Source organism: Pseudomonas sp. F-14 TE3482 (assembly GCF_053629455.1).
The window spans coordinates 2,665,610-2,722,587 of sequence record NZ_JBRJII010000001.1; the positions used below are offsets into that span (position 1 = coordinate 2,665,610).

The window sequence follows — 56,978 nt, forward strand, 5'->3', positions numbered from 1 at the left end:
AAGGCCTGCCTGTTGCTGTAAAAACCTCATAAAACCGGGGGGTTCAAGCTCGTTTTACCTGAGCTTGACGCCATGCTTCGCATCGTGTTTACCACATCGATCCAGTGGGGGCGACAACCAAAAACGTTACCGGTTCACCCCGCCAGTGAGTAGTTAGCGGATGCTGACGCACTGAGCGTAGACGCGTTGTGCGGTTTTGGTGCAAAAAATTTCAATTGTTGTACCGAATTCACACAGTGTCGCTTTGTCGTGGATTCGAACGGCCCGTCGTTTATCGGTCATTCCGGCATTTTTTGTGCGGCGGCTGGTTCTGTCATGGTGCATACCGGATCAAAATGGTTCATGTCGGGGCGCCCGTAGGGCGCAGCCGGTGGCAGTTCGTTGTGAAGCGTGTGGCGTTCGCAGGTATGCTGCCGTCCTGTCGCTTGGTGCGCCGTCTTTCGCAATGGGGCGCTAAGCTGAAAAAAGATCACCAGAGGGGAGTGTGCGCTGTGTTCGCTTTAGATCCACGACTTCAACAAGACACGTTGCCTATCGGCGATTTCCCGCTCTGTCGGTTGCTGTTGTCCAATGATTCGAACTACCCGTGGTTCATCCTCGTGCCCCGCCGCGAGGATATCAGTGAGATATTTCAATTAGATGTCGCAGATCAACAGCAGCTGTGGCAGGAAACCACCGCACTGGCGGAAATGCTCAAGGACTCGTTCGACGCGGATAAATTGAACGTCGCGGCCCTGGGTAACGTCGTCAGCCAGTTGCACATGCATGTGATTGTGCGCAAGCGTGAGGACGCCGCCTGGCCAGCCCCGGTCTGGGGCAAGCAGCCGGCCAAACCCTACAGTCCAGAGCAGATCGCGGCGATTCGTGAGCGGCTGCGTCTGGTGTTGACCGATGACTTCACGTTTCTGGAGGGTTGAGTCATGAGCCTGGAAGAACGCGTTACCGATCTGGAAAGCCAGTTGGCGTTTCAGGATGACACCATCCAGGCATTGAGTGATGTGCTGGCGACGCAGCAACGCGCAGTGGAGCGTCTGCAACTGCAAATGGCCGCATTGCTCAAGCGGCAAGAGGAAATGGCCGGTCAGTTCGAGTCCTTCGAAGAAGAGGCGCCACCACCGCATTACTGAGCCACATTAGTGAGCTCATTAGTGAAGGGCAGGCCATAAAAAACCGCGAACAGCCAGGGCTGTTCGCGGTTTTTTTTAGCCTTGGAGTCAGCGACGCGGCAGGGCGGCGATCACATCTTCGGCTTGCAGGCCTTTGTCACGGTTCATCACAGAGAACTCCACGCGTTGGCCTTCGACCAGAACACGGTGGCCCTCGCCGCGAATTGCCCGGAAGTGCACGAAAATATCATCGCCGGAATCACGGGAAATAAAGCCGAAGCCTTTGGAGGTATTGAACCACTTGACGGTGCCAGTATCGCGGTTGCTCATGTCATAGCTTGGCGAGGCGGCGGCCGGTGAAGATTTATAGAAGCTGACAGCCAGGTGCAAAAGAATGGCGATCAGGGCAGCGACCAGACTGAACAGAACGGCAGGTTGACCAGCGATGACAGGCATCGGGGCGAACAATGTCAGTGTTTGCAATACCACAGCCAGAACCAGCAAGGCGCTGACCAGGTTTTGCAGTTGATGACGCGGGCCTTTGTTCCAGTAAGGGATAACAGGTGCAAGGGTGAGGTTGAGCAGGCCGAAAAAGGCCAGGTACAGCGCATCGGGTTGTTGCAGGTAAGGTAGCGCTTCGGATCGCAGGCTAGGGATGAAGGACAGCAGCAAGGCTGCTGCGCCCATTAGCAGGTGGACGATTTTCAACATTTTGATTAACTCACGTTAAGACGGATCACAAGGAAGAGCTGATGGAGCACGGTTCGCTTCGGAACAATAAGAGGCGTTGGACACGTTCCCGCTATCAGCCTATGCGCAGCCCCCGGAAAATAGGCGGTAGCGACACACTGCCTATTTAACAGCAAAGCCCGCAGCTACTCAAATCAGGCAGTCCAGCGGTACTCCCGCTGGCCGCTGTGTGCATGACGCTTGCTGAGTATTATTTGCCGGCTGTGTTTCGCGCGGCTTTTTGCCGTTTCGCTGAAAGACATTGCGTCAGTTTTCGTAGGAAATCGTCCGGCCTAGGACGAGCTCCATGATCTCCCCTCAGTTGTTGGCTTATCCTACGTCGATGGTCATAAAGTCATCTAGATATCCCTGTGCGCCTGCGCTTTTATAAGGAAACGGAATATGACTCTTATAAGCAGCAAGGATGGCAAAGGAGTGTCAACGCTATGGTTTATCAAGACAGGCGAAGCGAGGGGAGGGTCAGTCCACTCAAGGACGTGAGGATTGATTCATTTGTCAGCGAATTCGATATGGGCCTGGCCCAGCCATTATCCCGGTCGGTGCGTTTGAATGGCTTTGCGACCTGTTTGCGGCTTGAACAGGTCTATTGGGATATTTTGGGTGATATGGCCAAGGTCAATTGCTGCTCGGTCAGTGCGCTGTTGTCCCACGTGGATCGCGAAGTGCATCTGCGTCACGGCGGGGTGAAGAACTTCACCGGGCTGGTGCGGGTTGTCTGCGTCGTGCACAGCCTGAAGGAAGGAAGTTGCCCCATCATGGCTTGACGATGGCGGTTGATCGGGTCGAGTGTCGGTCTGTGCAGTCTTACGGCTGCACAGGCTGCATTTAATGGATATAATCCCGCCCTTTGCCGCAAAGCCCAGCATGCGCGGTAGCAATCTGATCGCCGAGACAACCCCCATGCCGATGTACGACTATCAATGTGCTTCCTGTGGTCATCAGTTGGAAGCCATTCAAAAGATCAGCGCAGCACCGCTGGTCGACTGCCCTGCCTGCCAGGCGCCAGAGCTTAAAAAGATGCTGTCCATGCCGGGCTTCCGCCTCAGCGGCACCGGCTGGTACGAAACCGACTTCAAGACCGGTTCCAAGAAGAATCTGGCCGGTGGCGACAAAGCTGACTAGGGTCTAGCGCCCGGGCTGAATGACACGCGCGAGCTCTTGCATCATCTGGCACCTTATTTAAGTGTGGGGGTGCGGCAAGACCTCCAACCGAATTTCGAATTACGAGAAGTGAAACCACTACCATGATGCGCAGCCATTATTGCGGCCAACTGAACGAAAGCCTGGAAGGCCAGGAAATTACCCTTTGCGGATGGGTTCACCGTCGCCGTGACCACGGTGGGGTGATTTTCCTCGATATCCGTGATCGTGACGGTCTGGCCCAGGTGGTGTTCGACCCGGACCGCGCTGAATCCTTCGCCGCCGCCGATCGCGTGCGCAGCGAATACGTGGTCAAGATCACCGGCAAGGTACGCCTGCGTCCGGCCGGTGCCACCAACGCCAACATGGCGTCGGGCATGATCGAAGTGCTGGGCTACGAGCTTGAAGTATTGAACGAAGCGGAAACCCCGCCGTTCCCGCTGAACGAGTTCTCCGACGTCGGCGAAGAAACCCGCCTGCGTTATCGCTTCCTCGACCTGCGTCGCCCGGAAATGCTCGAGAAGCTGCGTCTGCGTTCGCGCATGACCACCAGTATCCGTCGCTTCCTGGACGAGAACGGCTTCCTCGATGTCGAGACGCCGATTCTGACCCGCGCCACGCCAGAAGGCGCGCGCGACTATCTGGTGCCGAGCCGTACTCACGCCGGTAGCTTCTTCGCCCTGCCGCAATCGCCACAGCTGTTCAAGCAGCTGCTGATGGTCGCCGGCTTCGACCGTTACTACCAGATCGCCAAGTGCTTCCGCGACGAAGATCTGCGCGCCGACCGTCAGCCGGAATTCACCCAGATCGACATCGAGACCAGCTTCCTCGATGAAAAAGAGATCATGGGTATCACCGAACAAATGATCCGCAACCTGTTCAAGGAAGTGCTGGACCTGGAATTCGGCGACTTCCCGCACATGACCTTCGAAGAGGCCATGCGTCGTTACGGTTCCGACAAGCCGGACCTGCGTAACCCGCTGGAACTGGTTGACGTTGCCGATCAACTGAAAGAAGTCGACTTCAAGGTGTTCAGCGGCCCTGCCAACGACCCGAAATGCCGCGTTGCCGCTCTGCGCGTTCCAGGCGCGGCAAGCATGCCGCGCAGCAAGATCGACGACTACACCAAGTTCGTCGGCATCTACGGTGCCAAGGGCCTGGCGTACATCAAGGTCAACGAGCGCGCCAAAGGCGTTGAAGGTCTGCAATCGCCAATCGTCAAGAACATCCCTGAGGCTAACCTCAACGTGATCCTCGATCGCGTCGGTGCAGTTGATGGCGATATCGTGTTCTTCGGCGCTGATAAATCGAAGATCGTCAGCGAAGCCTTGGGCGCGCTGCGGATCAAGGTTGGTCACGATCTGAACCTGCTGACCTGCGAGTGGGCACCGATGTGGGTTGTCGACTTCCCGATGTTCGAAGAGAACGACGACGGCAGCTTCACCGCGTTGCACCACCCGTTCACCGCGCCGAAGTGCACACCGCAAGAACTGGAAGCCAACCCGGCAACCGCGCTGTCTCGTGCCTACGACATGGTCCTGAACGGCACCGAACTGGGTGGCGGTTCGATCCGTATCCACCGCAAGGAAATGCAACAGTCGGTGTTCCGTCTGCTGGGTATCAGCGAAGCGGAACAGGAAGAGAAGTTCGGCTTCCTGCTCGACGCCCTGAAATATGGCGCGCCGCCGCACGGTGGTCTGGCCTTCGGTCTGGACCGTCTGGTGATGCTGATGACCGGCGCCCAGTCGATCCGTGAAGTAATCGCCTTCCCGAAAACCCAGAGTGCTGCCTGCGTCATGACTCAGGCACCGGGGCTGGTGGATGCCAAGGCGTTGCGCGAACTGCACATTCGTCTGCGCGAAACGCCTAAAGCTGAGTAAGGCTGACCAGAAGGGCGCATCTTCGGATGCGCCCTTTCTTTATAGAATGGTCGAGATTTTTATTTGCTGGCCGGCGCATCATGGCGTGGCGGGCAATGTTTCAAAGATAATTCGGAGCGAGTTATGGCGGGTCATTCCAAGTGGGCGAACATCAAGCACCGCAAAGAACGTCAGGATGCCAAGAAGGGCAAGATTTTCACCAAGTGGATTCGTGAACTGACGGTTGCTGCTCGTCAGGGTGGCGGTGATCCAGGCTCCAACCCGCGCTTGCGTCTGGCGCTGGATAAAGCGCTGGGTGCGAACATGAGCCGCGACATCATCGACCGCGCAGTGGCCCGCGGCGCTGGCGCCGCCGATACCGACGACATGGTCGAGCTGACCTACGAAGGTTACGGTCCGGGCGGTGTGGCGGTGATGGTCGAATGCATGACCGACAACCGCAATCGTACTGCAGCGGCTGTTCGCCATGCGTTCAGCAAGTGTGGCGGCAACCTCGGCACCGATGGTTCGGTGGCCTACCTGTTCGAGCGCAAGGGGCAGATTTCCTTCGCGCCAGGCGTGGATGAGGATGCGCTGATGGAAGCGGCCATGGAGGCTGACGCCGATGATGTGGTCACCCACGAAGACGGTTCAATCGACGTGTTCACCTCGTTCGCCGGCTTCTATTCCGTGCGCAACGCTTTGGAGGCTGCAGGCTTCAAGGGCGATGACGCGGAAATCGTCATGCTGCCGACCACCAGTGCCGAACTGGACCTGGAAGGCGCCGAGAAGATTCTGAAGCTGATCGACATGCTCGAAGACCTGGATGACGTGCAAAACGTGTATTCCAACGCGGACATTCCAGAGTCGGTGGCCGCTCAGCTCGGATAAGGGCGACTAAGATTCAGTGTGGGAGCTGGCTTGCCTGCGATGGCGGCGTGTCAGGCTACATCATTGTTTGATGTGCCTACGCCATCGCAGGCAAGCCAGCTCCCACATTTGTTATTCGCTGTATTGAATATCGTGCTCTTACCTAACCCGCAGGCGTTATGACTTTAATTCTTGGTATCGACCCCGGTTCGCGTATCACCGGTTATGGCGTGGTACGTGATACCGGGCGTGGCTGCGTGTACGTGGCGTCGGGCTGCATTCGCACGGGCTCCGGCGAGCTGCACGAGCGCCTGCAAATCGTCTACCGGGGCGTGCGTGAAGTGATCCAGACCTACGGCCCGGTGACCATGGGCATCGAAAAAGTCTTCATGGCCCGCAATGCCGACTCCGCCCTCAAGCTCGGTCAGGCCCGTGGCGCTGCCATCGTGGCCGGCGCCGAGGAAAGCCTGGAAATCGCCGAATACACCGCGACCCAAGTCAAACAGGCGGTGACCGGCACCGGCGCGGCGAATAAAGAGCAGGTGCAGATGATGGTCATGCACATGCTGAAATTGACCAGCAAGCCGCAAATCGATGCCTCGGATGCCCTGGCCATCGCGATTTGCCACGCTCACACACGGTCCAGCCTGTTGCCGCATGGTCTGGGCACAGCACGCAGTCGTGGCGGGCGCCTGCGTCTCTGATAGCATCAGCAATCATTTTTTATGGAATGAGGGTTTTGCGCCTGTGCTGTCGGCGCAAAACCTTTGTTCTGTCAGTCGCCAGTACTGATCTGGCCAAGGCTCAAGGATCTGAAACGTGATTGGACGCTTGCGCGGCACTTTGGCTGAGAAACAGCCGCCGCACCTGATTCTGGATGTAAACGGTCTGGGGTATGAGCTGGAAGTGCCCATGACCACGCTTTATCGCTTGCCGTCGGTCGGTGAACCGCTGACCTTGCACACCCATTTGGTCGTACGCGAAGACGCGCAGTTACTCTATGGCTTCTTTGGCAAGCGCGAGCGAGACTTTTTTCGCGAGCTGATCCGTCTCAATGGTGTGGGGCCGAAACTGGCGCTGGCCTTGATGTCGAGCCTGGAGGTCGACGAGCTGGTTCGTTGCGTGCAATCCCAGGACACTTCGGCCCTGACCAAGGTGCCGGGCGTGGGCAAGAAAACGGCCGAGCGTTTGCTGGTGGAACTCAAGGATCGCTTCAAGGCGTGGGAAACCGTGCCGGCGATGTTCGCGTTGGTGCCAAACCAGCCGGGTGGGCCAGATGCGCCAGCTCCAGTCGCCACTGCCGAGAATGACGCGGTCAGCGCGCTGATTTCCCTGGGCTACAAGCCGCAGGAAGCCAGCAAGGCGATTTCTGCGATCAAGGAGAAGGGTTTGAGCAGTGAAGACATGATTCGTCGCGCCCTGAAGGGAATGATCTAAGTGATTGAAGCTGATCGTCTGATCGCCGCCACGGGTGGGCCCCGTGACCGCGAGGAAGTCCAGGACCGGGCAATTCGTCCCGTCAGCCTGGCCGAGTACATTGGCCAGCCGACCGTTCGCGAGCAAATGGAGTTGTTTATCCAGGCCGCGCGTGGGCGCAATGAATCCCTCGACCACACGCTGATTTTCGGTCCGCCGGGACTGGGTAAAACCACCCTGGCCAACATCATTGCCCAGGAAATGGGTGTGTCGATCAAAAGCACCTCGGGGCCGGTTCTTGAGCGTCCGGGTGATTTGGCTGCGTTGCTGACCAACCTTGAACCCCATGACGTGCTGTTCATCGACGAGATCCATCGGCTGTCGCCGATCGTCGAAGAAGTGCTGTACCCGGCGATGGAAGACTTCCAGCTCGACATCATGATCGGCGAAGGGCCGGCCGCGCGCTCGATCAAACTCGATCTGCCGCCGTTCACCCTGGTCGGCGCAACCACCCGGGCCGGCATGCTGACCAATCCGTTGCGCGACCGTTTCGGAATCGTTCAGCGTCTGGAGTTCTACAACACCGCCGACCTGGCAACGATTGTCAGCCGTTCGGCGAACATTCTCGGTTTGCCGCTGGACCCGGAAGGCGCCTTCGAAATCGCCCGCCGTGCCCGTGGCACGCCGCGGATCGCCAACCGCTTGCTGCGCCGAGTGAGGGATTTCGCCGAGGTTCGCGCCAAAGGCCACATCACCAAACCAATCGCCGACCTGGCGCTGAATCTGCTGGATGTCGACGAGCGTGGTTTCGACCATCAGGACCGACGCCTGCTGCTGACCATGATCGAGAAGTTCGACGGTGGGCCGGTGGGGGTGGACAGTCTGGCGGCGGCGATCAGCGAAGAGCGTCACACCATTGAAGACGTGCTGGAGCCATATTTGATCCAGCAGGGCTATATCATGCGCACTCCGCGGGGGCGGGTGGTCACTCGACATGCGTACCTGCACTTCGGTTTAAACATCCCGTCACGATTAGGCGAGATGCCCGTGGTAGACGAGTTCCTCGATGCCGTGGACGATTAGTAACCTTTGCGCGCTGATTTATTCGGGGTTTGTGCTGTCCCAGGACCGTACTTTCGCCGCAAAGCCGCGAATCAATGAAAAACAGTTGCCTGGCCGGATTGGCAACCTGAGGAGTAAGCACTAGAGTATGCGCGCGCAAAACGGGCTTGAGCCGTTCGCACATCGTTGTCGCGTTTATTACGAGGACACCGATGCGGGCGGCATCGTGTATTACGTCAATTACCTCAAGTTTATGGAACGGGCTCGAACCGAGCGGCTCCGGGAGCTGGGCTTTGCCCAGTCGGCGCTGGCAGGGGAGGACCTGTTGTTTGTCGTGCATTCCAGCGAAGCGCGTTACCACGCGCCGGCGCGACTGGACGACGAACTGCTGGTAAGCGCTGAAGTAATTGAATTGAACCGGGTCAGCCTGCGCTTCAAACAGCAGGTCAGGCGGGCTACGGATAATGTGCTGCTCTGCGAAGGGCAGTTTCTGGTGGCCTGTGTGCGCACCAACAGTTTGAAACCCCGGGCCATTCCCGAAGCTCTACGTGCGGCCTTTGCCGACGTGAGCGGCGCGGGTACACACTCAAAGCAGGAGATAAAGCGTGGAAGCTAACGTCGTCGACCATTCCTCCATGTGGAGCTTGGTCAGCAATGCCAGTATCGTGGTGCAACTGGTAATGCTGATCCTGGTAGCCGCATCGGTGACCTCATGGATCATGATCTTTCAGCGCAGCAACTTGCTGCGCGCCGGTCGACGTGCCCTGGAGAGCTTTGAAGAGCGCTTCTGGTCCGGTATCGACCTGTCCAAACTCTACCGTCAGGCCGGCAGCAACCCTGATCCGGATTCGGGTGTGGAGCAAATCTTCCGTGCCGGTTTCAAGGAATTCTCCCGTCTGCGTCAGCAGTCGGGCGTTGACCCGGAAGCAGTCATGGAAGGCGTGGCCCGTGCCATGCGCGTGGCCATCTCCCGCGAGGAAGAAAAACTCGAGCAGAGCCTGCCGTTTCTCGCCACCGTCGGTTCCGTCAGCCCGTACATCGGTCTGTTCGGTACGGTCTGGGGCATCATGAACTCCTTCCGTGGTCTGGCAACTGCCCAGCAAGCGACCCTGGCCACTGTGGCCCCAGGTATCGCCGAAGCACTGATCGCTACCGCGATCGGTCTGTTCGCCGCCATCCCGGCCGTTATCGCTTACAACCGTTTTGCTGCTCGCAGCGAAACCCTGCTGGGCCGTTACTACACCTTCGCCGATGAATTCCAGGCGATCCTGCACCGCAAAGTGCACACCAGCGAAGAATAAGCAGGTAATTTCCAATGGCTTTAATCGCTCGAGCTCGCAAAAAGCGCAAGCCGGTTGCCGAGATGAACGTGGTGCCTTACATCGACGTGATGCTGGTACTGCTGGTCATCTTCATGGTGACCGCGCCGATGCTCAATCAGGGCGTGAAAGTTGATCTGCCCAAGGTTTCCAGCGAAGCCTTGCCGCAGGACAACAACACTCAGGTCCTGACCATTTCGATCAAGTCTGACAAGACCTACTACTGGAACCTTGGCAGCGAAGTCGACACTGATAAGCAGCAGGACAAGGCCATGACCTTGCCGCAAATGACCGACGCGGTGACCAAGATCATTCGCGCCGGTACTGAAGGCGGCAAGCGTACCCAAGTATTCATTCGCGGCGACAAGACTGTCGATTACGGCTCCGTCATGGGCGCGATGGGCGGGTTGCAGAAAGCCGGGGTCGGTAATGTTGGCTTGATTACCGAGGCACCCTGATGCAGCAAATGCGAGAGCCGTCCGCCTCGGAAAGCTACTTCTGGCCTAGTGTCTGGGCGATTGTCTTGCACGTGCTGGTGTTCGGCATGCTGTTCGTCAGCTTTGCCTTCACACCGGAACTGCCGCCGGCCAAGCCGATTGTCCAGGCGACCTTGTACCAGCTGAAATCGAAAAGTCAGGCGACCACCCAGACCAATCAGAAGATTGCGGGTGAGGCGAAGAAATCCGCCGCGCGCCAGACTGAAGTCGAACAGATGGAACAGAAAAAGATCGAGCAGGAAGCGATCAAGGCCGCGGAACAAAAGAAGGAAGATGCGGCTCAAAAAGCCGAAGAATCCAAGAAGGCCGACGAGACGAAGAAAGCGGAAGAGGCAAAAAAGGCTGATGAAGCCAAGAAAGCCGATGAAGCCAAGAAGACCGCCGAAGCCAAAAAGGCCGAAGAGAAACAATTGGCTGATATAGCCAAGAAGAAATCTGAAGAAGAAGCCAAGAAAGCTGCTGAAGAAGAGGCCAAGAAAGCGGCCGCTGAAGAAGCGAAGAAAAAGATCGTCGAAGACGCGAAGAAGAAAGCCGCCGAAGACGCCAAGAAGAAATCTGAAGCTGAAGAGGCGAAGAAGAAAGTCGCCGAAGATGCGAAGAAGAAAGCTGCTGCCGATGCTGCGAAGAAAAAATCGCAGGAAGCGGCACGTAAATCCGCCGAAGACAAAAAGGCTCAGGCCTTGGCTGATTTGCTTTCCGACACGCCAGAGCGTCAGCAGGCCTTGGCCGATGAGCAGGGCGACGAAGTCGCCGGCAGTTTCGATGATCTGATTCGTGCTCGTGCAGCGGAAGGTTGGGCTCGTCCACCTTCGGCACGCAAAGGCATGACGGTCGTGTTGCAAATCGGCATGTTGCCCGATGGTACGGTGACTTCGGTCGGCGTGGCCAAGTCCAGCGGCGATGGTCCGTTCGACGCTTCCGCTGTAGCGGCGGTCAAGAACATTGGACGTTTGACAGAAATGCAGGGAATGAAGCCGAGCGATTTTGCTCCGTATCGTTCATTCAAGATGACATTCACACCTGAGGATCTAGCCTTGTGAGAAACCTTCTTCGAGGAATGCTTGTCGTTATCTGCTGCATGGCAGGGATAGCGGCAGCAGATGAAAAAAACATTCTGGTCACCAGCGGCAGTGATCGGGCCACCCCGATAGCAGTCGTTCCGTTTGGCAACCAGGGCGGCAGCGTGCTGCCGGACGACATGGCCGAAATCATCGGTAACGACCTGCGCAACTCGGGTTACTACTCGCCGATTCCAAAACAGAACATGATCAGCCAGCCAAGCCAGGCCAGCGAAATCATCTTCCGTGACTTCAAGGCGCTGGGTGCCCAGTACGTCATGGTCGGCAGTATCGTTCCAGCGGGCGGTCGCCTGCAGGTTCAATACGCACTGTTCAACGTCGCCACCGAGCAGCAAGTGCTGACTGGTAGCGTGTCGGGCAGCGTCGATCAACTGCGCGACATGGCGCATTACATCTCCGACCAGTCGTTCGAGAAACTCACCGGTATCAAAGGTGCGTTCTCGACTCGTCTGCTGTACGTGACGGCCGAGCGGTTCTCCGAGAAGAACACTCGCTACACGTTGCAACGTTCGGACTATGACGGTGCCCGTGCCGTGACACTGCTGCAATCGCGCGAGCCGATCCTGTCGCCGCGTTTTGCACCGGATGGCAAGCGCATTGCCTATGTCTCGTTCGAGCAGAAGCGTCCGCGCATTTTCATGCAGAACATCGACACCGGTCGCCGTGAGCAGATCACCAACTTCGAAGGCCTGAATGGTGCGCCAGCATGGTCGCCGGATGGTCAGCGTCTGGCATTCGTATTGTCGAAAGACGGTAACCCGGACATCTATGTGATGAACCTGGGTTCGCGTCAGATCAGTCGCGTCACCAACGGTCAGGGCATCAACACCGAACCGTTCTGGGGTAAAGATGGTTCGACCATCTACTTCACCTCCGACCGTGGCGGCAAGCCACAGATCTACAAAACCAGCGCAAGCGGTGGTGGTGCGGAGCGTGTGACCTTCATCGGTAACTACAACGCCAACCCTAAACTGTCGGCCGATGAAAAGACCCTGGTGATGATCCATCGTCAGGAAGGCTTCACCAATTTCAAGGTGGCGGCCCAGGATTTGCAGCGAGGTAGTGTAAAGATCCTCACTGATAGCACTCTGGACGAGTCGCCTACTGTTGCGCCCAACGGCACCATGGTAATCTACGCCACCCGCCAGCAGGGCCGGGGAGTCTTGATGCTCGTGTCCATTAATGGACGCGTGAGGCTCCCGCTTCCTACCGCACAAGGCGAAGTCAGAGAACCGTCCTGGTCCCCTTACCTGAACTGACGCGGCGCTACACGTTGTACTTAACACACTGGGGTTCATTAGGAGTTTCACGATGGAAATGCTGAAGTTTGGTAAATTTGCTGCGCTGGCTCTGGCCATGGCTGTAGCTGTAGGTTGCTCGTCCAAAGGCGGCGACAACGCCGGTGAAGGCGCTGTTGATCCAAACGCTGGTTACGGCGCTAACACTGGTGCTGTTGACGGCTCCCTGAGCGAAGAAGCTGCTCTGCGCGCAATCACCACCTTCTACTTCGAATACGACAGCTCGGACCTGAAGCCAGAAGCCATGCGCGCTCTGGACGTTCACGCCAAAGACCTGAAAGCAAACGGCGCTCGCGTTGTTCTGGAAGGCAACACCGACGAACGTGGTACTCGTGAGTACAACATGGCACTGGGCGAGCGTCGTGCGAAAGCCGTTCAGCGTTACCTGGTACTGCAAGGTGTTTCCCCAGCTCAGCTGGAACTGGTTTCCTACGGCGAAGAGCGTCCAGTTGCTACCGGCAACGACGAGCAGTCCTGGGCTCAAAACCGTCGCGTCGAACTGCGTAAGTAATTCGTCATGCGAACGTGCCGTCGTGCTGTAACTGTTTTGGCTCTCAGCCTCGCACCGCTTGCGGTGTGGGCTGCGGTTCCTGTGGTCGAGGACAACTCCGGCTATAACAATAGCGGGAGTAGTTATCCGCCTGCGGGTTACGGTACGAACGGCGCCTATGCCGGGGGAGGGGTTTCGGCCCCTGTCTCGGCACAGGGCGAGCTGTTCAACCAACTGCAATCGATGCAGGAGCAGATCTCACGCCAACAGGGTGTGATCGAAGTTCTGCAAAATGATGTAGCGCGCATGAAGCAAGAGAACCTGGAGCGATATCAGGATCTTGATCGGCGCATAGGAACCGGTGTTGCACCTGCCGCGACTCCTGATAATTCTTCCACCGGTGGCAATTTGAATGCCCCCGGTGCAGCAGCCGGCGCAGGTGCGGGAGCGGCAGCCGCAGCCGCTCAAGCCCCTGCCGCGGGTGGCGAACCGGCCGATCCGGCGAAGGAAAAACTGTATTACGATGCAGCCTTCGACCTGATCAAAGCCAAGGATTTCGACAAGGCCAGCCAGGCTTTCGCCGCATTCCTGCGCAAATACCCGAACAGCCAATACGCGGGCAACGCCCAGTACTGGTTGGGTGAAGTGAACCTGGCCAAAGGCGATCTGCAAGGCGCAGGTCAGGCATTTGCCAAGGTTTCGCAGCTGTACCCCAAGCACCCCAAAGTGCCTGATTCGCTGTACAAGCTCGCTGATGTAGAGCGCCGTCTCGGTCATACCGATCGGGTCAAAGGCATTCTGCAGCAGGTCGTGTCCCAATATCCGGGCACTTCCGCCGCTCAGTTGGCTCAACGCGATTTGCAGCGCATGTAAGCTTGCTTGATGCGTTTAGAAGAAACCCGCGCTTGTCGCGGGTTTTTTCGTTAGAATTCATGCCCTTTTTATGAAACACGCTTTTTGGGATCTGCGCGTTGGCGAGGTTCCTTGAAGTGCCTGACGGAGGCGGACAGCCTGTTTAGCTGTTACGCCCGTGGCGACTATGCAAGACACATTGAGAATCACCGAAGTTTTCTACTCGTTGCAGGGTGAAACGCGGACTGCCGGGCTGCCCACTGTTTTTGTGCGCCTGACCGGTTGCCCATTGCGTTGCCAATACTGCGACAGCGCCTACGCCTTCACGGGCGGCACCATCCGCACGCTCGACGACATCCTCGAGCAAGTGGCCGGTTTTCGCCCGCGTTATGTTTGTGTCACGGGCGGTGAACCCCTGGCGCAACCGAATGCCATTCCCTTACTCAAGCAGTTGTGTGACGCCGGCTACGAAGTGTCGCTGGAAACCAGTGGCGCGCTGGATATCTCGGCGGTCGATCCCCGGGTCAGTCGCGTCGTCGACCTGAAAACCCCGGGTTCGAAAGAAGCGCATCGCAACCGCTACGAGAACATTGAGCTGCTCACGCCTAACGATCAGGTAAAGTTTGTCATCTGCTCGCGGGAAGACTACGACTGGGCCGTGTCCAAGCTGATTCAGTACGGTCTTGACCAGCGTGCCGGCGAAGTCCTGTTCTCGCCGAGCCACCATGACCTGAACGCGCGTGATCTGGCGGACTGGGTGGTGGCGGATAATCTGCCTGTGCGCCTGCAATTGCAGCTGCATAAATATCTTTGGAATGACGAGCCGGGGCGCTGAAATGACTGAACAACTGAACACTGTCGAAAAACGTGCGGTCATCTTGCTGTCCGGTGGCCTCGACTCCGCGACTGTCGTGGCCATGGCTCGTGCTGAAGGCTATAGCTGCTACACCATGAGCTTCGATTACGGTCAGCGGTCTCACGCCGAATTGCACGCCGCCGCACGCGTCGCCCAAGACTTGGGTGTGGTCGAGCACAAGGTGATCGGCCTGAACCTGAATGGCATCGGCGGCTCGGCCCTGACCGACACTAGTATCGATGTGCCGGAAACGCCGGGTGAAGGTATCCCGGTGACTTACGTGCCGGCGCGCAATACCGTGTTTCTGTCCCTGGCGCTGGGCTGGGCCGAAGTGCTGGGCGCGCGTGACATCTTTATCGGCGTTAACGCGGTGGATTACTCCGGTTACCCGGATTGCCGTCCCGAGTTCATCGAAGCCTTCGAGCGCATGGCCAACCTGGCGACCAAGGCCGGGGTAGAAGGGCAGGGCTTCCGTATCCAGGCGCCACTGCAGAACCTGAGCAAGGCGCAGATCGTTCAGGCTGGCGTGAAGCTTGGCGTCGATTACGGGCTGACCGTTTCCTGCTATCAGGCAGACGATAATGGCCGCGCCTGCGGTAAATGTGACAGCTGCCGCCTGCGTGCAGAAGGCTTTGCGGCGGCCGGTGTGACTGACCCAACACCTTATTTTTGATTTATTTCAAATTAGGTGTTGAATAGTCCTTAAAAATCAGTATTATACGCGCCACCACACAGCGGGTCGTTAGCTCAGTTGGTAGAGCAGTTGGCTTTTAACCAATTGGTCGTAGGTTCGAATCCCACACGACCCACCATTTTAAAAAATCTGGAAGGGCCCACGTAAGTGAGGATTTCCGGGTTTTTTTTTGCCTGCGATTTGAGGTCCACTCAGTCCGGGTGACGCAGGTCAGAATCATCTTTTGCATCCACGGGATATTCTGTAGCCTTGCGCAGCTTCAACGCTATCCACGCCTGATGAATACTCACTCTCCCGGCGGTACCCTTAAGGGTCCGGAGCCGGGTGTATACTCGACTTTCGCGCGAAAGCGCCTGCAGGTCTTGCGAACATGACGCAGATTTCCGAACGCCTTCTGGTTCAAGCCCACCTCGACGCCAAGCAGCCCAAGCCGCTGACCGCCGAGGAAGAGGCTTATTACCGTACTGCCATCGCTGCCGAGCTCAAGGCTCAGGACGCAGTGCTGGTTGCCCACTTCTATTGCGATCCGGTCATTCAGGCCCTGGCCGAAGAAACCGGTGGTTGCGTCTCCGACTCTCTGGAGATGGCCCGCTTCGGCAATGCCCACCCGGCCAAGACTGTGGTGGTCGCCGGTGTGAAGTTCATGGGCGAAACCGCGAAAATCCTCAACCCTGAAAAACGTGTACTGATGCCGACCCTGGAAGCGACTTGCTCGCTGGACCTGGGTTGCCCGGTGGACGAGTTCTCGGCGTTCTGCGATCAGCATCCGGAACGTACGGTGGTGGTGTATGCCAACACCTCGGCGGCGGTCAAAGCCAGGGCGGATTGGGTGGTGACGTCCAGCTGCGCGCTGGAAATCGTCGAAAGCCTGATGGATAACGGCGAAACCATCATCTGGGCTCCGGACAAGCACCTGGGCACTTACATCCAGCGCAAGACCGGTGCCGACATGCTGCTGTGGGACGGTGCTTGCATCGTCCATGAAGAGTTCAAGGCCAAACAGCTCGAAGACATGAAAGCGCTGTACCCGGATGCGGCCATCCTGGTGCACCCGGAGTCGCCGACCGCCGTCATCGATTTGGCCGACGCGGTGGGTTCTACCAGTCAGCTGATCGCTGCGGCGCAAAGTCTGCCGAACAAGACCCTGATCGTCGCCACCGACCGTGGCATCTTCTACAAGATGCAGCAGCTGTGCCCGGACAAGGTCTTCATCGAAGCGCCAACGGCCGGTAACGGCGCAGCCTGCCGCAGTTGCGCACATTGCCCGTGGATGGCGATGAACACCCTTGAGCGCACGCTGAAGAGCTTGCGTGAGGGCACCAACGAGATCTTCGTTGATCCGGCGTTGATTCCGCAGGCGGTGCGGCCGTTGAAGCGGATGCTTGATTTCACGCAGGCGGCGCGGATGAAATTGGCCGGCAACGCCTAATACTTACTGTGGCGAGAGCTGTTGTGGCGAGGGAGCTTGCTCCCGTTCGGTTGCGCAGCAGCCGCATTTGGGGGCGCTTCGCACCCCAGCGGGAGCAAGCTCCCTCGCCACCGTGATTTGCATTGCCTGTGCTATTTGGTCTTCTTCGGAATCCGCACGAGCAGGGTATTGGAGTAGATGTCATGCCAGCTGCGCTTCTGCTTGTCGAACAGCGACCAGAAGAACCCCAGCCCGAGGCATAGCCAGGACGCGATCGACACCACAAAGCGCAACAGAGCCTGCCACAGACTGATGGATGAGCCGTCGGCGTTTTGCACGCGGATGCCCCACACCTGCATGCCCAGCGTCTGCCCCGACCAGGTCCAGAACTTGGCAAAGAAACCGAACAGCACGAACAACAGCACCGTCGATAGCAGTGGATCACCGTCCAGCGCACCGGCTTCGGTCAAGGCACGCATTTGGCCTTCGCCGATGATCGCCATCTGGATCATCTTGTAAACGCCGCTGGTGACGATCAGCAGGGCGGTGCATAACAGGAAGTCGTAGAACATCGCTGCCAGGCGACGACCCAGGCCGACGGCGGGGAAGTCGCCCTGTGGGTAGAGCAGGTGTTTCGACATGGCAGCCTCTGAACGAAAAAAGAAGCCATTTTACGGATTTACGCGCACAAAAAAGCCCCTGATATCAGTATCAGGGGCTTTTTCGTTACAGAAGATCAGGCTTCTGCTTGTACTTCGTCAGCCTGCATGCCTTTCTGGCCTTGCACAGCAACGAACGTCACTTTCTGGCCTTCTTTCAGGCTCTTGAAGCCGTTGCCCTGAATAGCGCGGAAATGTACGAACAGATCCGGACCGCTTTCTGGAGTGATAAAACCAAAACCTTTCTCGTCGTTAAACCACTTGACGGTACCGCTCTGACGTTGGGACATTTCTTATTTCCTTTGACGCAAAAAAATGAATGACAGTCTCCTTCTGGTGAAAGAGTACTGGGGCTGGTTGCAGGAGAGTAAGAAGACGTCGGACGGGATGTAGCTAACTTGTAGGCTACTGCCCAGGTCACGATTCCAAGCGACCCATGCAAACACAGTGAACAAACTCTACGCCAACTACGGGAGAAAAAACAAGCCCTGCGAAGGCCCGTATTTCCTCGGGTTGGTGGCACTAGCGCCGGCTTATTCGATGGAGTTGTTCAGTTGTTTTCGATCGTTATAAGTAACGTTCATAAACGAAACGTTCGCACTGTTTTATGGCGGCTGCGTTACAGATTAGTGCACTGTTAACGCAACCGCGTTACTTATAGAAACGGTCGATCAACCACGATAGTAGCGTTGTGGAACAAATGGCATTTTGCTTACAAGCAAAGGCACCTTTTTCCCACGAACAATTGCCCAAACCGGCGTATCCAAAGCGATATATGCGCTGTCGAGGTAACCCATGGCCAAAGGACCGCCGAGGGTCGGACCGAAGCCGCCGCTGCACACGCTGCCGATGATTTCGCCGGCTTCGTTGACGATTTCCGCACCTTCGCGCACCGGCGTACGTTCCTGCGGCAGCAGGCCAACGCGTTTGCGGCTGACACCGGCTTGCTGCTGGGCGAACACGGTTTCAGCGCCGGGGAAGCCACCGGCCCGCGCGCCATCGGCACGACGAGGCTTGGAGATGGCCCACAGCAGGCTGGCTTCGATCGGGGTGGTTTCGGTGTTCATGTCGTGGCCGTAGAGGCACAGGCCGGCTTCCAGGCGCAGGGAGTCGCGAGCGCCGAGGCCGATGGCCGCCACTTCCGGTTCAGCCAGCAGGGCGCGAGCCAGGGCTTCGGCATTGGCGGCCGGTACGGAGATTTCGAAACCGTCTTCACCGGTGTAGCCCGAACGGCTGACAAAGCAGTCCACGCCCAACAACTTCACGCGGGCGAACTGCATAAAGGTCATCTTCGCCACTTCAGGCGCCAGGCGTGCGAGCACGGTGACGGCGGCCGGGCCTTGCAATGCCAGCAACGCGCGCTCTTCGAACAGTGGTTCGATCGTGCACTGGTCGCCGATGTGCTTGCGCAGGTGCGCCAGGTCTTGATCCTTGCAGGCCGCGTTGACCACCAGGAACAGTTCGTCATTACCGAGGTTGGCGACCATCAGGTCGTCGAGGATGCCGCCAGTCTCGTTGGTGAACATCGCGTAGCGCTGCATGCCCACCGGCAAATCGATGATGTCCACCGGCACCAGAGTTTCCAGGGCCTTGGCAGCGTTGGCGCCGGTCAGGCGGATCTGGCCCATGTGCGAAACATCGAACAACCCGGCCTGATCACGGGTGTGCTGGTGTTCTTTCATCACGCCCAACGGGTATTGCACCGGCATATCGTAGCCGGCAAACGGCACCATGCGGGCGCCGAGTTCGAGGTGCAGTGCGTGCAACGGGGTTTTCAACAATTGTTCGGTGGACATATCCAGCTCCTGAAAATAGTGCAGATGCGCGCATCAGCACTCGATAATGTTGACCGCTAAACCGCCACGGGCGGTTTCCTTGTATTTGCTTTTCATGTCGGCGCCGGTCTGGCGCATGGTGCGGATGACTTTGTCGAGGGAGACGAAGTGCTGACCGTCGCCGCGCAAGGCCATGCGCACCGCATTGATGGCCTTGACCGAGCCCATGGCATTGCGCTCGATGCAAGGTACTTGCACCAATCCGCCAATCGGGTCGCAGGTCAGGCCGAGGTTGTGTTCCATGCCGATTTCGGCGGCGTTTTCCACCTGCTGCACGGTGCCGCCAAGCACTTCACACAAGGCACCGGCGGCCATGGAACAGGCGACGCCAACCTCGCCCTGACAGCCGACTTCGGCGCCGGAGATCGAGGCGTTTTCCTTGTACAGAATGCCGATCGCGGCGGCCGTCAGCAGAAAGCGCACCACGCCGTCTTCGTTGGCGCCAGGGATGAAGCGCATGTAGTAATGCAACACCGCCGGGATGATTCCGGCTGCACCATTGGTGGGCGCGGTGACCACGCGTCCGCCGTTGGCGTTTTCTTCGTTGACCGCCAAGGCGTACAGGTTGACCCAGTCCAGCACCGACAGCGGATCACGCAGTGACGATTCCGGGTTGTTGCACAGTTGCCGATGCAGCGCTGCAGCCCGGCGTTTGACCTTCAGTCCACCGGGCAGGATGCCTTCGTTGCGGCAACCGGCGGCGACGCAGTCTTGCATCACTTGCCAGATCTTCAGCAAACCGGCACGGGTTTCCGCCTCCGGACGCCAGGCACTTTCATTGGTCAGCATCACTTGGCTGATGGACAAGCCATAGGTGGTGCAATGACCGAGCAGGTCCTTAGCGCTTTTGAACGGGAAGGTCAGGGGGGTGGCGTCTTCGACAATGCGGTCGGCGCCGGCAGCGTCTTCATCGACCACGAACCCGCCACCAACCGAGTAGTACTCGCGGCTGCGGATTTGCAGGCCAGCGGCATCGAACGCGCGAAAGATCATGCCGTTGGGGTGATAGGCCAACGGTTTGCGAATCATCGCCAGGTGTTCTTTCTCGTTGAACGCAATGCTGTGTTCGCCGAGCAGGTTCAAGCGACCGCCGCCGCGAATCTCTTGCAGGCGAGCGGCGACGGTTTCGGTGTCTACGGTATCCGGGTGTTCGCCTTCCAGGCCCAGCAATACAGCCTTGTCGCTGCCGTGGCCTTTGCCGGTGGCGCCGAGCGAGCCGTAGAGTTCGACTTTGACGCAGGTGGTTGCCGCCAGCAGCCCTTCACGGCGCAGACCTTCGGCGAAACGCGCAGCAGCACGCATCGGGCCGACGGTGTGGGAGCTGGAGGGGCCGATGCCAATCTTGAACAGGTCGAACACGCTTAACGACATGGTTGTTCTCCGGTTTCTTGTTATAGGAATTGGCTAAAATCTTTTGGCTGGATTCGGTCCTGTGGGAGCTGGCTTGCCTGCGATAGCGGTGTGTCAGGCAAGCGGGATGCTGACTGATCCACCGCTATCGCAGGCAAGCCAGCTCCCACAGGGTTTTGTGGTTCTTGAATGTGGGGGCGAGTAGACCCGCCCCCTTATCCGTTTAAGCGTAGCTTTCGATCGACGGGCAGGCGCAGACCAGGTTGCGATCGCCGAAGACGTTGTCGACGCGACCGACCGGTGGCCAGTACTTGCCTTCGATCAGCGACGCTACCGGGTACACCGCTTGCTCGCGGCTGTACGGGTGAGTCCACTCACCGACGATTTCCGCGGCGGTGTGTGGCGCGTTTTTCAGCGGGTTGTCGTCCTTGTCCAGCGTGCCGTTTTCCACCGCGCGGATTTCTTCGCGGATGCGGATCATTGCGTCGCAGAAGCGGTCCAGTTCTTCCTTGGATTCGCTTTCGGTCGGTTCGATCATCAACGTGCCGGCCACCGGGAACGACATGGTCGGGGCGTGGAAGCCGAAGTCGATCAGGCGCTTGGCGACGTCATCGACGCTAATGCCGCTGCTGTCTTTCAACGGACGCAGGTCGAGGATGCATTCGTGCGCCACCAACCCGTTGCTGCCGGTGTACAGCACTGGGTAGTGCTCTTCGAGGCGACGGGAAATGTAGTTGGCGTTCAGGATCGCCAGTTGCGAAGCACGCTTGAGACCCGCGCCACCCATCATTCGAATGTACATCCAGGTGATCGGCAGAATGCTCGCGCTGCCGAACGGTGCCGCGCAGACCGCGCCTTCCTTGCGTTCCATCTGGGCGTGGCCCGGCAGGAACGGTGTCAGGTGCGACTTGACGCCAATCGGGCCGACGCCCGGGCCGCCACCACCGTGTGGGATGCAGAAGGTTTTGTGCAGGTTCAGGTGGGATACGTCGCCGCCGAACTTGCCCGGTGCGCAGAGGCCGACCATGGCATTCATGTTGGCGCCGTCGATGTACACCTGGCCGCCGTTGTCGTGAATGATGCCGCAGATTTCGCGGATGCCTTCTTCGAACACGCCATGGGTGGACGGGTAGGTGATCATCAGCGCAGCGAGGTGTTCGCGGTGCTCGATGGCCTTGGCGCGCAGGTCTTCGATGTCGACGTTGCCGCGGGCATCGCACGCGGTCACGACCACACGCATGCCAGCCATGTTGGCGGTGGCCGGGTTGGTCCCGTGGGCGGACGACGGGATCAGGCAGATGTCGCGACGGTCTTCGCCACGGCTCTGGTGGTAGGCGCGGATCGCCAGCAGGCCAGCGTATTCACCTTGGGAGCCGGCGTTCGGTTGCAGGGAGATCGAGTCGTAACCGGTGGCGGCGCAGAGCATCGCTTCCAGTTCATCGGTCAACTGCTGGTAGCCGGCGCTTTGCTCGGCCGGGGCGAACGGGTGCAGGGCACCGAATTCAGCCCAGGTCACCGGGATCATTTCGCTGGCGGCGTTGAGTTTCATGGTGCAGGAACCCAGCGGAATCATGGTGCGATCCAGGGCCAGGTCCTTGTCGGCGAGCTTGCGCAGGTAGCGCATCAGCTCGGTTTCCGAGTGATAACGGTTGAACACCGGGTGGCTGAGGATCGGCGATTGGCGAACGAGCGCGGCCGGGAGAGTGCTTTCGACCGAGGTGGCGAGGGTGGCGAAATCTGGCAGCGCCTTGCCTTCAGATAGCACGCTCCACAGGGTTTCAACGTCAGCTTGCGACGTGGTTTCGTCCAGCGACAGGCCCAGACGTTCAGCATCGACGACGCGCAGGTTGATCTGCTGAGCACGCGCCTGGTCGTGCAGCTTGGCGGTGTTAACGCCGGTTTTAATTGTCAGCGTATCGAAGAAGTTGGCTTGCTCGACGCTCAGACCCAATGCGCTCAAGCCTTTGGCGAGGATCGCGGTCAGGTGATGAATGCGCTGGGCGATCTGCGTCAGGCCTTTCGGGCCGTGGTACACGGCGTACATGCTGGCGATGTTGGCCAGCAAAACCTGCGCGGTGCAGATGTTCGACGTGGCCTTCTCGCGACGGATATGTTGCTCGCGGGTCTGCATGGCCAGGCGCAGGGCCGGCTTGCCGAAACGGTCCACGGAAACGCCGACCAGACGGCCTGGCATGTCGCGCTTGAACGCATCGCGGGTGGAGAAGTAGGCCGCGTGCGGACCACCGAAACCCAGCGGCACGCCGAAGCGTTGCGCGCTGCCGATGGCCACGTCGGCGCCGAATTCGCCTGGCGGAGTCAGCACGGTCAGGGCCAGCAGGTCAGCCGCGACGGCGACCAGCGCATTAGCCGCGTGGAAGCGCTCGGTCAGTTCGCGGTAGTCGAACACATCACCGTTGCTGGCCGGGTATTGCAGCAGGGCACCGAAGAATGGCGTCACGTCAGTCAGTTCGCGCTCGTCGCCGACTACCACGTCGATACCCAGCGGCTCGGCGCGGGTGCGCAGCACGTCGAGGGTTTGCGGGTGGCAATGAACCGAGGCGAAGAACGCGTGGCTGCCTTTGTTCTTGCTCAGGCGTTTGCAGAAGGTCATCGCTTCGGCAGCGGCGGTGGCTTCGTCCAGCAGCGAGGCGTTGGCGATCGGCAGACCGGTGAGGTCGCTGATCAGGGTCTGGAAGTTCAGCAGCGCTTCGAGACGACCCTGGGAAATTTCTGGTTGATACGGGGTGTAGGCGGTGTACCAGGCCGGGTTTTCCAGCAGGTTGCGCAAGATCGGCGACGGCGTGTGAGTGCCGTAGTAGCCCTGGCCGATGTAGGTCTTGAACAGCTGGTTTTTGCCGGCGATGGATTTGATCAGCGCCAGGGCATCCGCTTCACTCAGGCCGTCTTCCAGGCCGAGGACGCTGGTGCCTTTGATGCTCTCGGGAATGACGCTGGCGCTCAGGGCTTTCAGGGAGTCGAAACCGAGGCTGTTGAGCATGGCTTGCTCATCACCGGCACGCGGGCCGATGTGGCGGGCGATGAATTCGTTGGCGGTGCTGACATTTACAGAAACAGGAAGTACTTGAGTCATGTCGGCGCTCCTCAGGCTTGGGCGATCAGACGGTCGTAAGCGTCTTGATCCAGCAGTTGGCCGACAGCCGAGGCGTCGGTTGGCTTGAAGCGGAAGAACCAGCCTTCGCCCAGCGGATCTTCGTTGACCAGTTCAGGGCTGCTGTCCAGCGCCGGGTTAACTTCCAGCACTTCACCGTCGAGTGGCATATACACACCGCTGGCGGCTTTTACCGATTCCACGGTGGCGGCTTCAGCGCCTTTGTCGTAGGACTGCAGCTCAGGCAGTTGTACGAAAACCACGTCGCCCAGGGCGTTCTGCGCGAAAGCGGTGATGCCGACTGTGACGGTGCCGTCAGCTTCGGTGCGCAGCCATTCGTGATCTTCAGTAAAACGCAACTCGCTCATGGAAACTCCTAAGGGGGCCAGACTCGTCTGGTGGACGCGATTGAATGCTCGGCAATGCCGTACTTTATGGATGGTTACTAAGCAAAAACGCGGCCAATGTTTTTTTATTGTTAAAAATCAATAAGTTATATGTTTTTTCGAAGCGCGGCGATTTGCGGGCTGTAGCGAAATCGCTACAGCGCAAGGCGGAGAAAAAAGTTTAAGAGGATCAAAGCCTTGCACAGCGGTGATTGAGAAGGTGTGTATCGATATCATTCCACTGTAGCGCTTTCAGTACAGATGGAGGTCGTTTTTGAAGACGATTTTGAAAAGCAGCGCAGAACCTGTGGGAGCGGGCTTGCCCGCGATAGGGCCATTACATTCAACCTCTATGTCGAATGTTAGATAGCCATCGCGGGCAAGCCCGCTCTCACAGGTTTTTGTGGTGTTGAGGGGATTGTGTTCAGCCACAAGCCTTACGGTTTGTTAGGTATGCCGTACTTACGCAACCGATGGGCAATCGCGGTGTGGGAGGTTTGCAGGCGGCTGGCCAGTTGGCGGGTCGAGGGGTAGCTGACGTAGAGCTTTTCCAGCAGGGTTTTCTCGAACTCTTCCATGGCCTGTTCGAGGCTGTCGACCTCGCTGTCGCTCTGGCGCGCCACGGAGGTGCCAGCGATGTCGAGGTCGCCGATGTCCACCAGGCTGCTTTCGCAAATCGCCGCGGCGCGGAAGATTACGTTCTGCAATTGCCGCACGTTCCCCGGCCAGCGATTGTCTAGCAGCGCCGGATAAGTGCCCGGCGCCAGGCGACAGACCGGGCGCTGGATCTGCGCGCAGGCCTGCTGCATGAAGTAGCGCGCCAGCAGCAGAATGTCCTGGCCCCGTTCGCGCAACGGCGGGACTTCGACATTCAGCACGTTGAGGCGATAAAACAGGTCTTCGCGGAAGGTACCTTCACTGACCATTTTTTCCAGATCGCGGTGAGTCGCGCTGAGGATCCGCACATTGACCTTCACTTCGCGATCGCCACCAACCCGTCGGAAGCTGCCGTCGTTGAGAAAGCGCAGCAGTTTCGCCTGCAAATACGGCGACATTTCACCGATCTCGTCGAGAAATACCGTGCCCTGGTTGGCCAGTTCCATCAGCCCCGGTTTGCCGCCCCGTTGCGCGCCGGTGAAGGCACCGGGGGCATAGCCGAACAGCTCGCTTTCGGCGAGGTTTTCTGGCAATGCCGCGCAGTTCAAGGCCAGGAACGGCGAACCGTGGCGGGCGCTGATGGCGTGGCAGGCGCGGGCCACCAGTTCTTTACCGGTGCCGGTCTCGCCCTGGATCAGCAACGGTGCATCGAGGGCCGCAACCCGTTGGGCGCGAGCCTTGAGCGTACGGATCGCCGGGGATTCACCAAGCAGGGCATCGAAGCCTTCGGCGTGATCGTGGTGCAGCGCCGAGAGGCGTTCGCCGATGCGGTTCGGTTGGTACAGGGTCAGCAGCGCGCCGGCGTCGGTGATCGGCGTGGCGTCCAGCAGCAGGGTCTGACCGTTGACGGTGATCTCCCGCAGCGGCAGGCGGAAGCCGTTTTCCAGCAATGTGTCGAGCAGCGCCGGGTCGGCAAACAGCTCGCTGATGCTTTCACCCGCCGGTTCGCGGCCGTACAGGGCGATCAGCGCCGGGTTGGCCAGCAGCACCTTGCCAGCGCTGTCCAGAGCCAACACCGGGTCGGTCATGGCCGCGAGCAACGCATCGAGCTGCAAGTGACGGCGCTGGCCGGGAAGAATGTCGACCACCGTCACCGCTTGCACGCCACGCACGCTGAACAGCGCATCGCGCAGTTCTTCGAGCACAGCCGGGCTCAAGGTCGGGGCGTCGATGTAAACATTGGGCGGGACCATTTCCACCGCATCCAGATTGAGATTGCGCCCACCGAGCAGGGCCAGGACTTCCTGGGTGATGCCGACGCGGTCGATGAAACTGACGTGGATACGCATGGGGCGGTTGGGTTCTGGAGTGCGAAGGGTGGCAAGTATGCCTTGGGGCGGGCCAATGGTGAAATCCTGCGCAGGACTTCAGGGCAACGATGATCCCCTGTGGGAGCGGGCAAGCCCGCTCCCACAGGTACAGCGTTCATCCAGGGTTATTCGAAGTTCTCGAGGTTTACCGGGTCGCCGGATTTCATATCCAACTGCTTCCGGATGTCTTCAAACATTAAATCGTAATGCTTGTGAACCGAGCCGATCTGGCTGTGTGTCTTCGGGATTCCGTACTTCTCGGCGATTTTCGTCACGTTGTTGGCGAAGTTGTAAGCCTCCTCCTTGGGCAGAAAGAAGGTCTCCGTCATGTCTTTTCCCTGCATGCTGCCGTGCATGGTGAACAGAATCCCTTTGCCTTTCTTGGGATCCTGCGAGACTTCATAGTCGAGGTGCACGTTGTAGTTGACATCATCCGGGGTCAGCGCGTGGCGCTCGATGTGCAGATGACCGGGCTCAAACGTTGCCATTGACGTCTCTCCTTACAAGTAAGTTATGCCAGGTGTCGCCGTGCTGATACGCGTGCCGGCCTTGCCCTGGACGATCGCTTCGATGTCCGAGAGTGAACCGATCACCGCGGTTTTTCCAGTATGGCGGGCGAACTCGCAGGCCGCCTGGACCTTCGGTCCCATGGAGCCGGCGGCGAAGCCGAGTTTTTCCATCTCATCGGGGTGGGCCTGGGCGATGGCTTTCTGGGTCGGTTTGCCGAAGTCGATGAACGCCGCATTGACGTCGGTGGCGATCACCAACAGATCGCTTTCAAGCTGTTCGGCCAGCAGCGCCGAGCACAGGTCCTTGTCGATCACCGCCTCCACGCCCTGCAGTTTGCCGTTGGCGCCGTACATCGTCGGGATGCCACCACCGCCCGCGCAGATCACGATGCTGCCTTTTTCCAGCAGCCACTTGATCGGACGGATTTCGAAGATGTGTTTCGGTTTCGGGCTGGCCACCACGCGGCGGAATTTGTCGCCGTCCGGCGCAATCGCCCAGCCTTTCTCGGCGGCGAGTTTTTCCGCTTCGGCCTTGGTATAGACCGGGCCGATGGGTTTGCTCGGGTGCTGGAACGCTGGATCGTTGGGGTCGACTTCGACCTGGGTCAGCAGGGTGGCGAACGGGACTTCGAAGTCCAGCAGGTTGCCCAGTTCCTGTTCGATGATGTAGCCGATCATGCCTTCGGTTTCGGCACCCAGCACGTCCAGCGGGTAAGCGGACACCTGGGTGTAGGCCGCCGCTTGCAGCGACAGCAGGCCGACCTGCGGACCATTGCCGTGGGCGATCACCAGTTGGTTACCGGGATGGACCTTGGCGATCTGTTCGGTGGCGATCCGGATGTTGGTGCGCTGGTTGTCCGCGGTCATGGGTTCACCCCGGCGGAGCAGGGCGTTACCGCCCAGAGCAACGACGATACGCATAATTCAGTCCTTTTAAACAGAGGTTGCGGGCGATTCGGCCCCGGTTGGAACTCGGTCAATGTGGGAGCTGGCTTGCCTGCGATGGCATCACCTCGGTGTATCTGACAGACCGAGGCGATGCCATCGCAGGCAAGCCAGCTCCCACAGGGGCTTTGTTCCTGCAGGAGGAACCGGATCGGTCCTTAGATATCCGCCAGCGCCGACACCAGAATCGCCTTGATGGTGTGCATGCGGTTTTCCGCTTGCTCGAAGGCGATGTTGGCCGGCGACTCGAAGACGTCTTCCGTCACTTCGACGCCGTTGGCCAGGTGCGGATAGCGCGCGGCGATGTCTTTGCCGACCTTGGTTTCGCTGTTGTGGAACGCCGGCAGGCAGTGCATGAATTTCACGCGCGGGTTGCCCGAGGCCTTCATCATCTCGGCGTTGACCTGGTAGGGCAGCAGTTGCTCGATGCGCTCGTCCCACGCCTCCACCGGCTCGCCCATCGACACCCAGATGTCGGTGTGGATGAAGTCCACGCCCTTGACCGCTTCCTTCGGGTCTTCGGTGATGGTGATGCGCGCGCCGCTTTCCTCGGCGAAGGCTTTGCACTGATCGATGAAGTCCTGATGTGGCCACAGCGCTTTCGGCGCGGCGATGCGCACGTCCATGCCGAGTTTGGCGCCGATCATCAACAGCGAATTGCCCATGTTGTAGCGGGCATCGCCGAGGTAGGCGTAGCTGATGTCGTGCAGCGGCTTGTCGCTGTGTTCACGCATGGTCAGGGTGTCGGCGATCATTTGCGTCGGGTGGAATTCAGCGGTCAAACCGTTGAACACCGGCACGCCGGCGAACTTCGCCAGTTCTTCGACAATTTCCTGTTCGAAGCCACGGTACTCGATGGCGTCGAACATCCGCCCCAGCACGCGGGCGGTGTCTTTCATGCTTTCCTTGTGGCCGATCTGCGACGACACTGGGTCGATGTAGGTGACGTGGGCGCCCTGGTCATGGGCCGCGACTTCGAAGGCGCAGCGGGTGCGGGTCGAGGTTTTTTCGAAGATCAGCGCGATGTTTTTGCCTTGCAGGTGCGGACGCTCGGTGCCGGTGTACTTGGCGCGTTTGAGGTCACGGGACAGGTCCAGCAGGTAATTGAGCTCGCGAGTGGTGTGGTGCATCAAACTCAGCAGGCTGCGGTTACGCATGTTGAAAGCCATGATTGGATCTCCTTGGGTATCGGTTATCCCCCGGGCCGCGCTGGATAAGCGGCGGCCAGGGTTTGAGAGTTAATAGTCGATAGGGTCACGGATGATCGGGCAGGTCATGCAGTGGCCGCCGCCACGCCCGCGACCGAGTTCACCGGCGCTGATGGTGATGACCTCCACACCGGCCTTGCGCAGCAGGGTGTTGGTGTAGGTGTTGCGGTCGTAACCGATCACCACCCCGGGTTCCACGGCCACCACGTTGTTGCCGTCGTCCCATTGCTCGCGTTCGGCGGCGAAGGCGTTGCCGCCGGTTTCCACCACGCGCAGCGCTTTGAGGTTGAGGGCCTTGGCCACGGTGTCGAGGAAGCTGGTTTCTTCGCGGCGAACGTCGACGCCGCCCGGTTTGCTTTCGTCAGGGCGCACACTGAAGGCGACGATCTGGCTCACCACTTCCGGGAAAATGGTCACAAGGTCGCGGTCGCAGAAGCTGAACACGGTGTCCAGGTGCATCGCGGCGCGGGACTTTGGCAGGCCGGCGACGATCACCCGCTCAACGGCTTTGTTCTTGAACAGATTGACCGCCAATTGGCCGATGGCCTGGCGGGATGAACGCTCGCCCATGCCGATCAGCACCACGCCGTTGCCGATCGGCATCACGTCGCCGCCCTCAAGGGTGGCGCTGCCATGGTCCTGATCCGGGTCGCCGTACCAGATCTGGAAGTCGGCGTTGGTGAACTGCGGATGGAATTTGTAGATGGCGGTGGTCAGCAGGGTTTCCTGACGGCGCGCCGGCCAGTACATCGGGTTGAGCGTCACGCCGCCGTAGATCCAGCAGGTGGTGTCACGGGTGAACTGGGTGTTGGGCAGCGGCGGCAGAATGAAGCTGGAGTGACCGAGAAATTCGCGGAACATCTGGATGGTCTTGCCACCAAAGCTGTCCGGCAGGTCATCGGCCGAGACACCGCCAATCAGAAACTCGGCGATCTTGCGCGGCTCCAGGCTACGCAGCCAGGATGCGGTTTCATTGACCAGACCCAAGCCCACCGAATTGGCGGTGATCTTGCGCTCCAGGATCCAGTCCAGCGCTTCAGGAATCGCAACGATGTCGGTCAACAGGTTGTGCATTTCCAGCACATCGACGTTGCGCTCGCGCATTTTGGTGACGAAGTCGAAATGGTCACGCTTGGCTTGAGCCACCCACAGCACATCGTCGAAAAGCAGTTCATCGCAGTTGTTCGGGGTCAGCCGCTGGTGGGCCAGGCCGGGGGAGCAAACCATGACTTTACGCAGTTTGCCGGCTTCGGAATGGACGCCGTACTTAACTTTTTCGGTGGTCATTACAGTGATCCTCCAGATGACAAATGGGTCAGGTGTTACAGGGTCAGGAAGCCGTCATACAGCCCGTAAGCCGCCACCAGGGCGCCCACGACGACCGCTGCGAAAATCAGCTTCTCGACGTTGGTGAAAACCGGTTTGTTGACTTCAAGCTTGGCCTTGGCGAACAGGATCGCGCCGGGCGCATAGAGCAGGGCGGAGAGCAGCAGGTATTTGACGCCGCCGGCATAGATCAGCCAGACCGCGTAGGTCAACGCGATGGCGCCGATGAACAGGTCTTTCCTGCGCTCGGCCGCAGCGTTTTCATAACTCTCGCCGCGCACCGCCAACAGCAGCGCGTACGCCGCCGACCACAGGTATGGCACCAGAATCATCGACGTGGCGAGGTAGATCAGCGACAGGTAAGTGCTGGCCGAGAACAGCGTGATGATCAGGAACAGCTGGACCATGGCGTTGGTCAGCCACAACGCATTGACCGGCACATGGTTGGCGTTTTCGCGGCGCAAAAAGGCCGGCATGGTGTGGTCCTTGGCGGCGGCGAACATGATCTCCGCACACAGCAACACCCACGACAGCAGCGCACCGAGCAACGAGATAATCAGGCCGACGCTGATCAGCACCGCCCCCCAATGACCGACCACGTGTTCCAGCACCGCGGCCATGGACGGGTTCTGCAGTTTGGCCAATTCCGGTTGGGTCATGATCCCGAGCGACAGCACGTTCACCAGCACCAGGAACAGCAGCACGGTGATGAAACCGATGACGGTGGCTTTACCCACGTCGCTGCGTTTTTCCGCACGGGCCGAGAAGATGCTCGCGCCTTCGATGCCGATGAACACCCAGACGGTGACCAGCATCATCTTGCGCACCTGGTTCATCACACTGCCCAGGTCAGGGTTTTTCAGGCCCCAGATGTCGGCGGTGAAGATGTCCAGTTTGAACGCGAACACGGCGATCAGCACGAACAGCAGCAACGGTACGACCTTGGCGACGGTGGTCACCAGGTTGATGAACGCCGCTTCCTTGATGCCCCGCAGCACGAGGAAATGTACGCCCCAGAGCAACACAGACGCGCCGATCACGGCAGCAACCGTGTTGCCTTCGCCGAAGATCGGAAAGAAGTAACCGAGGGTGCTGAACAACAGAACGAAGTAACCAACGTTACCCAGCCAGGCACTGATCCAGTAACCCCAGGCGGACGAGAAACCCATGTAGTCGCCGAAACCGGCCTTGGCGTAGGCGTAAACACCGCCGTCCAGATCTGGCTTGCGATTGGCCAGGGTCTGGAACACGAAGGCCAGGGTCAACATGCCGACGGCGGTGATTGCCCAACCGATAAGAACGGCGCCGACGTCGGCACTGGCGGCCATGTTCTGGGGCAGCGAGAAAATCCCGCCACCGATCATCGAGCCGACCACCAGCGCAACCAGAGCGCCAAGTTTCAGTTTTCCGGGGGATTCAGACATGCATGACTCCAGTGCAGGAGAAAGAGAGAAAACAGATTAATTTCGTTTGCTTTTCAATCATCTGACTTGGATCAATGCATGATCACATTCCGTTGTTAACTAATGACTTATGTCGTTTTTATAGGCGTAAGGTTATTGCCGGAAGAGCTCTTTCCAGAGGCCTCGGCTGACGATTGGAGAAATAAAGCGCATCGATTGAAGTTTAGACGCTAGTTTGTTTTTATGTTTTGGCAAGTGATCAGTTCTGATTTTGGAGTGACATGAATTATTAGAAATACAGACAAAACTGCGATTTCCATTCAGCGCGTTAGCGTGATCAGCTATAAGTAAAAGACAGAGATTGGCGTTAATGGATAAACGTTATTACGCTTTATCTATTTAGTTAAAACCAACAATGTGACGGTCTCGCGGTGATAGTCGCGGCGGGAAATGGAGACGCCCGAATGCCGCAACCGACGCAAAAGCTTCGCCTGAGTGCGCTGATCGCTTTGGTGGTGGGATCGATGATTGGCGGTGGGATTTTTTCCTTACCGCAAAACATGGCAGCGCGTGCCGATGCCGGGGCGATATTGATCGGTTGGGCGATTACTGCTGTGGGCATGCTGACCCTGGCCTTCGTCTTTCAGACCCTGGCCAATCGCAAGCCGGAACTGGACTCCGGGGTGTACGCCTACGCCAAGGCAGGTTTCGGCGATTACATGGGTTTCTCGTCGGCCTGGGGATACTGGATCAGTGCCTGGCTGGGCAACGTCGGTTATTTCGTCTTGCTGTTCAGCACCCTCGGTTATTTCTTTCCGGCCTTTGGCCAGGGCAACACACCCATCGCCATCGGCTGCGCGTCGGTGCTGCTGTGGGCGGTGCATTTTCTGGTGCTGCGCGGAATCAAGGAAGCGGCGTTCATCAATCAACTGACCACCGTGGCCAAGATCGTGCCGCTGATCATGTTCATCGTCATTGCCGCTGTGGCCTTCAAGGCGGACATCTTCACCCGCGACATCTGGGGTCGCAGCAACCCGAATTTCGGCGGCGTGATGGACCAGGTGCGCAACATGATGCTGGTCACCGTGTTCGTTTTCATCGGCATCGAAGGCGCCAGCGTGTATTCGGCGAGGGCGCAGAAACGTTCGGACGTGGGCCGGGCGACGGTCATCGGTTTTATCGGTGTGTTGGCGCTGCTGGTGCTGGTGAACCTGTTGTCGCTCGGCATCATGAGCCAACCGCAATTGGCTACCTTGCAGAACCCGTCGCTGGCGGCGGTGCTGGCACATATCGTCGGCCCTTGGGGCGCGCTGCTGATCAGCATCGGCCTGGCTATTTCACTATTGGGAGCTTTGCTGTCCTGGGCGTTGCTATGCGCCGAAATCCTCTTCGCCACCGCGAAAGACAAGACGATGCCAGCCTTCCTGAAAAAAGAGAACGCCAACCATGTGCCGGTCAACGCACTGTGGCTCACCAACGTGATGATCCAGATTTTTCTGTTGATCACGCTGTTTTCCGCCGGTACTTACACCAGCCTGATCTACCTTGCCTCGTCGATGATTCTGGTGCCGTATCTGTGGTCGGCGGCGTATGCGGTGTTGTTGAGCGGGCGAGGAGAAACCTATGAGCATGCTTCGGCCGAGCGCACGAAAGACTTGCTGATCGGTGGCATTGCCCTGTGTTACGCGGTTTGGTTGTTGTATGCCGGCGGCGTGAAATACCTGCTGCTCTCGGCGTTGTTGTATGCACCGGGGGTGATTTTGTTTGCCCAGGCTAAGCGGGAGCAGGGCAAACCGCTGTTTACGTCGGTGGAGAAGGGGATTTTCAGCTGTGTGGTTGCCGGGGCGGGGTTGGCAGCCTATGGGTTGTACAGCGGGTTACTGTCGTTGTGAGGTTGTTGCTGGCGTATCAACCCGTCGAGAATAGGCGGCGCAGGTGCTTTGTACATCGTTGAGCCGACTGGATTGAGCTGAGCTGAGATGTGTAGTGATTTCCCGGGCCTCTTCGCGGGCAAGCCCGCTCCCACAGTGACCGAGTTTGCTTGGAGGAATGCGATCACATGTGGGAGCGGGCGAACAGTCATCACCACTGCGCGCGATAGGAGCCCAATTCCCCGGCCGGCAGCGCCCATTGCAGCGGCGTCCCGGTGATTTTCAGCGGCACATGAAGCCGATGCGCCGGTCCCCAAGGCGTCTGTTCAACCAACATCCCTTGATCGCTTTGATCCTCCGCCCGCAATGCCTCATCGGTCCCTGCACCCTGTTCAATCAGCAACCTGGCGGTCCGCGCCAACGACAACCTGGCCGACCCGCCACGTCCCAATAACGTGATCGCCGCCGCTGCCATCAAATACCCGGTGGCGTGATCAAGCGCCTGCACCGGCAGCGGCGTCGGCTGGTTCGCTTTCTTCCACTGCATCCCCGCTTCGGCAATCCCGCTGCTCATCTGTACCAAACTGTCGAACCCTCGACGGTTATGCCAGGGGCCGCTCCAACCGTAGGCGTTGAGGCACACATCAATCAGGCCCGGCGCCAGTTTTTGCCGCACGGCGACGCCGTAGCCCAACTTTTCCAGTGCATCGGCGCGGTAGCCGTGGAGCAGGATATCGGCGTCCTTGAGCAGGCTTTCGAACACCGCGCGATCAGTCTTGTCGTGCAGATCCAGGCGCGCACAGCGTTTGCCCAAGGTGACTTCCGGCACCACGCCCGGTTCGTTCCAGGTCGGTGGGTCGATGCGCAAAACATCGGCGCCGAGGCCAGCGAGAAAACGGCTGGCGATGGGGCCGGCCAACACGCGGGTCAAATCCAGCACCTTGATGCCCGCCAGCGGTTGCGCCACCGAACCCCGCCACGGCTTTGCATTTTCGCCGCTGTCGGCGCTGAACTGAATCAACGGCTCGGCATTCACCGCCAAACCTTGGGGATGCGCTTGCCATTGTGCCCAGCTGCGCATTTCGGCCGCGCAACCACCAGCATCGACTACGGCCTGTTCCAGATCGCTTTTGGCCCATTGCGCAACCTTGCTCGCCATCGCGGCGCGGTCGGCACAGGCGCCGAGCACGCTTTCAGCGGCGGCACGGTGATGAGGCGCGTTGGTGTGCAAGCGAACCCAGCCGTCCTTGGCCGCATAGTCACCGGCAACCGGGTCCCATAACGGCGGGACGCTCCAGCCCATGGGGCGGATCGACGTCGCGAACCAGAACGACGCCAGGCGCCGGTCGACTTCAAGAGTAGGCAAACGGCCGGTGTGTTGTTGCAGCCATTCACTGACAGCCTGACCGGCAGCGGCAATGCTCGCGCAGGCAAGGTCGGTGACGGCAAATGCCGAGGGCAGGGCGCCCCTCGAGGCGAACGGGATGGGTGTGTGGGGCAAGCCGAGTGCGGCTTGAATGGACGTGAGTAAATCAGTCATCGAAGGCCCTCCGGAGCGAGAGCCCGAGCATAGTTCAAAATACCGCTCGATTAGATGAAAACGCCGGTTGCCGGCCGAATACCCAACCCTGTGGGAGCTGGCTTGCCTGCGATGGCGGTGTATCAGCCAACAGAGATTCGGCTGACACACCGCCATCGCAGGCAAGCCAGCTCCCACAAGGATTTGTGATTGTTGCTACGCCCGGTACTGGTCACGCTTCATCCACGACCCAGCAAATAGGTCGCGTAGTCCGGAATGCGGTGTTCGTGAGCCTGATCCATCAACGGGCTGCTGAGCAGGTAATCGGCACTGCACTCGTTGCAGGCCACCGGGATGTTCCACACCGCCGCGACCCGCAGCAGGGCCTTGATGTCCGGGTCGTGGGGTTGCGGTTCGAACGGGTCCCAGAAGAACACCAGCATATCGACCCGCTGCTCGGCGATTCGCGCGCCCAGTTGCTGATCGCCGCCCAGCGGACCGCTGATCATGCTTTCCACCGGCAGGTCGAGGCGTTGTTGCAACAACAACCCCGTCGTGCCGGTGGCGACCAGTTCATGTTGCGCGAGTTTGTTTTTTTGCCGCTCAGCCCAGTCGAGCAAAAATACCTTGCAGTGGTCGTGGGCAACCAGGGCAATACGCTTGCGCGCTGCCAGGGTTTTTTGCGTAAAGCTGATACCGATCATCGCTTGCTTCTCCCAGGCGTAATGCGCCTGCGACGACGCATTTTCCGGCGTTTTCACCTACCTGTAGGAGCTGCCGAAGGCTGCGATCTGTTGATCCTGGCGGTTGTGAGGCCGGCAAAAATCAAGATCAAAAGATCGCAGCCTTCCGCAGCTCCTACAGGGGCCATGTCGACACAGCTGTTTATTCTGCGTTGCAGAGCGCCAGGCAGTTATCGAGCATGCGGTTGGAGAAGCCCCATTCGTTGTCGTACCAGGCCAGCACTTTGAGCAGCTTGCCGCTGGACTTGGTGTGGTTGGCGTCGAAGATCGACGACAGCGGGTTGTGGTTGAAGTCGCTGGAAACCAGCGGCAGGGTGTTGTAACCGAGAATCTTCGAGTGCTGGCTGGCGTGTTTGAGCATCGCGTTAACTTCATCGGCCGACGCTTCACGCTTGAGCTGCACGGTCAGGTCCACCAGCGACACGTTGATCACCGGAACACGCACCGCCATGCCGGTCAGTTTGCCCGCCAGTTCTGGCAGCACCAGGCCGACCGCTTCAGCGGCGCCGGTCTTGCTCGGGATCATGTTCTGGGTGGCGGAACGGGCGCGGTACGGGTCGGTGTGGTAGACGTCGGTCAGGTTCTGGTCGTTGGTATAAGCATGGATGGTGGTCATCAGACCGCTTTCGATGCCCAGCTCGCGGTGCAGCACCTGGGCCACCGGGGCCAGGCAGTTGGTGGTGCACGAGGCGTTGGAAATGATCTGGTGAGATTGGCGCAGAATGTCGTGGTTAACCCCATAAACCACGGTGGCATCGGCGCCTTTGGCCGGGGCCGAGATAATCACTTTGCGCGCGCCGGCCGTAATATGCGCGGCGGCTTTGGCGCGGTCGGTGAACAGACCGGTGCATTCGAACACGACGTCGACCTTTTCCGCGGCCCAGGGCAGTTCGGCCGGGTTGCGAATGGCGCTGACCGAAATACGGTCGCCGTTGACGGTCAGGCTTTCCTGATCGTGCTGGACATCGGCATCGAATGTGCCGTGAACGGTGTCGTACTTGAGCAGATGAGCATTCATCGAGCTGTCGCCCAGGTCGTTGATCGCTACGATCTGCAGATCCTGACGATAGCCTTGGGTATACAGTGCGCGCAGGACATTACGGCCGATACGGCCAAAACCATTGATTGCAATTCGAAGAGTCATTTACAGCGCCGCCGTCGTTTTGTTGTTGGAATTACAAGATTATTCGCAAAAAAATAGAAAACAAGCCTTTTTAGTGGCAATATTTTGTTTTATCTACAACGAGTGACCTGAATCAACTGGTCCGAATGATCAAGAAAACCGTCTGTCACCCCGATCACAGCGGTACTTGGTCAGCATAGACAATCAGGTCGCCACATCCGTTAGCCTGGAGTTCTACACATGCATCCCCGCGTCCTTGAGGTCACCGAACGGCTTATCGCCCGCAGCCGCACCACGCGTGAGGCTTACCTTGCATTGATCCGCGGCGCCGCCAGCGACGGCCCGATGCGCGGCAAGCTGCAATGCGCCAACTTCGCCCATGGCGTAGCCGGGTGTGGCAGCGACGACAAGCACAGCCTGCGGATGATGAACTCCGCCAACATCGCCATCGTTTCGTCTTATAACGACATGCTCTCGGCGCACCAGCCGTACGAAGTCTTTCCTGAACAGATCAAAAAAGCCCTGCGCGAAATCGGCTCCGTTGGCCAGTTCGCCGGTGGCACCCCCGCGATGTGCGATGGCGTGACCCAGGGCGAACCGGGCATGGAACTGAGCCTGCCGAGCCGCGAAGTGATTGCGTTGTCCACCGCTGTGGCGCTGTCCCACAACATGTTCGACGGCGCGCTGATGCTCGGCATCTGCGACAAGATCGTACCGGGCCTGATGATGGGCGCGTTGCGGTTCGGTCATCTGCCGACGATTTTCGTGCCGGGCGGGCCGATGGTGTCGGGCATCTCCAACAAGCAGAAAGCCGATGTGCGTCAGCGCTACGCCGAAGGCAAGGCGACGCGCGAAGAGCTGCTGGAATCGGAGATGAAGTCCTATCACAGCCCTGGCACCTGCACCTTCTACGGCACCGCCAACACCAACCAGTTGCTGATGGAAGTCATGGGCCTGCACTTGCCGGGCGCCTCGTTCGTCAACCCGAACACCCCGTTGCGCGATGCCCTGACCCGCGAAGCGGCGCACCAGGTCACCCGCCTGACCAAGCAGAACGGCGACTTCATGCCGATTGGCGAAATCGTCGACGAGCGTTCGCTGGTCAACTCCATCGTGGCTCTGCACGCCACGGGCGGTTCGACCAACCACACCCTGCACATGCCGGCCATCGCCATGGCCGCGGGCATCCAGTTGACCTGGCAGGACATGGCCGACCTCTCCGAGGTGGTGCCGACCCTGAGCCACGTGTACCCGAACGGTAAAGCCGACATCAACCACTTCCAGGCGGCGGGTGGCATGTCGTTCCTGATCCGTGAACTGCTGGAAGCCGGCCTGCTCCACGAAAACGTCAACACCGTGCTCGGTCACGGCCTGAGCCGCTACACCATGGAACCGTTCCTCGAAAACGGCGAGCTGGTCTGGCGCGAAGGCCCGATCGAAAGCCTCGACGAAAACATCCTGCGTCCGGTCGCTCGCGCATTCTCGGCAGAGGGTGGCTTGCGGGTGATGGAAGGCAACCTTGGCCGTGGCGTGATGAAGGTCTCGGCAGTCGCGCTGGAAAACCAGGTCGTCGAAGCGCCAGCCATGGTGTTCCAGGACCAACAGGACCTGGCCGATGCGTTCAAGGCCGGTTTGCTGGAGAAGGATTTTGTCGCGGTGATGCGTTTCCAGGGGCCGCGTTCCAACGGTATGCCGGAACTGCACAAGATGACGCCGTTCCTCGGCGTGTTGCAGGATCGCGGTTTCAAAGTCGCGTTGGTGACTGACGGGCGTATGTCCGGCGCCTCGGGGAAAATCCCGGCGGCGATCCACGTCAGCCCCGAAGCTTATGTGGGCGGCGCTTTGGCGCGAGTGCAAGAGGGCGATATCATCCGCGTCGATGGCGTCAAAGGCACCCTGGAGCTTAAGGTGGACGCCGAAGAGTTCGCAGCGCGCGAACCTGCCAAGGGTCTGTTGGGCAACAACATTGGCAGCGGTCGCGAACTGTTTGGTTTCATGCGCATGGCCTTCAGCTCCGCAGAGCAAGGCGCCAGCGCCTTTACTTCTGCCCTGGAGACGCTTAATTGAAACTGGCTTTGGTCGGTGACATCGGTGGCACCAACGCACGTTTCGCGTTGTGGAAAAACCAGCAGCTGGAATCGGTCCAGGTGCTGGCGACGGCAGACCACGCCAGCCCGGAGGAAGCCATTGCGCTCTACCTGAGCGGGCTCGGCCTGGCGCCGGGTTCGATCGGTTCGGTGTGCCTGTCGGTGGCAGGCCCCGTGAGCGGCGATGAATTCAAATTCACCAACAATCACTGGCGGCTCAGTCGCCAAGGGTTCTGCAAGACCTTGCAGGTGGATCAACTGCTGCTGGTCAACGATTTCTCGGCGATGGCCCTGGGCATGACCCGCTTGCAACCGGGTGAATTTCGGGTGGTCTGCGAAGGCACGCCGGAACCGTTGCGGCCGGCGGTGGTGATCGGCCCGGGCACTGGCCTGGGCGTGGGCACCTTGCTCGATCTGGGCGAGGGCCGTTTTGCCCCGCTGCCGGGGGAGGGCGGTCACGTCGACCTGCCGCTGAGCAGCCCGCGAGAAACCCAACTGTGGCAACAGATCTTCAACGAGATTGGCCATGTCAGTGCTGAAACGGCGTTGAGCGGCAGTGGTTTGCCGCGGGTCTACCGGGCGATCTGCGCAGTGGACGGTCACACGCCTGTGCTCGACACGCCTGAGGCGATCACAAAGGCCGGGCTGGCGGGTGATCCGATCGCCCTGGAAGTGCTCGAGCAGTTCTGCTGCTGGCTCGGTCGCGTGGCTGGCAACAACGTGCTGACCACCGGGGCGCGCGGTGGTGTGTACATCGTCGGCGGGGTGATTCCACGGTTTGCCGATTTCTTCGTCAAAAGCGGTTTCGCCCGGTGTTTTGCCGACAAGGGCTGCATGAGCGATTACTTCAAAGGCATTCCGGTGTGGCTCGTCACTGCGCCGTATTCCGGCCTTGTTGGTGCGGGTGTGGCGCTCGATCAGGCTTGAGACCGCGTCGCCTTCATCGCGGGCAAGCCACGCTCCCACAGGATTACCTACATCTGAAAATGTACGCATAACCTTGTGGGAGCGGGCTTGCCCGCGATGAGGCCCTCACAGGCAACATAGATCTTTGAACGATCAGGCATAATCCAACCAATTCAAACAACAAGGATGCCGCCCCGTGAGCTCAGTCAACAAGTCGATTTTGTTGGTCGATGACGATCAAGAGATACGCGAGTTGCTGGACACCTACCTGACCCGCGCCGGTTTCCAGGTCCGTACCACGCCCGACGGTGCAGGCTTTCGTCAGGCCTTGAACGAGGCACCGAGCGATCTGGTGATTCTCGACGTGATGCTGCCGGACGAAGACGGGTTCAGCCTCTGCCGCTGGATCCGCCAGCACCCGCGTCAGGCCCATGTGCCGATCATCATGCTCACCGCCAGCTCCGACGAGGCCGACCGCGTCATCGGCCTGGAACTGGGCGCAGACGACTACCTCGGCAAACCCTTCAGCCCCCGTGAGTTGCAGGCGCGCATCAAAGCCTTGTTGCGCCGCGCGCAGTTCGGTCAGGAGCGTTCCGGCAGTGAAGTGCTGGCCTTCGATGATTGGCGGCTGGACATGGTCAGCCATCGGTTGTTCCACATCGACGGCGAGGAAGTGATTCTCTCGGGCGCCGATTTCGCGCTGCTGAAACTGTTCCTCGATCACCCCCAGGAAATCCTCGACCGCGACACCATCGGCAACGCCACCCGTGGCCGTGACCTGATGCCGCTCGATCGCATCGTCGACATGGCGGTCAGCCGTTTGCGCCAGCGCCTGCGCGATACCGAAAAACCGCCACGGCTGATCCGTACCGTGCGCGGCAGTGGCTACCAGCTGGCAGCCAACGTGGTTGCCAGCAATGGTCACTGAGTTCCTGCGCAAGCTCGCCGGGCGGGTGCCGGTACCGCGCTCGCTGCTCGGGCGCATGTTGCTGCTGACCCTGCTGGCGGTGCTGTTCGCACAGGCGTTGTCGAGCGTGATCTGGGTGTCGCAATTGCGCGCCACGCAGCTTGAAGGCCTGGTCACCAGCGCTCGCAGCCTGGCCCATTCGATGACGGCCAGCGTCAGTTATTTCCGCTCGTTGCCGGTGGCGTTTCGGCCGCTGGTACTCGATCAGTTGCGCAGCATGGGCGGCACTCGATTCGTGGTGACCCTCAATGACAAACCACTGGGCATGGAAGTGCTGCCGATCACCCCGCGCAAAGCAGCGGTGCTCAAAGCGGTGGACGAGGTGCTGCGCCAGTCTCTGGGCCAGGACACCGACATCTCGGTGACCTTCGTCAGCCCCGAAGACCTGCGGATTTTCAACGGCGGCTTGAAGCTCGATGAGTTGCCGCGCTCCTGGGCGCATTACGCGTTGACCCTGGAGCCGGTGAACCCACCGGTGCTGGTCACGCAAATCCAGATGGCACCGGGGGAATGGCTGTACATCGCCTCCCTGTTGCCCGAGCCCTACACCAGTCTTGAGGAACAAGGCCTGCCGGCGCAGCAGGTCTGGTTCATCGTGCTCACCAGCGGTTTCCTGCTGTTGTTCATCGGCCTGTTGGTGCACTGGCAGAGCCGACCACTCAAGCGATTGGCGCGGGCGGCGCGGGACATGTCCTTGGGCGCCGAAGTCGAACCGGTGGCCGAGGGCGGCGGCAGTGAAGTGGTGGAAGTGGGTCGCGCCTTCAATGCGATGCGCGAACGTATCAGCCGTTATCTGACTGAACGCAGCCAATTGTTCAGCGCGATTTCCCATGACTTGCGCACGCCGATTACCCGGCTGCGATTGCGGGTGGAATTGCTTGAAGACGAAAAACTGCAAGCCAAGTTCGGCCGTGATCTGGATGAGCTGGAGTTGCTGGTAAAGGGCGCGTTGCAATGCGTGAAAGACACCGATATCCACGAGAACATCGAGCCGGTGGACCTCAATCATGTGCTCGACTGCCTCGTGGAACCGTATCTGGCGCCCAACGGCAATGGTCGCGTGACCCAGCATGGCCGGGCGCTGGCGCCGTATCCCGGCAAGCCGCTGGCGCTCAAGCGTTGCATCGGCAACCTGATCGACAACGCCTTGAAATATGGGCAGAACGCGCATCTGCACATCGATGACGACGAGAGCGCGTTTGTCCTGCATGTCGACGATGAAGGGCCGGGCGTACCGGAGCAGCGGCTGGAGCAGGTGTTCGAACCGCACTTCCGCTTGGCCGGGCAGCAGCAGGGTTATGGCCTGGGGCTGGGGATTGCGCGCAACATTGCCCATAGCCATGGCGGTGAAGTCAGCCTGCAAAACCTGCGTGAAGGCGGGTTGCGGGTGACGTTGCAGTTGCCGCGATCAATGGATTGACACCGCCCCTGTGGCGAGGGAGCTTGCTCCCGCTGGGGCGCGGAGCGGCCCCCCTTATCCCCAAAAAGAATGGGACTGCTGCGCAGTCCAACGGGAGCAAGCTCCCTCGCCACAAGGCATCACTCACATTGAGGCAAGTGTCACAACTCGGTGACATAACTCGCCCCCTTCGTTACCTGCCCGCCATCGCCCGTTGTTTAGACTGCCCCCAGTCATAACAACAAAAAAGGTCTTCCCATGGACACCTTCCAACCCGCCTTCAGCAGTTGGCTGAACGCGCCTGCCCATCAGCAATGGCTCGCCGCCGAAGGCCTGCGCCTGCTGGCATTCGCCAAGGCTGCAAAGCTGGCCGAAGGCTTCGGCAATCTCGATGAAAAGGGTCGCCTGGCGGCCAACGCGCAAGCTGAAACCATGAACACCGCGCGCATGACCCACAGCTTCGCCATGGCCCACATCCAGGGCCTGCCGGGTTTCGCCGAGCTGGTGGATCACGGCATCCAGGCCCTCAGCGGGCCGCTGCGTGATGCCGAGCACGGAGGCTGGTTCGCCATGCCCGAACACCGCGACGGCAATACCGGCAAAGCCGCTTACCTGCATGCTTTCGTGGCGTTGGCCGCGAGTTCTGCGGTGGTCGCCCAGCGCCCCGGCGCACAAGCGCTGCTGGACGATGCAATCCACATTATCGACAGTCATTTCTGGAGCGAAGAGGAGGGCGCGATGCGCGAATCCTTTAACCGCGACTGGAGCGTCGAGGAAGCCTATCGCGGCGCCAACAGCAACATGCACGCCACCGAAGCCTTCCTCGCCCTGGCCGATGTCACCGAAGACAACCGCTGGCTGATTCGCGCCCAGCGCATCGTCGAGCGCGTCATTCACGATCACGCCGCGGCCAATGATTATCTGGTGATCGAGCATTTCGACCGCGACTGGCAGCCGTTGCGCGACTACAACCACGACAACCCGGCTGACGGATTCCGCCCTTACGGCACCACGCCGGGCCATGGCTTTGAATGGGCGCGGCTGTTGCTGCATCTTGAAGCGGCGCGGGTGCAGGCGGGGATACTCACGCCGGGTTGGCTGGCATCCGATGCGCAAAAACTCTTCGAGCACAATTGCCGTCACGGTTGGGATGTCGACGGAGCGCCGGGCATTGTCTACACCCTCGATTGGGATAACCGTGCGGTGGTTCGCCATCGCCTGCACTGGACACATGCCGAAGCCAGCGCTGCCGCCAGTGCGCTGCTCAAACGCACCGGTGATGAGCAATACGAGCGTTGGTACCGACTGTTCTGGGAATTCTGTGACAGTCATTTCATCGACCGTTGCGATGGCAGTTGGCACCATGAACTCGATCCGCTGAACCGTCCGAGCGCCGATATCTGGGCCGGCAAACCCGACCTGTATCACGCCTGGCAAGCCGTTTTGATCCCGCGCCTGCCGCTGGCGCCGAGCATGGCCAGTGCGCTGGCGCAATTGTCCCAGAGCGTTGTTGTGTAACCATGTGGTGACATTCGCGCGTCCCTTCGTTACCTGCGAAGGGGCATCCCCTGTTTAGAATCTTATGCAGCGCAAGCACCAGACTTGCATGCATAACAACAAGAAAGGTACTACTAGATGAATGCGATTTCTCGCCTCGCTACTGTCATTTCTCTCGCTTCACTGCTTCCTGTTGCTGCATTCCCCGTCAGTGCCCTTGCCGCCGATGCCAAAGGTTCGGTGGAAGTCGTTCACTGGTGGACGTCTGGTGGTGAAAAAGCAGCCGTCGATGTGCTCAAGGCCCAAGTCGAAAAAGACGGTTTCACCTGGAAGGACGGCGCAGTCGCCGGCGGTGGCGGCTCCACGGCCATGACCGTACTCAAAAGCCGCGCCGTGGCCGGTAACCCGCCGGGCGTTGCCCAGATCAAGGGGCCGGACATCCAGGAGTGGGGCAGCACTGGCCTGCTCAGCACCGACACCCTCAAAGAGGTTTCCAAGTCCGAAGGCTGGGATAACCTGCTGATCAAGAAAGTCTCCGACACCGTGAAATACGAAGGCGATTACGTCGCCGTGCCGGTGAACATCCACCGCGTCAACTGGCTGTGGATCAACCCGGAAGTCTTCAAGAAAGCCGGGATCGAAAAAGCGCCGACCACCCTCGAAGAATTCTATGCCGCTGGCGACAAGCTCAAAGCCGCCGGCTTCATCGCACTCGCTCACGGTGGCCAGCCGTGGCAGGACAGCACCGTGTTTGAAGACGTGGTGCTCTCGGTCATGGGTGCAGACGGGTACAAGAAAGCGCTGGTCGATCTGGACGAGAAAACCCTCTCCGGGCCCGAGATGGCCAAGGCCTTCACCGAGCTGAAAAAAATCACCGGCTACATGGACCCGAACCGCGCCGGTCGTGACTGGAACATTGCTGCCGCCGACGTTATCAACGGCAAGGCCGGCATGCAGATGATGGGCGACTGGGCCAAGAGCGAATGGACCGCCGCGAAGAAAGTCGCGGGCAAGGACTACCAGTGCGTGCCATTCCCGGGCACCGAAAAAGCCTTCACCTACAACATCGACTCGATGGCTGTGTTCAAGCTCAAAGCTGATCGCAAAGGCGACATCGCCGCCCAGCAAGACCTGGCCAAGGTCGCTCTGGGCAAAGACTTCCAGAAAGTCTTCAGCATCAACAAAGGCTCGATCCCGGTGCGTACCGACATGCTTAACGACATGAGCGCGCTGGGCTTCGATTCTTGCGCTCAAGCGGCGGCCAAGGATTTCCTGGCTGACGAGAAAACTGGCGGCCTGCAACCGAGCATGGCGCACAACATGGCCACTTCCCTGGCTGTGCAGGGCGCGATCTTCGATGTGGTCACCAACTTCATGAACGACAAGAACGCTGACCCGGCCAAGGCCAGCGCGCAACTGGCATCGGCTGTTAACGCTGCCCAGTAATCCCTGACGCCGCGTGACCCCTGTGGGAATGGGTTTATGTGGGAGTCAGGCTTGCCCGCGATGCAGGCGATTCGGTTTAACTTCAAACCGAGTTGATGCCATCGCAGGCAAGCCAGCTCCCACAGAAGCCCGCTCCCACAAGGGATCGCCGTGCCGATTTCATTTCTCTTCACCTGGATTATCCCGATGAGCTCTGTGGCGGTTTTCAGCAAAGCCTCACCGTTCGACGCATTGCAGCGCTGGCTTCCCAAGCTGGTTTTAGCGCCAAGCATGCTGATCGTCCTGGTTGGTTTTTACGGTTACATCATCTGGACATTTGTTCTGTCCTTCACCAATTCCAGCTTCATGCCGAGCTACAAGTGGGTCGGCCTGCAGCAATACATCCGCCTGATGGACAACGATCGCTGGTGGGTCGCGAGCAAGAACCTCGCGGTGTTCGGCGGCATGTTCATCGGCATCAGCCTGGTGCTGGGTGTGTTCCTCGCGGTGCTGCTGGATCAGCGCATTCGCAAGGAAGGCTTCATCCGCACCGTTTACCTGTACCCGATGGCGCTCTCGATGATCGTCACCGGTACCGCATGGAAATGGCTGCTCAACCCGGGCCTGGGTCTGGACAAAATGTTGCGTGACTGGGGCTGGGAAGGCTTCCGTCTCGACTGGCTGGTGGATCAGGATCGCGTGGTGTATTGCCTGGTGATCGCCGCTGTGTGGCAAGCCTCCGGGTTTGTGATGGCGATGTTCCTGGCCGGCCTGCGTGGCGTCGATCAATCGATCATCCGCGCGGCGCAAGTCGACGGTGCGAGCCTGCCGACCATCTACCTGAAGATCGTATTGCCGAGCCTGCGCCCGGTGTTCTTCAGCGCTTTCATGATCCTGGCGCACATCGCGATCAAGAGCTTCGACCTGGTGGCGGCGATGACCGCGGGTGGCCCGGGCTACTCGTCTGACCTGCCGGCGATGTTCATGTACTCCTTCACTTTCAGCCGTGGCCAGATGGGCATTGGTTCGGCGAGCGCCATGATGATGCTCGGCGCGATCCTGGCGATTCTGGTGCCGTACCTGTACTCCGAATTGCGAGGCAAACGCCATGAGTAATCAACTCGGAAAACCGGCGATCAGCTTCAGCCGCATCGCGATCTACGCAACCTTGTTGCTGGCCGCCGCGATCTATCTGGTCCCGCTGGTGGTGATGCTGCTGACCAGTTTCAAATCCCCGGAAGACATCCGCACCGGCAACCTGTTGAGCTGGCCGCAAGTGATTGATGGCATCGGCTGGATCAAGGCCTGGGACAGTGTCGGCAGCTACTTCTGGAACTCGGTGAAAATCACCGTGCCGGCGGTACTGATCTCTACGTTCATCGGTGCCATGAACGGCTACGTGCTGTCGATGTGGCGCTTCCGTGGTTCGCAACTGTTCTTCGGCCTGTTGTTGTTCGGCTGCTTCCTGCCGTTCCAGACCGTGCTGCTGCCAGCCTCGTTCACCCTCGGCAAGATCGGCCTGGCCAACACCACCACCGGGCTGGTGCTGGTGCATGTGGTCTATGGACTGGCGTTCACCACGCTGTTCTTCCGTAACTACTACGTGAGCATTCCGGATGCGCTGGTCAAGGCGGCGCGGCTGGATGGCGCGGGCTTCTTCACGATTTTCTGGAAGATCCTGCTGCCGATGTCGATCCCGATCGTGATGGTCTGCCTGATCTGGCAGTTCACGCAGATCTGGAATGACTTCCTGTTCGGCGTGGTCTTCGCCAGTGGCGATGCCCAGCCGATTACCGTGGCCCTGAACAACCTGGTCAACACCAGCACCGGGGCCAAGGAATACAACGTTGATATGGCCGCCGCGATGATCGCCGGGCTGCCGACACTGCTGGTCTACATATTCGCTGGCAAGTATTTCCTGCGTGGGCTGACGTCCGGCGCGGTCAAGGGGTAGAACATGGCAACTCTCGAATTACGCAACGTCAACAAGACCTACGGTGCCGGTTTGCCGGACACCCTGAAAAACATTGAACTGAAGATCAATGACGGTGAGTTCCTGATCCTGGTCGGTCCATCGGGCTGTGGTAAGTCCACGCTGATGAACTGCATCGCAGGACTTGAAAACATCAGCGGCGGCGCGATTCTGGTGGACGACGCCGACATCAGCGGCATGAGCCCGAAAGATCGCGACATCGCCATGGTGTTCCAGTCTTACGCGCTGTACCCGACCATGAGCGTGCGGGACAACATCGCGTTCGGCCTGAAGATTCGCAAAATGCCCACCGCCGAAATCGACGAAGAAGTCGCTCGCGTGGCCAAGCTGCTGCAAATCGAACACCTGCTCAGCCGCAAACCGGGCCAGCTTTCCGGTGGTCAGCAACAGCGCGTGGCGATGGGCCGGGCGCTGGCGCGGCGGCCGAAGATTTACCTGTTCGACGAACCGCTGTCCAACCTCGACGCCAAGCTGCGGGTCGAGATGCGCACCGAAATGAAACTGATGCACCAGCGTCTGAAAACCACCACGGTCTACGTGACTCACGACCAGATCGAAGCCATGACCCTGGGCGACAAAGTGGCGGTGATGAAGGACGGGATCATTCAGCAGTTCGGCACGCCAAAAGACATCTACAACAACCCGGCCAACCTGTTTGTGGCGAGCTTCATCGGTTCGCCGCCAATGAACTTCATTCCTCTGCGTTTGCAGCGTAAGGAAGGTCGTCTGGTGGCACTGCTCGACAGCGGTCAGGCGCGCTGCGAATTGCCGCTGGGCATGCAGGACGCCGGTCTCGAAGACCGCGAAGTGATCCTTGGCATGCGCCCGGAGCAGATCGTGCTGGCGGGCAGCGAGCCGAATGGTTTGCCGACCATTCGTGCCGAAGTGCAGGTCACCGAACCGACTGGTCCCGACACCCTGGTGTTCGTCAACCTCAACGACACCAAAGTCTGCTGCCGCCTGGCACCAGACGTCGCGCCGGCCGTGGGCGAGACCCTGACCCTGCAATTCGATCCATCGAAAGTGCTGTTGTTCGATGCCAAGACCGGTGAACGCCTGGGGGTGGCCGGCCTGCCGAAAGCTGAAGCTCACAGCGCCAACGTGGCCCAATTCAAAGGCCGCTGAAGAATCAAATGTGGGAATTGGGTTGTGTGGGAGCCGGGCTTGCCCGCGATACAAGCGACTCGGTTTTACGTTGAACCGAGTGGATGCCATCGCAGGCAAGCCAGCTCCCACAAAAGCCCGCTCCCACAGGGGGATGTACGGTGGATGGGGACATCCGTCGCAATCGATGTAAACCGCGTTAGATAAAAACAGTTAATAACAATAAAGACGAGGATGTAGGGATGAAGAAGAAGAACAACGCTCAGCTTATCTGCCAATTGTCAGCTCTTGCGATGATGACTATGGCCGGTAGCGCACACGCGGCTGACGCGTTCAGTGCCGACTCGCAGTGGATGACCGGGGATTGGGGCGGCGAGCGGACCAGGCTGATCGAGCAAGGTATCGACATCAAGGCCGACTACGTTGGTGAAGTGGGCGCCAACCTGCATGGCGGCTACAACGACGACAAGACGGCGCGTTACGCCGACCAGTTTGGCTTGGGCGTGGCGCTGGACCTGGAAAAACTGTGGGGCTGGGATAACACCCAGGCGAAGATCCAGCTCACCAACCGTAACGGTGAAAACATCTCCAATGACCGTGTCGGCGACCCACGTGCCGGCACCTTGAGTTCCTCCCAGGAAGTCTACGGCCGTGGCCATATGGTCCGTCTGACCCAACTGTGGATCAAACACCAGTTTCTCGACGGTAAACTGGACGTCAAGGCCGGTTACTTCGGTGAAGGCGAAGACTTCAACACCTTCCCTTGCGAGTTCCAGAACCTGGCATTCTGCGGTTCACAAGCGGGTAACTGGGCGACCAACATCTGGTACAACTGGCCGGTCATGCAGGCAGCGGTTCGCGTGAAGTACAACATCACGCCCGAGTTCTATGCGCAGATCGGCGCGTACAACCAGAACCCGTCGCAACTTGAGCACGGTAACGGCTTCAAGCTCAGCGGCAGTGGTACCGAGGGCACCGTCTTGCCGGTTGAATTGGTCTGGTCGCCGAAGGTCAACAACCTGCCGGGCGAGTACCGTGTGGGTTACTACAAGAGCACTGCCAACGCCGATGACGTGCGTAAAGACGACAACGGCGACGATGCGGCGACCAGCGGCAACGCCTATCGCAGTCACGATAGCAAGCACGGCTACTGGTTCGTGGCGCAGCAACAACTCACCACCCACAACGGTGACGCTTCGCGCGGTCTGAACATCGCGGCCAATGCCACTTTCCACGACAAGGACACCAACATCGTCGACAACTACCAGTCGCTGATGTTCGTGTACAAGGGCCCGTTCGATGCGCGTCCTAAAGATGATGTCGGGATCGGTTTCGCCCGTATCCATGTCAACGAAGATGTGAAGAAAAACGCCGAGTTGGTCAACGCCGCCAATGGTGTCACCGACTACGAAGACCCGCTGTTCTCGCCGTTGCGTTCCACCGAGTACAACTACGAGATCAACTACGGTTTCCACGTTACCGACTGGCTGACCGTCCGTCCTAACCTGCAATACATCACTCATCCGGGCGGTGTGGATGAAGTCGACAACGCTCTGGTGGCTGGTCTGAAAATTCAGTCGGTGTTCTAACGCTGTTGCGATAAGCTCTTCTCTATGTGCGCATTTTTGCGGACGGCCATGGCTGTCCGCTTTTTTTTGGGGGTAGTGCACCCCTTGGACAGATCGTTCCCACGCTCTGCGTGGTAACGCCGCTCTGGACGCTCTGCGTCCATCGTATGTGACGCAGAGCGTCACGGGATGCATTCCCACGCAGGGCGTGGGAACGATCAGGTAGAAAAATGATTTTCAGGACCGCGGCACATGCTTGAGCATCCGCTACAACGCTTCTTCAAATCCTTGCGCGAACGTCCGGTGTTTGCGTGGGAGCGCTATCAGATGCGCGATGTGCTGGTGATCGACCATCCGCTGTGTCAGGCGGTGTTCAGTCGGCAGGGCGCGCAGTTGCTGCACTTCCAGCCAAAGGGGCAGAAACCCTGGCTGTGGTGCGCGGCGAAGTGGCCGCATGTCGGTGCGATTCGCGGCGGTGTGCCGGTGTGCTGGCCGTGGTACGGCCGTCATCCGAGCGAAAACGCCTGGCCGTCCCATGGCTGGGCGCGTTTGCTCGACTGGAAACTGCTCGACAGCAGCAGTGATGACGATGGCGTGCACCTGCACTGGCAGTTACAGCTGTGCGACTGGCAAGTGGACTTGCACGCGCATCTGGGCGAACGCATGGATTTGCACCTGAGCACCGAGCATCAAGACGACATGCCGTGCCAGTTGAGCCAGGCGTTGCACGCCTATTGGCGTATTGGTGACGTGGGCGAGGTAGCGCTGTCTGGGCTCGACGGTGCGCAAGGTTACGACCAGTTGAGCCGCCAGGTTTGTCAGCAGGAAGGCGAGTTGCGGGTCGACGGTGGTTGTCAGCGAGTGTTCCAGCATGACGGCGAATTGCAGCTCATGGACCACGCCTGGCAGCGGCAGTTGTGCATCGACACCGGTGACCATGCAGACACGGTGGTCTGGCATCCGGGCTCGCGGCCGTTGCTGGGCGTGAGCTGGAACGAGGTTTTGGAGTTTGTTTGTGTGGAAGCGGCCAGCGGCGGCACCGACAGCCTGTGCCTGGCGCCGGGGGAGCGGGCGCATTTGAGTTTGCAGGCGCGGGTTGGGGCTTAGCTCAAAATCTGCGGTGTTGCGCCGGGCCTCATCGCGGGCAAGCCCGCTCCCACAGGGATACTCAGTGAACACAGATTTGTGTGCGCCGTAAATTTCTGTGGGAGCGGGCTTGCCCGCGATGAGGCCCGGACAGGCAATGAAGATCCTGGGTTAGTTGAATTCATCCCCAATCGGATACCGACTGGCATTCAGGCTTTCCTTGATCTTGCGCAAATGCGGCTGGAAATCCACGCCCCGGCGCAGGGTCATGCCGGTGGCGAGCACATCGAGCACGGTCAACTGAATGATCCGCGACGTCATCGGCATATAGATATCAGTGTCTTCCGGCAACGGGATGTTCAGGCTCAAGGTGCTGGCCTTGGCCAGCGGCGAACCCTCGGCCGTCAGGCCCAGCACCGAAGCACCGTTTTCCCGGGCGATGCGCGCCACTTCCACCAGTTCGCGGGTGCGGCCGGTGTAGGAAATGATCACGAACAACTCACCGGTGTGGGCCACCGAGGCGATCATGCGTTGCATCAGCACGTCGGCATGGGCGGTCACTGCCAGGTTGAAACGGAAGAATTTGTGCTGGGCATCCAGCGCCACCGGAGCCGAAGCGCCGAGGCCGAAGAAGTGGATCTGGCGGGCCTGGATCAACAGGTCGACGGCACGGCTGATCAGGCTCGGGTCAAGCGCCTGCAACGCACTGTCCAAAGAGGCGATGGCGCTGCCGAAAATCTTTTTTGTATACGCTTCCGGATTGTCATCGGCTTCAACCGCCCGGCTGACATACGCCGCGCCACTGGCCAGGCTTTGGGCCAGCTGCAGTTTCAGTTCCGGGTAGCCGCTGACGCCGAACGAGCGGCAGAAACGGTTGACCGTCGGCTCGCTGACCTTCGAGGCCTGGGCGAGGGCGGCAATGCTGAACCGGGTGGCCTGCTCCGGGTTGAGCAGAATCACTTCGGCGACTTTGCGTTCAGCCTTGTTCAGGTCTTCAAGGCGATTCTGGATCTGTTCCAGTAAATTTCGCACGCGATCCATTTCATGTTCCTTAGGTCAGCAGCGCAAATAAGCGTTCGACTAATGCAAATTGGGCCTTTGATACGGCCCATAACGGTGGCCTATCCTACTGATGGCTCCGACTGACCACCACTCGGAATCTGTATTTTGCGAAAATGTTGTGGTTATTACTACATTTTCCCTTGAGTGATGCCTTGAAAAAAGGTATTTGTAGCTTAACTTGATAAAAGAACAAACATCATGCCTTCGATTACGGTTGAACCTTGCACCTTTGCCTTGTTCGGCGCTCTCGGCGATCTGGCCCTGCGCAAGCTGTTTCCTGCCCTTTATCAACTCGATGGCGCCGGCCTGCTTCATGAGGATACGCGCATTATCGCGCTGGCCCGTGAACCCGGCAGCGAGCAGCAGCATCTGGCATTCATCGCCACTGAACTGCGCCGCTACGTGGGCGCCAAAGAGCTGGATGAAGCGGTGCTCGAGCGCTTCCTGGCCCGTTTGAGCTACCTGCACGTCGACTTCCTCAAGGCTGACGATTACGTTGCCCTGGCCGAGCAGGCCGGCAGTGCCCAGCGGGTGATTGCCTACTTCGCCACCCCGGCGGCGGTGTATGGCGCTATTTGCGAGAACCTGTCGAAGGTCGGCCTGACCGAAAACACCCGCGTGGTGCTGGAAAAACCCATCGGTTCGGACCTGGAATCCTCGCGCAAGGTCAACGACGCCGTGGCGCAGTTCTTCCCGGAGAACCGCACCTACCGCATCGACCACTACCTGGGCAAAGAGACCGTACAAAACCTGATCGCCCTGCGTTTCGCCAACAGTCTGTTCGAAACCCAGTGGAACCAGAATTACATCTCCCACGTGGAAATCACCGTGGCCGAGAAGGTCGGGATCGAAGGCCGTTGGGGCTATTTCGACAAGGCCGGGCAGCTGCGGGACATGATCCAGAATCACCTGCTGCAATTGCTCTGCCTGATCGCCATGGACCCGCCGGCTGACCTGTCCGCCGACAGCATTCGCGATGAGAAAGTCAAAGTCCTCAAGGCGCTGGCGCCGATCAGCCCGGAAGGCCTGACCACTCAAGTGGTGCGCGGCCAGTACATCGCCGGGCACAGCGAAGGCAAATCGGTACCCGGGTATCTGGAAGAGCCTAATTCCAACACCCAGAGCGACACCGAAACCTTCGTCGCCCTGCGTGCCGACATTCGTAACTGGCGCTGGGCCGGTGTGCCGTTTTACCTGCGGACCGGCAAGCGCATGCCGCAAAAATTGTCGCAGATCGTCATCCACTTCAAGGAGCCGTCGCACTACATCTTCGCCCCCGAGCAGCGCTTGCAGATCAGCAACAAACTGATCATCCGCCTGCAACCGGACGAAGGCATTTCCTTGCGCGTGATGACCAAAGAACAAGGCCTGGACAAGGGCATGCAGCTGCGCAGCGGTCCGTTGCAGCTGAATTTTTCCGACACCTATCGCAGCGCGCGGATTCCCGACGCCTACGAGCGGTTGTTACTGGAAGTGATGCGCGGCAATCAGAATTTGTTTGTCCGTAAAGATGAAATCGAAGCCGCGTGGAAGTGGTGTGACCAGTTGATCGCCGGGTGGAAAAAATCCGGCGATGCGCCCAAGCCGTACGCGGCAGGGTCGTGGGGGCCGATGAGCTCCATTGCACTGATTACGCGGGACGGGAGGTCGTGGTATGGCGATATCTGAATTGAAACTGCCTCAGGGCGTTAGCGCCCATGAGTTCAAGAGCCCGGTGCTGCTGGCCGAAGGCCTGGCATTGACGGTGGCCAAGCAATTGAGCGACGCCATTGCCGCACAAGGCGCCGCGACGCTGGTGGTGTCTGGCGGGCGCAGCCCGGTGGCGTTTTTCCAGCACCTGGCCAAGCAGAAGCTGGACTGGTCGAAAGTGGTGGTCAGCCTGGCTGACGAGCGCTGGGTGCCGGTGGAGCATGCCGACAGCAATGCCGGTCTGCTCAAGCGTTACCTGTTGCAAGGCCCGGCGGCCAAGGCTCAGTTCCTGAGCCTCTACAGTGCCACCGCCAACCTGGAACAGGCCGCCGAGCAGGCTGATCGCTTGCTCGCCGAATTGCCAGCGATCGACGTGCTGGTGCTGGGCATGGGAGACGACGGTCATACCGCGTCGCTGTTCCCCAACAGCCCGAACCTGGCCGATGCCTTGAAAGTCGACGGCACCCGCCGTTGCTGGCCGATGCTGGCGCCGACCGTGCCCCATCAACGCCTGACCATGAGTCGCGCGCTGCTGGCTTCGGCGAAGCACACCGTTCTATCGATTTCCGGTCAGTCCAAGCTGACCACCCTGAATGCCGCCCTGGCCGGTGACGATGTCGCCGCCATGCCGATTCGGGCGTTTCTGCAACCTACGTTAGAGATTTACTGGTGCCCATGAACCAAGGATCAGCCGCTATGACAAACACATCCCCGACCGTTTCCATGGCGGACAAAGTTGCCCTGATCGACAGCCTTTGCGCCAAGGCGCGGATCCTGCCGGTGATCACCATCGCCCGTGAACAGGACGTACTGCCGTTGGCCGACGCCCTGGCGGCCGGTGGCCTGACGGCGCTGGAAGTGACCCTGCGTTCGCAGTTCGGCCTCAAGGCGATCCAGATCCTGCGCGAGCAGCGTCCGGAACTGGTGACCGGTGCCGGCACCGTGCTTGATCGCAGCATGCTGGCCGCTGCCGAAGCGGCCGGTTCGCAATTCATCGTCACACCGGGCATCACCCGTGACTTGCTTGAAGCCAGTGTCGGCAGCCCGATCCCGTTGTTGCCGGGCATCAGCAATGCCTCCGGCATCATGGAAGGCTATAGCCTGGGTTATCGCCGCTTCAAGCTGTTCCCGGCGGAAGTCAGCGGCGGCGTCGCGGCTATCAAGGCCCTGGGCGGTCCGTTCGGCGAAGTAAAATTCTGCCCGACCGGCGGCGTCAGCCCGGCCAACATCAAGAGCTACATGGCGTTGAAAAACGTGATGTGCGTGGGCGGTAGCTGGATGCTTGACCCCGAGTGGATCAAGAACGGCGACTGGGCCCGCATCCAGGAGTGCACCGCCGAGGCGTTGGCCCTGCTGGACTGATTTACCGGATTTTTACCAAACACTTCGTTGTGTGTTCTACGGCTTTACGGTGCGCTTGGTCGGTGCACCGTTTTTTTTTGCCTGAAATAAACCCCTTATGGCTGCCCCCCCTTTTTTTGCCAAAAAAAATCCAACAAGAAAAAAAGCGATACATAGTTACCGCATCTCGTCGCTCGTCCAGCGTTACCCTGCGTTCATCTTATGGAAGAGAGAGCGTCATGGACGACAATACTGCAATTACATCCCCACCTCCGGCTTGCCAACTGTCACCCGAACAGATCGCCGGCCCGTATTTTCGAAACCCGAAACTGATCAGACGCAATATCAGCGAAGGCGTGGACGGCATCCCCTTGGTGCTGCGGCTGACGATCGTCGATGCGATGACCGGTCAACCGGTCACCGGGGCGGTGGTCGATATCTGGCATTGCAACGCGCGCGGGGCGTATTCGGGGTGGAGCAAGATCAACCCAGACAAGAAAGTCAGCGTCGGTGATATCGGGTCGATCCCGCGTACCGATGATGATACCTACCTGCGTGGTGGGCAATTCACGGACAAAAACGGCATCGTCCGGTTTACCACGATCTATCCGGGGTTTTATGCCGGCCGAGCGCTGCACATACATGTCGCGGTACGCATCACAGCCGGCAACAACTATCTCGAAGAACGCCATGTCGCCTGGGTTGGCCAACTCTACTTCCCGGACGTAGCGTCGAGATCGGTGCTTAGTGCCAGAGAATACGGCGGGCGCACGGTATCAGCGCTGACAAACGATGAAGATTTTCACTACAAACACCGAGGCGGCGAAGCCTCGACCTTGAATGTCCATGCCATCGGTCGAGACTCGAACGACGACGGCTTTTTCGGGCACATGACCATCGGCGTCGACACGTTTGCAGTGTCATCGCAAATCAAGCCCGAGGACTTCGACAAATACACCGTGTGACCTCAGCGCAATTCAGTCAGCGCCCGTGCCAACCGATCCATGTCGGCTGCGGTGGTGGTGAGGCCCGGCGTAATGCGGATGCACGGACCACACGCTGCACCGCTGCGCATCACGGTAAACAGGTTGTAGTCGTTGAGCAGGCGCTCGACCATCACCTGCTGATCGGCATGCCGGGTAAAGCGCATCGAGGTGATGGCGCAATACAGGCGCGGGTCATCGGGGGTCATGATTTCGATCCCCGGTAACCCCCGAACGGCATCGACCCATCGGTTGCGCAGGTAATTGAGCCGCATGCCCTTGGCAACGGAACCGCCCATGGCGTGATGTTCTTCGAACACCAACGGCAGGGTCAGCAGGGCCGGAATATTGGGCGTGCTGTAGGGCGTGCGGGCGCGAATGTCGGTGACCGGGAAATGCATCTCGCCCATGTCCGGGTCAATATCGGCCAGGCGCTCGGGGGCGATGTAAATGAAGCCCAGCGTCAGCGGCGCACCGATCCATTTGTGCAAGTTGTAACCAGCAAAGGCGATGCCCAGTTTCTCGAGATCGAACTCGATCTGACCGAGGGCATGGGCGCCGTCGAGGATCACATCGATCCCGTGTTCCCTGGCGGCAGCGGCAATCGCCTGCACCGGCATGACCAGTCCGGTGCGATGGGTGACGTGGGTCAGCGCCATCAGCTTCAGGCGCGGATAACGCACGAAAGCTTCGCGGTAAGCGGTGAGTAAACTGTCGAAACTGGCGGGGTGGCGGTGTTCGATCTCGATCACTTCCACGCCTCGATAACGTGCCAGCCAACGCATTGCGCCCTTGACCGTGTCGTACTCCAGATCGCTTATCAGCACCTGATCGCCCGGTGCCAGGCGGTTGTAGTTGCGGATCAGCGATTGCAGGCCATCCGAGGCGTTGCAGGTGAAGGCAACGGCTTCGGCGGGGGCACCGATCAGCTCGGCCAGTTGCGCACGAATCTTGACGCTTTCACCCTGTTCGAAGCGCTGGCGCACATGCACCGAGTTGCCGCGGTTGATGAGTTCGATGTTGCGCTGATACTCCTCGACCACGGTGCGCGACATGCGCCCGAAATAACCGTTTTCCAGGTTCAGGGGGCCGGGTTCGACAGCGTAACGGTCGGCAAAGGTCTGCCAAAAGGCTTCATCGCGGGTACGGCGGGTGTTCTCGGGCATGAGCAACTCGGTGAGGTAGGGCGGGTCAGTGGCGAGGCGCGGGTTTGCCGTGTTTG

General features: G+C 59.4%; 54 protein-coding genes and 1 tRNA gene (1 of these 55 cut by a window edge). 36 read left to right on the forward strand and 19 right to left on the reverse strand.

The annotated features are described in order from the left end of the window. The first annotated feature begins 491 nt into the window (after positions 1-491). Together AB7M26_RS11980 and AB7M26_RS11985 are read left to right on the forward strand one after the other, a co-directional pair. Entirely contained in the window at positions 492-917 is a 426-nt protein-coding gene (locus tag AB7M26_RS11980; RefSeq protein ID WP_123495507.1) for an HIT family protein, read from the forward strand. Positions 918-920: 3 nt separating this feature from the next. Continuing rightward, positions 921-1,127 carry a SlyX family protein gene (locus AB7M26_RS11985; RefSeq protein WP_050683199.1) on the forward strand — a complete coding sequence of 69 codons (207 nt, stop codon included), beginning with the start codon at positions 921-923 and terminating at the stop codon, positions 1,125-1,127. 87 nt (positions 1,128-1,214) lie between these two features. On the opposite strand, the gene AB7M26_RS11990 is transcribed toward AB7M26_RS11985, so the two are convergent. Next, on the reverse strand, positions 1,215-1,817 hold the full coding sequence (locus tag AB7M26_RS11990) for a cold-shock protein (RefSeq protein WP_123495506.1): 603 nt from the start codon (positions 1,815-1,817) through the stop codon (positions 1,215-1,217). A 464-nt stretch (positions 1,818-2,281) separates the two neighbouring features. Between AB7M26_RS11990 and AB7M26_RS11995 the strand changes: the two genes are divergently transcribed. From AB7M26_RS11995 to nadA, 18 genes are all read left to right on the forward strand, one after another. Then, positions 2,282-2,620, forward strand: a complete 339-nt coding sequence (locus AB7M26_RS11995) for a ribbon-helix-helix domain-containing protein (RefSeq protein WP_123495504.1) — start codon at positions 2,282-2,284, stop codon at positions 2,618-2,620. A 136-nt stretch (positions 2,621-2,756) separates the two neighbouring features. Next, entirely contained in the window at positions 2,757-2,978 is a 222-nt protein-coding gene (locus AB7M26_RS12000) for an FmdB family zinc ribbon protein (RefSeq protein ID WP_010457489.1), read from the forward strand. A 122-nt stretch (positions 2,979-3,100) separates the two neighbouring features. Further along, entirely contained in the window at positions 3,101-4,876 is a 1,776-nt protein-coding gene (gene aspS, locus AB7M26_RS12005) for an aspartate--tRNA ligase (protein WP_008072428.1), read from the forward strand. Positions 4,877-4,999: 123 nt separating this feature from the next. Continuing rightward, the gene (locus tag AB7M26_RS12010) at positions 5,000-5,746 is read left to right on the forward strand and encodes a YebC/PmpR family DNA-binding transcriptional regulator (RefSeq protein ID WP_095632180.1); all 747 of its coding nucleotides are present in this window, start codon (positions 5,000-5,002) and stop codon (positions 5,744-5,746) included. Positions 5,747-5,904: 158 nt separating this feature from the next. Then, a complete protein-coding gene (gene ruvC, locus AB7M26_RS12015; RefSeq protein ID WP_008147379.1) occupies positions 5,905-6,429 on the forward strand; it encodes a crossover junction endodeoxyribonuclease RuvC in 525 nt (174 codons plus the stop codon). 115 nt (positions 6,430-6,544) lie between these two features. After that, positions 6,545-7,162: a Holliday junction branch migration protein RuvA gene (ruvA, locus tag AB7M26_RS12020; RefSeq protein WP_007897033.1), complete on the forward strand. Its 618-nt coding sequence runs from the start codon at positions 6,545-6,547 to the stop codon at positions 7,160-7,162. Next, positions 7,163-8,224, forward strand: a complete 1,062-nt coding sequence (gene ruvB / locus AB7M26_RS12025) for a Holliday junction branch migration DNA helicase RuvB (protein WP_008006678.1) — start codon at positions 7,163-7,165, stop codon at positions 8,222-8,224. It begins immediately after the preceding gene. A gap of 127 nt (positions 8,225-8,351) precedes the next feature. Continuing rightward, complete coding sequence (gene ybgC, locus AB7M26_RS12030) at positions 8,352-8,819, forward strand: tol-pal system-associated acyl-CoA thioesterase (protein WP_007933231.1); 468 nt, start codon at positions 8,352-8,354, stop codon at positions 8,817-8,819. Beyond that, positions 8,809-9,504: a protein TolQ gene (gene tolQ, locus AB7M26_RS12035; protein ID WP_007897030.1), complete on the forward strand. Its 696-nt coding sequence runs from the start codon at positions 8,809-8,811 to the stop codon at positions 9,502-9,504. The genes ybgC and tolQ overlap by 11 nt, the downstream gene beginning before the upstream one ends. A gap of 23 nt (positions 9,505-9,527) precedes the next feature. Beyond that, complete coding sequence (gene tolR, locus AB7M26_RS12040) at positions 9,528-9,980, forward strand: protein TolR (RefSeq protein WP_162130599.1); 453 nt, start codon at positions 9,528-9,530, stop codon at positions 9,978-9,980. Further along, on the forward strand, positions 9,980-11,059 hold the full coding sequence (gene tolA, locus AB7M26_RS12045; RefSeq protein WP_123495502.1) for a cell envelope integrity protein TolA: 1,080 nt from the start codon (positions 9,980-9,982) through the stop codon (positions 11,057-11,059). Before tolR ends, tolA begins: the two co-directional genes overlap by 1 nt. A gap of 17 nt (positions 11,060-11,076) precedes the next feature. Continuing rightward, the gene (gene tolB / locus AB7M26_RS12050) at positions 11,077-12,357 is read left to right on the forward strand and encodes a Tol-Pal system beta propeller repeat protein TolB (protein WP_185022094.1); all 1,281 of its coding nucleotides are present in this window, start codon (positions 11,077-11,079) and stop codon (positions 12,355-12,357) included. A gap of 52 nt (positions 12,358-12,409) precedes the next feature. Continuing rightward, positions 12,410-12,907 (forward strand): peptidoglycan-associated lipoprotein Pal, encoded by a 498-nt coding sequence (pal, locus tag AB7M26_RS12055; protein WP_003178634.1) that lies wholly within the window; start codon positions 12,410-12,412, stop codon positions 12,905-12,907. A 6-nt stretch (positions 12,908-12,913) separates the two neighbouring features. Next, complete coding sequence (gene ybgF / locus AB7M26_RS12060) at positions 12,914-13,759, forward strand: tol-pal system protein YbgF (protein WP_123495498.1); 846 nt, start codon at positions 12,914-12,916, stop codon at positions 13,757-13,759. Between the two features lie 166 nt (positions 13,760-13,925). Next, positions 13,926-14,573, forward strand: coding sequence for a 7-carboxy-7-deazaguanine synthase QueE (gene queE, locus AB7M26_RS12065; protein WP_008072914.1), 648 nt, complete (start codon positions 13,926-13,928; stop codon positions 14,571-14,573). A 1-nt stretch (position 14,574) separates the two neighbouring features. Beyond that, complete coding sequence (queC, locus tag AB7M26_RS12070) at positions 14,575-15,267, forward strand: 7-cyano-7-deazaguanine synthase QueC (protein WP_123495496.1); 693 nt, start codon at positions 14,575-14,577, stop codon at positions 15,265-15,267. Between the two features lie 63 nt (positions 15,268-15,330). Beyond that, positions 15,331-15,406: transfer RNA gene (locus tag AB7M26_RS12075), tRNA-Lys, on the forward strand. Positions 15,407-15,658: 252 nt separating this feature from the next. Continuing rightward, positions 15,659-16,717, forward strand: a complete 1,059-nt coding sequence (gene nadA / locus AB7M26_RS12080; RefSeq protein ID WP_048395651.1) for a quinolinate synthase NadA — start codon at positions 15,659-15,661, stop codon at positions 16,715-16,717. Positions 16,718-16,848: 131 nt separating this feature from the next. Here nadA and AB7M26_RS12085 read toward each other — a convergent pair whose 3' ends face one another. The 12 genes from AB7M26_RS12085 to arcD (AB7M26_RS12140) form a co-directional block, all read right to left on the reverse strand. Beyond that, positions 16,849-17,337: an RDD family protein gene (locus AB7M26_RS12085; RefSeq protein ID WP_123495494.1), complete on the reverse strand. Its 489-nt coding sequence runs from the start codon at positions 17,335-17,337 to the stop codon at positions 16,849-16,851. A gap of 95 nt (positions 17,338-17,432) precedes the next feature. Beyond that, positions 17,433-17,645, reverse strand: a complete 213-nt coding sequence (locus AB7M26_RS12090) for a cold-shock protein (protein WP_003175786.1) — start codon at positions 17,643-17,645, stop codon at positions 17,433-17,435. 381 nt (positions 17,646-18,026) lie between these two features. Continuing rightward, entirely contained in the window at positions 18,027-19,151 is a 1,125-nt protein-coding gene (gcvT, locus tag AB7M26_RS12095) for a glycine cleavage system aminomethyltransferase GcvT (RefSeq protein WP_429384440.1), read from the reverse strand. Positions 19,152-19,184: 33 nt separating this feature from the next. Then, positions 19,185-20,561, reverse strand: coding sequence for an L-serine ammonia-lyase (locus tag AB7M26_RS12100; RefSeq protein WP_123495490.1), 1,377 nt, complete (start codon positions 20,559-20,561; stop codon positions 19,185-19,187). Between the two features lie 202 nt (positions 20,562-20,763). Further along, a complete protein-coding gene (gene gcvP / locus AB7M26_RS12105; RefSeq protein ID WP_123495488.1) occupies positions 20,764-23,631 on the reverse strand; it encodes an aminomethyl-transferring glycine dehydrogenase in 2,868 nt (955 codons plus the stop codon). 11 nt (positions 23,632-23,642) lie between these two features. Beyond that, positions 23,643-24,017, reverse strand: coding sequence for a glycine cleavage system protein GcvH (gene gcvH, locus AB7M26_RS12110; RefSeq protein WP_123495486.1), 375 nt, complete (start codon positions 24,015-24,017; stop codon positions 23,643-23,645). A gap of 455 nt (positions 24,018-24,472) precedes the next feature. Continuing rightward, positions 24,473-25,981 carry a sigma-54-dependent transcriptional regulator gene (locus tag AB7M26_RS12115; protein ID WP_123495484.1) on the reverse strand — a complete coding sequence of 503 codons (1,509 nt, stop codon included), beginning with the start codon at positions 25,979-25,981 and terminating at the stop codon, positions 24,473-24,475. 146 nt (positions 25,982-26,127) lie between these two features. Next, the gene (locus tag AB7M26_RS12120) at positions 26,128-26,490 is read right to left on the reverse strand and encodes a DUF5064 family protein (protein WP_123495482.1); all 363 of its coding nucleotides are present in this window, start codon (positions 26,488-26,490) and stop codon (positions 26,128-26,130) included. A 12-nt stretch (positions 26,491-26,502) separates the two neighbouring features. Next, positions 26,503-27,432 (reverse strand): carbamate kinase, encoded by a 930-nt coding sequence (gene arcC, locus AB7M26_RS12125; RefSeq protein ID WP_123495479.1) that lies wholly within the window; start codon positions 27,430-27,432, stop codon positions 26,503-26,505. A 182-nt stretch (positions 27,433-27,614) separates the two neighbouring features. Next, positions 27,615-28,625, reverse strand: a complete 1,011-nt coding sequence (locus AB7M26_RS12130; protein WP_123495477.1) for an ornithine carbamoyltransferase — start codon at positions 28,623-28,625, stop codon at positions 27,615-27,617. Positions 28,626-28,694: 69 nt separating this feature from the next. Beyond that, a complete protein-coding gene (arcA, locus tag AB7M26_RS12135) occupies positions 28,695-29,951 on the reverse strand; it encodes an arginine deiminase (protein ID WP_123495475.1) in 1,257 nt (418 codons plus the stop codon). Between the two features lie 35 nt (positions 29,952-29,986). After that, positions 29,987-31,414, reverse strand: a complete 1,428-nt coding sequence (gene arcD, locus AB7M26_RS12140; RefSeq protein ID WP_123495473.1) for an arginine-ornithine antiporter — start codon at positions 31,412-31,414, stop codon at positions 29,987-29,989. Between the two features lie 443 nt (positions 31,415-31,857). On the opposite strand from arcD (AB7M26_RS12140), the gene arcD (AB7M26_RS12145) reads away from it, so the two are divergent. Then, complete coding sequence (arcD, locus tag AB7M26_RS12145) at positions 31,858-33,285, forward strand: arginine-ornithine antiporter (protein ID WP_123495471.1); 1,428 nt, start codon at positions 31,858-31,860, stop codon at positions 33,283-33,285. Positions 33,286-33,475: 190 nt separating this feature from the next. Here the strand turns inward: arcD (AB7M26_RS12145) and AB7M26_RS12150 are convergent, their stop codons facing one another. The 3 genes from AB7M26_RS12150 to gap all read right to left on the reverse strand — a co-directional run bounded on the left by AB7M26_RS12150 (position 33,476) and on the right by gap (position 36,670). Then, complete coding sequence (locus AB7M26_RS12150) at positions 33,476-34,804, reverse strand: CoA transferase (RefSeq protein WP_429384449.1); 1,329 nt, start codon at positions 34,802-34,804, stop codon at positions 33,476-33,478. Positions 34,805-35,022: 218 nt separating this feature from the next. Then, the gene (locus AB7M26_RS12155; RefSeq protein WP_123495468.1) at positions 35,023-35,487 is read right to left on the reverse strand and encodes a methylglyoxal synthase; all 465 of its coding nucleotides are present in this window, start codon (positions 35,485-35,487) and stop codon (positions 35,023-35,025) included. A 181-nt stretch (positions 35,488-35,668) separates the two neighbouring features. Next, positions 35,669-36,670, reverse strand: a complete 1,002-nt coding sequence (gene gap, locus AB7M26_RS12160) for a type I glyceraldehyde-3-phosphate dehydrogenase (protein WP_048395661.1) — start codon at positions 36,668-36,670, stop codon at positions 35,669-35,671. Between the two features lie 219 nt (positions 36,671-36,889). Here gap and edd point away from each other — a divergent pair, with 219 nt between their 5' ends. The 11 genes from edd (at position 36,890) to AB7M26_RS12215 (ending at position 50,702) form a co-directional block, all read left to right on the forward strand. After that, a complete protein-coding gene (gene edd / locus AB7M26_RS12165) occupies positions 36,890-38,716 on the forward strand; it encodes a phosphogluconate dehydratase (RefSeq protein WP_429384453.1) in 1,827 nt (608 codons plus the stop codon). Further along, the gene (locus tag AB7M26_RS12170; protein ID WP_123495466.1) at positions 38,713-39,663 is read left to right on the forward strand and encodes a glucokinase; all 951 of its coding nucleotides are present in this window, start codon (positions 38,713-38,715) and stop codon (positions 39,661-39,663) included. Before edd ends, AB7M26_RS12170 begins: the two co-directional genes overlap by 4 nt. A 175-nt stretch (positions 39,664-39,838) precedes the next feature. Beyond that, the gene (locus tag AB7M26_RS12175; protein ID WP_008006907.1) at positions 39,839-40,570 is read left to right on the forward strand and encodes a response regulator; all 732 of its coding nucleotides are present in this window, start codon (positions 39,839-39,841) and stop codon (positions 40,568-40,570) included. Beyond that, positions 40,560-42,029: an ATP-binding protein gene (locus AB7M26_RS12180; protein ID WP_123495464.1), complete on the forward strand. Its 1,470-nt coding sequence runs from the start codon at positions 40,560-40,562 to the stop codon at positions 42,027-42,029. Before AB7M26_RS12175 ends, AB7M26_RS12180 begins: the two co-directional genes overlap by 11 nt. A gap of 237 nt (positions 42,030-42,266) precedes the next feature. Next, entirely contained in the window at positions 42,267-43,526 is a 1,260-nt protein-coding gene (locus AB7M26_RS12185) for a D-mannose isomerase (RefSeq protein WP_429384458.1), read from the forward strand. A 117-nt stretch (positions 43,527-43,643) separates the two neighbouring features. Then, complete coding sequence (locus AB7M26_RS12190; protein ID WP_123495458.1) at positions 43,644-44,951, forward strand: ABC transporter substrate-binding protein; 1,308 nt, start codon at positions 43,644-43,646, stop codon at positions 44,949-44,951. 186 nt (positions 44,952-45,137) lie between these two features. Further along, positions 45,138-46,046 (forward strand): carbohydrate ABC transporter permease, encoded by a 909-nt coding sequence (locus AB7M26_RS12195; RefSeq protein WP_007902369.1) that lies wholly within the window; start codon positions 45,138-45,140, stop codon positions 46,044-46,046. After that, entirely contained in the window at positions 46,039-46,884 is an 846-nt protein-coding gene (locus AB7M26_RS12200) for a carbohydrate ABC transporter permease (RefSeq protein ID WP_030131859.1), read from the forward strand. Before AB7M26_RS12195 ends, AB7M26_RS12200 begins: the two co-directional genes overlap by 8 nt. A 3-nt stretch (positions 46,885-46,887) precedes the next feature. Further along, positions 46,888-48,048: an ABC transporter ATP-binding protein gene (locus tag AB7M26_RS12205; RefSeq protein ID WP_038981981.1), complete on the forward strand. Its 1,161-nt coding sequence runs from the start codon at positions 46,888-46,890 to the stop codon at positions 48,046-48,048. Between the two features lie 221 nt (positions 48,049-48,269). Next, positions 48,270-49,616: a carbohydrate porin gene (locus AB7M26_RS12210; RefSeq protein ID WP_123495456.1), complete on the forward strand. Its 1,347-nt coding sequence runs from the start codon at positions 48,270-48,272 to the stop codon at positions 49,614-49,616. Positions 49,617-49,847: 231 nt separating this feature from the next. Beyond that, a complete protein-coding gene (locus tag AB7M26_RS12215; RefSeq protein WP_050681580.1) occupies positions 49,848-50,702 on the forward strand; it encodes a D-hexose-6-phosphate mutarotase in 855 nt (284 codons plus the stop codon). A gap of 150 nt (positions 50,703-50,852) precedes the next feature. Here AB7M26_RS12215 and AB7M26_RS12220 read toward each other — a convergent pair whose 3' ends face one another. After that, a complete protein-coding gene (locus AB7M26_RS12220; protein ID WP_177319492.1) occupies positions 50,853-51,713 on the reverse strand; it encodes a MurR/RpiR family transcriptional regulator in 861 nt (286 codons plus the stop codon). A 228-nt stretch (positions 51,714-51,941) separates the two neighbouring features. On the opposite strand from AB7M26_RS12220, the gene zwf reads away from it, so the two are divergent. The 4 genes from zwf (at position 51,942) to AB7M26_RS12240 (ending at position 55,738) form a co-directional block, all read left to right on the forward strand. Next, a complete protein-coding gene (zwf, locus tag AB7M26_RS12225; protein WP_123495454.1) occupies positions 51,942-53,411 on the forward strand; it encodes a glucose-6-phosphate dehydrogenase in 1,470 nt (489 codons plus the stop codon). Then, a complete protein-coding gene (gene pgl, locus AB7M26_RS12230) occupies positions 53,398-54,111 on the forward strand; it encodes a 6-phosphogluconolactonase (RefSeq protein WP_123495452.1) in 714 nt (237 codons plus the stop codon). Before zwf ends, pgl begins: the two co-directional genes overlap by 14 nt. 17 nt (positions 54,112-54,128) lie before the next feature. Beyond that, positions 54,129-54,794: a bifunctional 4-hydroxy-2-oxoglutarate aldolase/2-dehydro-3-deoxy-phosphogluconate aldolase gene (locus tag AB7M26_RS12235; RefSeq protein ID WP_008072964.1), complete on the forward strand. Its 666-nt coding sequence runs from the start codon at positions 54,129-54,131 to the stop codon at positions 54,792-54,794. A 218-nt stretch (positions 54,795-55,012) separates the two neighbouring features. Then, positions 55,013-55,738 carry an intradiol ring-cleavage dioxygenase gene (locus AB7M26_RS12240; RefSeq protein ID WP_123495450.1) on the forward strand — a complete coding sequence of 242 codons (726 nt, stop codon included), beginning with the start codon at positions 55,013-55,015 and terminating at the stop codon, positions 55,736-55,738. A 2-nt stretch (positions 55,739-55,740) separates the two neighbouring features. On the opposite strand, the gene AB7M26_RS12245 is transcribed toward AB7M26_RS12240, so the two are convergent. Both AB7M26_RS12245 and AB7M26_RS12250 read right to left on the reverse strand, forming a co-directional pair. Further along, complete coding sequence (locus AB7M26_RS12245; RefSeq protein ID WP_123495448.1) at positions 55,741-56,922, reverse strand: aminotransferase class V-fold PLP-dependent enzyme; 1,182 nt, start codon at positions 56,920-56,922, stop codon at positions 55,741-55,743. Positions 56,923-56,947: 25 nt separating this feature from the next. After that, positions 56,948-56,978: the final stretch of a DUF3820 family protein gene (locus tag AB7M26_RS12250; RefSeq protein ID WP_007949456.1), read on the reverse strand. The gene runs 206 nt beyond the window's last position; 31 of the gene's 237 nt are visible here — the last part of the coding sequence; its start codon lies off the right edge, out of view; the stop codon is at positions 56,948-56,950.

What these genes read in the sequence shown, in the direction of transcription:
- AB7M26_RS12215 (WP_050681580.1), top strand. Translation starts at nt 49,848, where the DNA reads ATGCTTGAGCATCCGCTACAACGCTTCTTCAAATCCTTGCGCGAACGT.
- ybgF (WP_123495498.1), top strand. Translation starts at nt 12,914, where the DNA reads ATGCGAACGTGCCGTCGTGCTGTAACTGTTTTGGCTCTCAGCCTCGCA.
- AB7M26_RS12115 (WP_123495484.1), bottom strand. Translation starts at nt 25,981, where the DNA reads ATGCGTATCCACGTCAGTTTCATCGACCGCGTCGGCATCACCCAGGAA.
- zwf (WP_123495454.1), top strand. Translation starts at nt 51,942, where the DNA reads ATGCCTTCGATTACGGTTGAACCTTGCACCTTTGCCTTGTTCGGCGCT.
- AB7M26_RS12090 (WP_003175786.1), bottom strand. Translation starts at nt 17,645, where the DNA reads ATGTCCCAACGTCAGAGCGGTACCGTCAAGTGGTTTAACGACGAGAAA.
- aspS (WP_008072428.1), top strand. Translation starts at nt 3,101, where the DNA reads ATGATGCGCAGCCATTATTGCGGCCAACTGAACGAAAGCCTGGAAGGC.
- AB7M26_RS12180 (WP_123495464.1), top strand. Translation starts at nt 40,560, where the DNA reads ATGGTCACTGAGTTCCTGCGCAAGCTCGCCGGGCGGGTGCCGGTACCG.
- arcD (WP_123495471.1), top strand. Translation starts at nt 31,858, where the DNA reads ATGCCGCAACCGACGCAAAAGCTTCGCCTGAGTGCGCTGATCGCTTTG.
- queC (WP_123495496.1), top strand. Translation starts at nt 14,575, where the DNA reads ATGACTGAACAACTGAACACTGTCGAAAAACGTGCGGTCATCTTGCTG.
- AB7M26_RS12240 (WP_123495450.1), top strand. Translation starts at nt 55,013, where the DNA reads ATGGACGACAATACTGCAATTACATCCCCACCTCCGGCTTGCCAACTG.
- pal (WP_003178634.1), top strand. Translation starts at nt 12,410, where the DNA reads ATGGAAATGCTGAAGTTTGGTAAATTTGCTGCGCTGGCTCTGGCCATG.
- gcvH (WP_123495486.1), bottom strand. Translation starts at nt 24,017, where the DNA reads ATGAGCGAGTTGCGTTTTACTGAAGATCACGAATGGCTGCGCACCGAA.
- AB7M26_RS11995 (WP_123495504.1), top strand. Translation starts at nt 2,282, where the DNA reads ATGGTTTATCAAGACAGGCGAAGCGAGGGGAGGGTCAGTCCACTCAAG.
- AB7M26_RS11990 (WP_123495506.1), bottom strand. Translation starts at nt 1,817, where the DNA reads ATGTTGAAAATCGTCCACCTGCTAATGGGCGCAGCAGCCTTGCTGCTG.
- AB7M26_RS12000 (WP_010457489.1), top strand. Translation starts at nt 2,757, where the DNA reads ATGCCGATGTACGACTATCAATGTGCTTCCTGTGGTCATCAGTTGGAA.
- AB7M26_RS11985 (WP_050683199.1), top strand. Translation starts at nt 921, where the DNA reads ATGAGCCTGGAAGAACGCGTTACCGATCTGGAAAGCCAGTTGGCGTTT.
- tolB (WP_185022094.1), top strand. Translation starts at nt 11,077, where the DNA reads ATGCTTGTCGTTATCTGCTGCATGGCAGGGATAGCGGCAGCAGATGAA.
- AB7M26_RS12200 (WP_030131859.1), top strand. Translation starts at nt 46,039, where the DNA reads ATGAGTAATCAACTCGGAAAACCGGCGATCAGCTTCAGCCGCATCGCG.
- AB7M26_RS12120 (WP_123495482.1), bottom strand. Translation starts at nt 26,490, where the DNA reads ATGGCAACGTTTGAGCCCGGTCATCTGCACATCGAGCGCCACGCGCTG.
- AB7M26_RS12010 (WP_095632180.1), top strand. Translation starts at nt 5,000, where the DNA reads ATGGCGGGTCATTCCAAGTGGGCGAACATCAAGCACCGCAAAGAACGT.
- gap (WP_048395661.1), bottom strand. Translation starts at nt 36,670, where the DNA reads ATGACTCTTCGAATTGCAATCAATGGTTTTGGCCGTATCGGCCGTAAT.
- AB7M26_RS12195 (WP_007902369.1), top strand. Translation starts at nt 45,138, where the DNA reads ATGAGCTCTGTGGCGGTTTTCAGCAAAGCCTCACCGTTCGACGCATTG.
- AB7M26_RS12130 (WP_123495477.1), bottom strand. Translation starts at nt 28,625, where the DNA reads ATGGCTTTCAACATGCGTAACCGCAGCCTGCTGAGTTTGATGCACCAC.
- AB7M26_RS12100 (WP_123495490.1), bottom strand. Translation starts at nt 20,561, where the DNA reads ATGTCGTTAAGCGTGTTCGACCTGTTCAAGATTGGCATCGGCCCCTCC.
- queE (WP_008072914.1), top strand. Translation starts at nt 13,926, where the DNA reads ATGCAAGACACATTGAGAATCACCGAAGTTTTCTACTCGTTGCAGGGT.
- arcD (WP_123495473.1), bottom strand. Translation starts at nt 31,414, where the DNA reads ATGTCTGAATCCCCCGGAAAACTGAAACTTGGCGCTCTGGTTGCGCTG.
- arcC (WP_123495479.1), bottom strand. Translation starts at nt 27,432, where the DNA reads ATGCGTATCGTCGTTGCTCTGGGCGGTAACGCCCTGCTCCGCCGGGGT.
- nadA (WP_048395651.1), top strand. Translation starts at nt 15,659, where the DNA reads ATGACGCAGATTTCCGAACGCCTTCTGGTTCAAGCCCACCTCGACGCC.
- gcvT (WP_429384440.1), bottom strand. Translation starts at nt 19,151, where the DNA reads ATGTCCACCGAACAATTGTTGAAAACCCCGTTGCACGCACTGCACCTC.
- ruvC (WP_008147379.1), top strand. Translation starts at nt 5,905, where the DNA reads ATGACTTTAATTCTTGGTATCGACCCCGGTTCGCGTATCACCGGTTAT.
- pgl (WP_123495452.1), top strand. Translation starts at nt 53,398, where the DNA reads ATGGCGATATCTGAATTGAAACTGCCTCAGGGCGTTAGCGCCCATGAG.
- AB7M26_RS12085 (WP_123495494.1), bottom strand. Translation starts at nt 17,337, where the DNA reads ATGTCGAAACACCTGCTCTACCCACAGGGCGACTTCCCCGCCGTCGGC.
- tolA (WP_123495502.1), top strand. Translation starts at nt 9,980, where the DNA reads ATGCAGCAAATGCGAGAGCCGTCCGCCTCGGAAAGCTACTTCTGGCCT.
- AB7M26_RS12150 (WP_429384449.1), bottom strand. Translation starts at nt 34,804, where the DNA reads ATGACTGATTTACTCACGTCCATTCAAGCCGCACTCGGCTTGCCCCAC.
- edd (WP_429384453.1), top strand. Translation starts at nt 36,890, where the DNA reads ATGCATCCCCGCGTCCTTGAGGTCACCGAACGGCTTATCGCCCGCAGC.
- AB7M26_RS12210 (WP_123495456.1), top strand. Translation starts at nt 48,270, where the DNA reads ATGAAGAAGAAGAACAACGCTCAGCTTATCTGCCAATTGTCAGCTCTT.
- ybgC (WP_007933231.1), top strand. Translation starts at nt 8,352, where the DNA reads ATGCGCGCGCAAAACGGGCTTGAGCCGTTCGCACATCGTTGTCGCGTT.
- AB7M26_RS12185 (WP_429384458.1), top strand. Translation starts at nt 42,267, where the DNA reads ATGGACACCTTCCAACCCGCCTTCAGCAGTTGGCTGAACGCGCCTGCC.
- AB7M26_RS12155 (WP_123495468.1), bottom strand. Translation starts at nt 35,487, where the DNA reads ATGATCGGTATCAGCTTTACGCAAAAAACCCTGGCAGCGCGCAAGCGT.
- arcA (WP_123495475.1), bottom strand. Translation starts at nt 29,951, where the DNA reads ATGACCACCGAAAAAGTTAAGTACGGCGTCCATTCCGAAGCCGGCAAA.
- AB7M26_RS12190 (WP_123495458.1), top strand. Translation starts at nt 43,644, where the DNA reads ATGAATGCGATTTCTCGCCTCGCTACTGTCATTTCTCTCGCTTCACTG.
- AB7M26_RS12205 (WP_038981981.1), top strand. Translation starts at nt 46,888, where the DNA reads ATGGCAACTCTCGAATTACGCAACGTCAACAAGACCTACGGTGCCGGT.
- AB7M26_RS12235 (WP_008072964.1), top strand. Translation starts at nt 54,129, where the DNA reads ATGACAAACACATCCCCGACCGTTTCCATGGCGGACAAAGTTGCCCTG.
- gcvP (WP_123495488.1), bottom strand. Translation starts at nt 23,631, where the DNA reads ATGACTCAAGTACTTCCTGTTTCTGTAAATGTCAGCACCGCCAACGAA.
- AB7M26_RS12245 (WP_123495448.1), bottom strand. Translation starts at nt 56,922, where the DNA reads ATGCCCGAGAACACCCGCCGTACCCGCGATGAAGCCTTTTGGCAGACC.